This window comes from Brochothrix campestris FSL F6-1037 (genome assembly GCF_000525915.1).
Taxonomy (GTDB): Bacteria; Bacillota; Bacilli; order Lactobacillales; family Listeriaceae; genus Brochothrix; species Brochothrix campestris.
In genome coordinates this window covers 1-57,671 of record NZ_AODH01000022.1, presented here as the reverse complement: position 1 = coordinate 57,671, position 57,671 = coordinate 1, and the positions used below count along the sequence as shown (strand labels likewise).

Annotated in this window: 52 protein-coding genes, 1 tRNA gene and 8 pseudogenes (1 of these 61 running past the window's edge); 41 read left to right on the top strand and 20 right to left on the bottom strand. The window is 40.7% G+C overall.

Annotated features, from left to right (window positions below):
* The 15 genes and pseudogenes from uvrA to BCAMP_RS05570 form a co-directional block, all read left to right on the top strand.
* Positions 1 to 799, top strand: the 3' portion of a protein-coding gene (gene uvrA / locus BCAMP_RS05640; protein ID WP_035314361.1) for an excinuclease ABC subunit UvrA. The gene continues 2,066 nt to the left of window position 1, outside the view; only the last 799 of its 2,865 coding nucleotides appear in the window; its start codon lies off the left edge, out of view; its stop codon occupies positions 797 to 799.
* A gap of 166 nt (positions 800 to 965) precedes the next feature.
* Complete coding sequence (locus tag BCAMP_RS05635) at positions 966 to 2,090, top strand: DUF4097 family beta strand repeat-containing protein (protein ID WP_035314359.1); 1,125 nt, start codon at positions 966 to 968, stop codon at positions 2,088 to 2,090.
* Between the two features lie 14 nt (positions 2,091 to 2,104).
* Positions 2,105 to 2,359: a PspC domain-containing protein gene (locus tag BCAMP_RS05630; protein WP_051456911.1), complete on the top strand. Its 255-nt coding sequence runs from the start codon at positions 2,105 to 2,107 to the stop codon at positions 2,357 to 2,359.
* Between the two features lie 21 nt (positions 2,360 to 2,380).
* The gene (locus BCAMP_RS05625) at positions 2,381 to 2,731 is read left to right on the top strand and encodes a phage holin family protein (protein ID WP_035314357.1); all 351 of its coding nucleotides are present in this window, start codon (positions 2,381 to 2,383) and stop codon (positions 2,729 to 2,731) included.
* Positions 2,732 to 2,941: 210 nt separating this feature from the next.
* The gene (gene hprK, locus BCAMP_RS05620) at positions 2,942 to 3,874 is read left to right on the top strand and encodes an HPr(Ser) kinase/phosphatase (RefSeq protein WP_035314455.1); all 933 of its coding nucleotides are present in this window, start codon (positions 2,942 to 2,944) and stop codon (positions 3,872 to 3,874) included.
* Between the two features lie 11 nt (positions 3,875 to 3,885).
* Positions 3,886 to 4,698: a prolipoprotein diacylglyceryl transferase gene (gene lgt, locus BCAMP_RS05615; RefSeq protein ID WP_035314355.1), complete on the top strand. Its 813-nt coding sequence runs from the start codon at positions 3,886 to 3,888 to the stop codon at positions 4,696 to 4,698.
* 134 nt (positions 4,699 to 4,832) lie between these two features.
* Positions 4,833 to 5,120, top strand: coding sequence for a tetratricopeptide repeat protein (locus tag BCAMP_RS05610; protein ID WP_035314353.1), 288 nt, complete (start codon positions 4,833 to 4,835; stop codon positions 5,118 to 5,120).
* A gap of 95 nt (positions 5,121 to 5,215) precedes the next feature.
* Positions 5,216 to 6,349, top strand: a complete 1,134-nt coding sequence (locus BCAMP_RS05605) for a tetratricopeptide repeat protein (RefSeq protein ID WP_156921153.1) — start codon at positions 5,216 to 5,218, stop codon at positions 6,347 to 6,349.
* Positions 6,350 to 6,405: 56 nt separating this feature from the next.
* A pseudogene (trxB, locus tag BCAMP_RS05600) lies at positions 6,406 to 7,363 on the top strand (thioredoxin-disulfide reductase).
* Between the two features lie 152 nt (positions 7,364 to 7,515).
* A pseudogene (locus BCAMP_RS05595) lies at positions 7,516 to 8,468 on the top strand (gluconeogenesis factor YvcK family protein).
* 14 nt (positions 8,469 to 8,482) lie between these two features.
* Positions 8,483 to 9,442 carry a DNA-binding protein WhiA gene (gene whiA, locus BCAMP_RS05590; protein ID WP_035314349.1) on the top strand — a complete coding sequence of 320 codons (960 nt, stop codon included), beginning with the start codon at positions 8,483 to 8,485 and terminating at the stop codon, positions 9,440 to 9,442.
* Positions 9,443 to 9,456: 14 nt separating this feature from the next.
* Positions 9,457 to 10,015: pseudogene (locus BCAMP_RS05585) on the top strand (glycerol-3-phosphate responsive antiterminator).
* 266 nt (positions 10,016 to 10,281) lie between these two features.
* Entirely contained in the window at positions 10,282 to 11,103 is an 822-nt protein-coding gene (locus tag BCAMP_RS05580; protein WP_035314347.1) for an MIP/aquaporin family protein, read from the top strand.
* Positions 11,104 to 11,129: 26 nt separating this feature from the next.
* Entirely contained in the window at positions 11,130 to 12,623 is a 1,494-nt protein-coding gene (gene glpK / locus BCAMP_RS05575; RefSeq protein WP_035314345.1) for a glycerol kinase GlpK, read from the top strand.
* Positions 12,624 to 12,842: 219 nt separating this feature from the next.
* A pseudogene (locus BCAMP_RS05570) lies at positions 12,843 to 14,497 on the top strand (glycerol-3-phosphate dehydrogenase/oxidase).
* Positions 14,498 to 14,940: 443 nt separating this feature from the next.
* On the opposite strand, the gene treP reads toward BCAMP_RS05570, so the two are convergent.
* Together treP and clpP are read right to left on the bottom strand one after the other, a co-directional pair.
* Positions 14,941 to 16,353 (bottom strand): PTS system trehalose-specific EIIBC component, encoded by a 1,413-nt coding sequence (gene treP, locus BCAMP_RS05565; RefSeq protein WP_035314344.1) that lies wholly within the window; start codon positions 16,351 to 16,353, stop codon positions 14,941 to 14,943.
* 172 nt (positions 16,354 to 16,525) lie between these two features.
* Complete coding sequence (clpP, locus tag BCAMP_RS05560; protein ID WP_035314342.1) at positions 16,526 to 17,119, bottom strand: ATP-dependent Clp endopeptidase proteolytic subunit ClpP; 594 nt, start codon at positions 17,117 to 17,119, stop codon at positions 16,526 to 16,528.
* Between the two features lie 256 nt (positions 17,120 to 17,375).
* Between clpP and treC the strand changes: the two are divergent.
* The 3 genes and pseudogenes from treC to BCAMP_RS05545 all read left to right on the top strand — a co-directional run bounded on the left by treC (position 17,376) and on the right by BCAMP_RS05545 (position 19,921).
* A pseudogene (treC, locus tag BCAMP_RS05555) lies at positions 17,376 to 19,047 on the top strand (alpha,alpha-phosphotrehalase).
* A gap of 12 nt (positions 19,048 to 19,059) precedes the next feature.
* Positions 19,060 to 19,782: a trehalose operon repressor gene (treR, locus tag BCAMP_RS05550; protein ID WP_035314340.1), complete on the top strand. Its 723-nt coding sequence runs from the start codon at positions 19,060 to 19,062 to the stop codon at positions 19,780 to 19,782.
* 67 nt (positions 19,783 to 19,849) lie between these two features.
* Positions 19,850 to 19,921, top strand: a tRNA-Arg gene (locus BCAMP_RS05545).
* Between the two features lie 64 nt (positions 19,922 to 19,985).
* Here the strand turns inward: BCAMP_RS05545 and BCAMP_RS05540 are convergent.
* Positions 19,986 to 20,222: a hypothetical protein gene (locus tag BCAMP_RS05540; RefSeq protein WP_035314338.1), complete on the bottom strand. Its 237-nt coding sequence runs from the start codon at positions 20,220 to 20,222 to the stop codon at positions 19,986 to 19,988.
* A 293-nt stretch (positions 20,223 to 20,515) separates the two neighbouring features.
* On the opposite strand from BCAMP_RS05540, the gene BCAMP_RS05535 reads away from it, so the two are divergent.
* The 8 genes from BCAMP_RS05535 to BCAMP_RS05500 all read left to right on the top strand — a co-directional run bounded on the left by BCAMP_RS05535 (position 20,516) and on the right by BCAMP_RS05500 (position 29,148).
* Positions 20,516 to 21,541 (top strand): sugar-binding transcriptional regulator, encoded by a 1,026-nt coding sequence (locus BCAMP_RS05535; RefSeq protein ID WP_035314336.1) that lies wholly within the window; start codon positions 20,516 to 20,518, stop codon positions 21,539 to 21,541.
* 47 nt (positions 21,542 to 21,588) lie between these two features.
* Entirely contained in the window at positions 21,589 to 22,605 is a 1,017-nt protein-coding gene (gap, locus tag BCAMP_RS05530) for a type I glyceraldehyde-3-phosphate dehydrogenase (protein ID WP_035314334.1), read from the top strand.
* Between the two features lie 119 nt (positions 22,606 to 22,724).
* On the top strand, positions 22,725 to 23,906 hold the full coding sequence (locus BCAMP_RS05525; RefSeq protein WP_035314332.1) for a phosphoglycerate kinase: 1,182 nt from the start codon (positions 22,725 to 22,727) through the stop codon (positions 23,904 to 23,906).
* A gap of 34 nt (positions 23,907 to 23,940) precedes the next feature.
* Positions 23,941 to 24,696, top strand: coding sequence for a triose-phosphate isomerase (gene tpiA / locus BCAMP_RS05520; protein WP_035314331.1), 756 nt, complete (start codon positions 23,941 to 23,943; stop codon positions 24,694 to 24,696).
* Positions 24,696 to 26,225, top strand: a complete 1,530-nt coding sequence (gene gpmI / locus BCAMP_RS05515) for a 2,3-bisphosphoglycerate-independent phosphoglycerate mutase (protein ID WP_035314329.1) — start codon at positions 24,696 to 24,698, stop codon at positions 26,223 to 26,225. Before tpiA ends, gpmI begins: the two co-directional genes overlap by 1 nt.
* Before the next feature lie 87 nt (positions 26,226 to 26,312).
* Positions 26,313 to 27,611, top strand: a complete 1,299-nt coding sequence (gene eno, locus BCAMP_RS05510) for a phosphopyruvate hydratase (RefSeq protein WP_035314327.1) — start codon at positions 26,313 to 26,315, stop codon at positions 27,609 to 27,611.
* A 397-nt stretch (positions 27,612 to 28,008) separates the two neighbouring features.
* A complete protein-coding gene (gene spx / locus BCAMP_RS05505; RefSeq protein ID WP_035314325.1) occupies positions 28,009 to 28,419 on the top strand; it encodes a transcriptional regulator Spx in 411 nt (136 codons plus the stop codon).
* 72 nt (positions 28,420 to 28,491) lie between these two features.
* A complete protein-coding gene (locus BCAMP_RS05500) occupies positions 28,492 to 29,148 on the top strand; it encodes a hypothetical protein (RefSeq protein ID WP_035314323.1) in 657 nt (218 codons plus the stop codon).
* 13 nt (positions 29,149 to 29,161) lie between these two features.
* Here the strand turns inward: BCAMP_RS05500 and ybaK are convergent.
* The 3 genes and pseudogenes from ybaK to BCAMP_RS05485 all read right to left on the bottom strand — a co-directional run bounded on the left by ybaK (position 29,162) and on the right by BCAMP_RS05485 (position 30,267).
* A pseudogene (ybaK, locus tag BCAMP_RS05495) lies at positions 29,162 to 29,654 on the bottom strand (Cys-tRNA(Pro) deacylase).
* A 14-nt stretch (positions 29,655 to 29,668) separates the two neighbouring features.
* Entirely contained in the window at positions 29,669 to 29,917 is a 249-nt protein-coding gene (locus BCAMP_RS05490) for a DUF1450 domain-containing protein (protein WP_035314322.1), read from the bottom strand.
* A complete protein-coding gene (locus BCAMP_RS05485; RefSeq protein ID WP_232217925.1) occupies positions 29,914 to 30,267 on the bottom strand; it encodes a YuzD family protein in 354 nt (117 codons plus the stop codon). The genes BCAMP_RS05490 and BCAMP_RS05485 overlap by 4 nt, the downstream gene beginning before the upstream one ends.
* Before the next feature lie 199 nt (positions 30,268 to 30,466).
* Here BCAMP_RS05485 and BCAMP_RS05480 point away from each other — a divergent pair, with 199 nt between their 5' ends.
* Both BCAMP_RS05480 and BCAMP_RS12540 read left to right on the top strand, forming a co-directional pair.
* Complete coding sequence (locus BCAMP_RS05480; RefSeq protein ID WP_156921151.1) at positions 30,467 to 30,709, top strand: NifU family protein; 243 nt, start codon at positions 30,467 to 30,469, stop codon at positions 30,707 to 30,709.
* Positions 30,710 to 30,726: 17 nt separating this feature from the next.
* Positions 30,727 to 31,278, top strand: a complete 552-nt coding sequence (locus tag BCAMP_RS12540) for a HesB/IscA family protein (protein ID WP_084038594.1) — start codon at positions 30,727 to 30,729, stop codon at positions 31,276 to 31,278.
* A gap of 296 nt (positions 31,279 to 31,574) precedes the next feature.
* On the opposite strand, the gene BCAMP_RS05470 is transcribed toward BCAMP_RS12540, so the two are convergent.
* The gene (locus BCAMP_RS05470; protein WP_084038592.1) at positions 31,575 to 32,939 is read right to left on the bottom strand and encodes an MATE family efflux transporter; all 1,365 of its coding nucleotides are present in this window, start codon (positions 32,937 to 32,939) and stop codon (positions 31,575 to 31,577) included.
* 194 nt (positions 32,940 to 33,133) lie between these two features.
* On the opposite strand from BCAMP_RS05470, the gene BCAMP_RS05465 reads away from it, so the two are divergent.
* The 7 genes from BCAMP_RS05465 to BCAMP_RS05435 all read left to right on the top strand — a co-directional run bounded on the left by BCAMP_RS05465 (position 33,134) and on the right by BCAMP_RS05435 (position 39,691).
* Positions 33,134 to 34,228 (top strand): AI-2E family transporter, encoded by a 1,095-nt coding sequence (locus BCAMP_RS05465; protein WP_035314319.1) that lies wholly within the window; start codon positions 33,134 to 33,136, stop codon positions 34,226 to 34,228.
* A 69-nt stretch (positions 34,229 to 34,297) separates the two neighbouring features.
* Entirely contained in the window at positions 34,298 to 35,224 is a 927-nt protein-coding gene (locus BCAMP_RS05460) for a manganese-dependent inorganic pyrophosphatase (protein WP_035314318.1), read from the top strand.
* A 193-nt stretch (positions 35,225 to 35,417) separates the two neighbouring features.
* Complete coding sequence (locus tag BCAMP_RS05455; RefSeq protein ID WP_035314316.1) at positions 35,418 to 36,125, top strand: metal ABC transporter ATP-binding protein; 708 nt, start codon at positions 35,418 to 35,420, stop codon at positions 36,123 to 36,125.
* Positions 36,071 to 36,898: a metal ABC transporter permease gene (locus BCAMP_RS05450; protein ID WP_198015719.1), complete on the top strand. Its 828-nt coding sequence runs from the start codon at positions 36,071 to 36,073 to the stop codon at positions 36,896 to 36,898. Before BCAMP_RS05455 ends, BCAMP_RS05450 begins: the two co-directional genes overlap by 55 nt.
* 14 nt (positions 36,899 to 36,912) lie before the next feature.
* Positions 36,913 to 38,169 carry a GTPase HflX gene (gene hflX, locus BCAMP_RS05445; RefSeq protein ID WP_051456909.1) on the top strand — a complete coding sequence of 419 codons (1,257 nt, stop codon included), beginning with the start codon at positions 36,913 to 36,915 and terminating at the stop codon, positions 38,167 to 38,169.
* A 276-nt stretch (positions 38,170 to 38,445) separates the two neighbouring features.
* Positions 38,446 to 39,192: a type I 3-dehydroquinate dehydratase gene (gene aroD, locus BCAMP_RS05440; RefSeq protein ID WP_035314313.1), complete on the top strand. Its 747-nt coding sequence runs from the start codon at positions 38,446 to 38,448 to the stop codon at positions 39,190 to 39,192.
* 13 nt (positions 39,193 to 39,205) lie between these two features.
* Positions 39,206 to 39,691, top strand: coding sequence for a GNAT family N-acetyltransferase (locus tag BCAMP_RS05435; RefSeq protein ID WP_035314311.1), 486 nt, complete (start codon positions 39,206 to 39,208; stop codon positions 39,689 to 39,691).
* Between the two features lie 59 nt (positions 39,692 to 39,750).
* On the opposite strand, the gene BCAMP_RS05430 is transcribed toward BCAMP_RS05435, so the two are convergent.
* Positions 39,751 to 40,971, bottom strand: a complete 1,221-nt coding sequence (locus tag BCAMP_RS05430) for a GNAT family N-acetyltransferase (protein WP_035314310.1) — start codon at positions 40,969 to 40,971, stop codon at positions 39,751 to 39,753.
* A gap of 227 nt (positions 40,972 to 41,198) precedes the next feature.
* Between BCAMP_RS05430 and BCAMP_RS05425 the strand changes: the two genes are divergently transcribed.
* Both BCAMP_RS05425 and BCAMP_RS13475 read left to right on the top strand, forming a co-directional pair.
* Positions 41,199 to 42,545 (top strand): amino acid permease, encoded by a 1,347-nt coding sequence (locus BCAMP_RS05425; protein WP_035314308.1) that lies wholly within the window; start codon positions 41,199 to 41,201, stop codon positions 42,543 to 42,545.
* 35 nt (positions 42,546 to 42,580) lie between these two features.
* On the top strand, positions 42,581 to 42,721 hold the full coding sequence (locus BCAMP_RS13475; RefSeq protein WP_156921150.1) for a hypothetical protein: 141 nt from the start codon (positions 42,581 to 42,583) through the stop codon (positions 42,719 to 42,721).
* Between the two features lie 119 nt (positions 42,722 to 42,840).
* On the opposite strand, the gene BCAMP_RS05420 is transcribed toward BCAMP_RS13475, so the two are convergent.
* Positions 42,841 to 43,842 (bottom strand): NAD(P)/FAD-dependent oxidoreductase, encoded by a 1,002-nt coding sequence (locus BCAMP_RS05420; RefSeq protein ID WP_035314306.1) that lies wholly within the window; start codon positions 43,840 to 43,842, stop codon positions 42,841 to 42,843.
* 249 nt (positions 43,843 to 44,091) lie between these two features.
* Between BCAMP_RS05420 and BCAMP_RS05415 the strand changes: the two genes are divergently transcribed.
* Positions 44,092 to 45,294 carry an NAD(P)/FAD-dependent oxidoreductase gene (locus BCAMP_RS05415; protein WP_035314304.1) on the top strand — a complete coding sequence of 401 codons (1,203 nt, stop codon included), beginning with the start codon at positions 44,092 to 44,094 and terminating at the stop codon, positions 45,292 to 45,294.
* Positions 45,295 to 45,344: 50 nt separating this feature from the next.
* Here BCAMP_RS05415 and BCAMP_RS05410 read toward each other — a convergent pair whose 3' ends face one another.
* From BCAMP_RS05410 to BCAMP_RS14690, 10 genes and pseudogenes are all read right to left on the bottom strand, one after another.
* Positions 45,345 to 45,824 (bottom strand): divergent PAP2 family protein, encoded by a 480-nt coding sequence (locus BCAMP_RS05410; RefSeq protein WP_035314302.1) that lies wholly within the window; start codon positions 45,822 to 45,824, stop codon positions 45,345 to 45,347.
* 19 nt (positions 45,825 to 45,843) lie between these two features.
* Positions 45,844 to 46,404 (bottom strand): monovalent cation/H(+) antiporter subunit G, encoded by a 561-nt coding sequence (mnhG, locus tag BCAMP_RS05405; RefSeq protein WP_051456908.1) that lies wholly within the window; start codon positions 46,402 to 46,404, stop codon positions 45,844 to 45,846.
* A complete protein-coding gene (locus BCAMP_RS05400) occupies positions 46,385 to 46,675 on the bottom strand; it encodes a Na(+)/H(+) antiporter subunit F1 (protein ID WP_035314300.1) in 291 nt (96 codons plus the stop codon). Before BCAMP_RS05400 ends, mnhG begins: the two co-directional genes overlap by 20 nt.
* Positions 46,672 to 47,151, bottom strand: a complete 480-nt coding sequence (locus BCAMP_RS05395; protein ID WP_035314298.1) for a Na+/H+ antiporter subunit E — start codon at positions 47,149 to 47,151, stop codon at positions 46,672 to 46,674. Before BCAMP_RS05395 ends, BCAMP_RS05400 begins: the two co-directional genes overlap by 4 nt.
* Positions 47,152 to 48,644: pseudogene (locus tag BCAMP_RS05390) on the bottom strand (Na+/H+ antiporter subunit D). It lies immediately after the preceding gene.
* On the bottom strand, positions 48,634 to 48,978 hold the full coding sequence (locus BCAMP_RS05385; RefSeq protein WP_035314296.1) for a Na(+)/H(+) antiporter subunit C: 345 nt from the start codon (positions 48,976 to 48,978) through the stop codon (positions 48,634 to 48,636). The pseudogene BCAMP_RS05390 and the gene BCAMP_RS05385 overlap by 11 nt, the downstream one beginning before the upstream one ends.
* Entirely contained in the window at positions 48,979 to 49,410 is a 432-nt protein-coding gene (locus BCAMP_RS05380) for a Na(+)/H(+) antiporter subunit B (RefSeq protein ID WP_232217928.1), read from the bottom strand.
* Positions 49,391 to 51,795, bottom strand: a pseudogene (locus BCAMP_RS05375) (Na+/H+ antiporter subunit A). The gene BCAMP_RS05380 and the pseudogene BCAMP_RS05375 overlap by 20 nt, the downstream one beginning before the upstream one ends.
* 162 nt (positions 51,796 to 51,957) lie before the next feature.
* Complete coding sequence (locus BCAMP_RS14695) at positions 51,958 to 52,521, bottom strand: MFS transporter (protein WP_269479271.1); 564 nt, start codon at positions 52,519 to 52,521, stop codon at positions 51,958 to 51,960.
* A complete protein-coding gene (locus BCAMP_RS14690; RefSeq protein ID WP_269479270.1) occupies positions 52,448 to 53,167 on the bottom strand; it encodes an MFS transporter in 720 nt (239 codons plus the stop codon). The genes BCAMP_RS14695 and BCAMP_RS14690 overlap by 74 nt, the downstream gene beginning before the upstream one ends.
* Before the next feature lie 120 nt (positions 53,168 to 53,287).
* On the opposite strand from BCAMP_RS14690, the gene BCAMP_RS05365 reads away from it, so the two are divergent.
* Positions 53,288 to 53,878 carry a peptidylprolyl isomerase gene (locus BCAMP_RS05365; protein WP_035314293.1) on the top strand — a complete coding sequence of 197 codons (591 nt, stop codon included), beginning with the start codon at positions 53,288 to 53,290 and terminating at the stop codon, positions 53,876 to 53,878.
* A gap of 48 nt (positions 53,879 to 53,926) precedes the next feature.
* Here BCAMP_RS05365 and BCAMP_RS05360 read toward each other — a convergent pair whose 3' ends face one another.
* The gene (locus tag BCAMP_RS05360; protein WP_035314291.1) at positions 53,927 to 55,090 is read right to left on the bottom strand and encodes a MalY/PatB family protein; all 1,164 of its coding nucleotides are present in this window, start codon (positions 55,088 to 55,090) and stop codon (positions 53,927 to 53,929) included.
* A 187-nt stretch (positions 55,091 to 55,277) separates the two neighbouring features.
* Between BCAMP_RS05360 and BCAMP_RS05355 the strand changes: the two genes are divergently transcribed.
* The gene (locus tag BCAMP_RS05355; RefSeq protein WP_035314290.1) at positions 55,278 to 55,619 is read left to right on the top strand and encodes a CvfD/Ygs/GSP13 family RNA-binding post-transcriptional regulator; all 342 of its coding nucleotides are present in this window, start codon (positions 55,278 to 55,280) and stop codon (positions 55,617 to 55,619) included.
* A gap of 161 nt (positions 55,620 to 55,780) precedes the next feature.
* On the top strand, positions 55,781 to 57,133 hold the full coding sequence (locus BCAMP_RS05350) for a glucose-6-phosphate isomerase (RefSeq protein WP_035314288.1): 1,353 nt from the start codon (positions 55,781 to 55,783) through the stop codon (positions 57,131 to 57,133).
* The last annotated feature ends 538 nt before the right edge of the window (positions 57,134 to 57,671 follow it).

Sequence of the window (57,671 nt, the reverse complement as noted above, 5' to 3'; positions counted from 1 at the left end):
GTCACCAATCGGTCGAACACCGCGATCGAATCCAGCAACATACACCGGTGTATTTGATGATATCCGTGACTTGTTTTCGGTGACAAACGAGGCGAAGGTACGTGGCTATAAAAAAGGTCGCTTTAGTTTTAATGTTAAAGGTGGTCGTTGTGAAGCTTGTCGCGGCGATGGTATTTTGAAAATCGAAATGCATTTCTTGCCGGATGTGTATGTGCCGTGTGAGGTGTGCCATGGAAAACGTTATAATAGCGAAACGTTAGATGTGCATTATCGCGGTAAGAACATCAGTGATATATTATCGATGACGATAGAAGAGGGTGTTGAATTCTTCAAAAACGTCCCTAAAATCGAACGGAAGTTACAGACGCTCGTTGATGTCGGTTTAGGGTATGTACGACTAGGTCAACCAGCCACCACCTTATCAGGTGGTGAAGCGCAACGGGTTAAACTGGCATCTGAGTTACATAAACGTTCAAACGGCAAGTCATTCTATATTTTAGATGAACCGACAACCGGTTTGCATGCAGATGATATAAAACGACTGTTAACAGTGATGCAACGACTTGTTGATAATGGCGATTCAGTGCTCGTAATTGAGCATAATTTAGATGTGATTAAACAAGGCGATTATGTGATTGATTTAGGGCCAGAAGGCGGTGCCGGTGGCGGTCAAATTATCGCGACAGGTACGCCAGAAACAATCTGTGAGGTGAAGGCTTCTTATACAGGGAAATACTTGAAAGCGGTTATGAACCGTGATAAAGACCGTACGAAGGCTAAGGTGAAAACAGTTAAGTAAGTGTCTACAATCTGAGCTCAGTCATGTGACTGAGCTTTTTTTGAGTGAGTCCGAGGTTAAAATCAACCTTTAGACCTATGACAAACGCAGGGCTGTGCGACATAATAAAGGTATAGTAAATAAGGTAACAACACATAGGATTAATAAAGGAAGAGGAGTGACAAAGATGGAAAATGAACGTAAACGCATTTTAGAATTTGTAAAGCAGGGTGTCATTACAACGGAAGAAGCCTTGGTTTTATTAGAAAATATGGCGAAAAAAGAAGGGGTTACGACTGCTGAAGAGAAAATGAACAGCAGCCAGACTGCGAAGCAACAAACCGACAGCAATGAGACAAACACAAGCCAATCGTCACAATGGCAGCAACAAGATAAGACCGTTGAACAGCCAAGTTTGGGCGATCAAGTGGGGAGCTTTGTAACTGATGCGTTCAAACAAATTAAAGAAGCAGCAGTTCCCTTTTTAAAACCAGCACGGATGGAACGTGCGTTCGTGTATCAAAATCCGACTGCCTCAAATATTACCTTGGATGTCTTTAATGGCAATATTACTGTTCGTCAAAGTAAGGATGAGGACCTTCATCTATTTGTTAAAGTGCAAAACTATCAACCATTAAAACAAGAACATATTGAAACATATTTCTTTGAACAAACGAGTCTTGCTTATGATGCCGATAGTTTCACCTTTAAATCACCATCAAAAGGCTTGCGTGTCAGTGTTGAAATCGCCTTGCCGGTGACAACATATGACTTAATTTCATTGAAAACATTGAATGGGACGATTGATATCGCTACTTTACGTTGCAATGATTTATTGGCTAAAACAACCAATGGTAACGTGATCATTGAAGGGTTAGAAGCGACTGATGCTGATATCCAATCAATCAATGGTGAATTACGATTGCACGATGGTCAACTCCGTCAACTTGAAATGACCACGGTCAATGGTCCAATTAATTATACTGGCGAATGTAAGCAAGTCGGCTTGCAAACAAAAAACGGTTCAATTACTGCCCGACTTGAAGGGAACGGTACGGAAGATGCCAACATCAAAACAACTGCGGGTGCGATTAAAGTGAGCTTGCCAAATACAATTGGAATTGATGGTGATTTACGTTCTAATTTCGGTAAGATTCAATTGAATTTAGCCGACTTTGATTTATTGCTTGACGAAAAAGATAAGGTGAAGAAACATAAGTTATTTACGAAAATGCCGTTATCACCAGGGAATGTTACCTTAGTCTGTGATAGCTCGGCTGGAAATATCCAAATCGAAGAATATCGTTCATAAGGAGAGTGCTTACAATGAGAAAAAAATTAATGAAATCAAAAACAGATCGTAAGTTAGCCGGAGTTTGTGGAGGTTTAGCCACTTATTTTAATATTGATGCCACGATTGTGCGTTTGGTTTTCGCCCTTGGTGCGATTCTAGGTTTTGGCTCGCTATTTGTAATATATGTGGTATTATGGTTAGTACTACCTGAAGAAACACCGTCTGATTATTACCGTACAACCGCAAAACAAGCAGACGGGGAACAGGTGTCCAATAAAACATGGTAGATGAAAGGAGTGGGTGCAAAGATGAAATTTATTAGTGGCGTGCTTATTAATGCCGTCTTATTCATCGCCATTGCCGGATTCACTCAAAGTTTTCACGTGGCCTCTATTTGGGTCGCTCTCGGTGCGAGTTTTGTATTAGCCGTATTGAATGTGTTGCTGAAACCAATCTTATTGATTTTAACGTTGCCGATTAATTTTTTAACGTTAGGATTATTTACGTTTATTATCAATGCGTTTCTATTGCAGTTAACCTCGAAAATTATTGGTGGAGATGTCTTTGCCATTGCCTCATTTAGCGTAGCCATTCTAATTGCGATTGTGATGACGCTTGTTAATATGATTGTTGGTTCGGCCTTAAAAAAACAAGGATAATGTAAACAGGTGAAACAGCTAAACTGAACGTCTTTAAATGAAATCAAAGCCGAATGTAAGAACGCTTATATTAAATCTGGCGGACATACGACCTGTATGTCCGTTTTTATTGACGTGTCATTAGTCAGAAAGCGGTTAACATGGTAAACTAAAATAAAACTGTGAAAGAGGTGACAAGGTCACAACGATTTTGTTGGACCGTATACTATGATGGAACCAAGTGTAACTGTACAAGCCTTATTCGAGAATATGCATTTTAAATTAGTGACTGGTGAAAACGGCTTGAATCGCAAGATAGAAGTGAGTGATCTATCGCGTCCAGGTTTAGAATTGTCAGGTTTTATGAATTACTATCCCGAAGACCGGATTCAATTATTTGGTATGGCTGAAACCTCATACTTAGAAAGTCTCTCATCTGCAAAGAAACGCGCCCTGTTTGATAAACTTTGTACGCCGCGGACACCGGCATTTGTAATCGCCCGTAGTTTGCCAGCCCCGACTGAGTTGCTTGAAATTGCAACAGAACGAGGGATACCAGTACTCAGTTCGAAATTAAAAACAACACGTTTATCTGTCTATATTACTAACTTTTTAGAAACTGAATTAGCCCCAATTAAAACAATGCATGGTGTACTCGTTGATATATACGGTATCGGTGTCTTAATCCGTGGGAAGTCAGGCGTTGGTAAAAGTGAAACAGCTTTGGAGCTTGTGCAACGTGGCCATCGTCTGGTAGCAGATGACTCGGTAGAAATTCGTCAATTAGACGGGATTACTTTAATTGGTCGTTCACCTAAATTAATTGAGCATTTACTCGAAATTAGAGGACTTGGCATTGTCAATGTCATGGATCTTTTCGGTGCTGGTTCAGTTCGGCCAGATAAAAAGATTTCGTTAGTTATTGATTTAGAGTTATGGGATGCAGAAAAACAATACGATCGTGTCGGTTTAGAAGAATTGACAACGGCTATTTGTGACGTCCAGGTTCCTAAAATTACAGTGCCGGTTCGCCCAGGTCGTAACTTAGCGGTTATTATCGAAGTCGCATGTATGAACTTTCGTTTGAAACAATTAGGTAATAATGCGGCGCAAACATTTAATGAAAACTTGACCCGCGAAATAAAAAATAAAACGAACAACTAAGAGGTGGAATTATGACAGAAGCACTCAATCCGATTGCTTTTCAACTCGGTGGCTTGGCCATTCATTGGTATGGCATTATTATTGCGTCGGCTGTCGCTATTTCATTTGTCATCACGGTGCCAGAAGCAAAAAAACAAGCGTTTAACTTTGATTATTTTATTGATTTACTCATTTGGGCGATTCCATTAGCGATTGTCTCAGCTCGTATATATTACGTGGCCTTTGAATGGTCGTATTACGGTGCGCACCCAAGTGAAATCATTAAAATTTGGGAAGGTGGCATCGCCATCTATGGCGCCTTGATTGGTGCAATTGTGACGACGCTCATCTTCACACGATTGAAGCATATTTCTTTTTGGCAAGTGGTTGATATTGCCGCGCCAGCCTTGATTATTGCACAAGCAATTGGTCGCTGGGGCAATTTTATGAATCAAGAAGCATATGGCGAAGCGGTTAGTCGTTCCTTTTTAGAAGGTCTCCATTTACCCGCGTTTATCATTAATCAAATGAACATCGATGGTGTTTATCATCAGCCGACGTTTTTATATGAATCACTCTGGAACATTGTCGGTTTCATAGTCTTGCTCCTTATTCGTCGCAGACTGCCGTTGAAGCGTGGCGAAGTGTTCTTAAGCTATGTCATCTGGTATTCGTTCGGTCGCTTTTTTATCGAAGGTATGCGAACCGATAGCTTAATGTTGAGTTTAGTAGGAGTTAACATTCGTATTTCGCAACTATTGGCGCTTATTTTGGTGGTTGGCTGTATCGGTTTATGGGTGTATCGTCGCTTAACGACAAAGCATTTACCTTATTATCGCAATTAACTGGAACAGCCTGGTGGATTTTCATTGCCAGGCTGTTTCGTTTTTGAAACTGCCTATTTACGTTTGATGGACTGAAACGAAGGGTAAAATATGATATACTTACGTACGGAAAAACAATCGAAAGGAGTGCAGATATGCCTGATTCAAAATCAACGCAACTTTATTTTTTGCATCCCACACCAGAATTGTATTTTACAAAAGGGACAAAAGCATTTGAAGCAAATGATTTACCAGCAGCAATTAAATATTTGACGAGAGCAATGGGACTTGCACCTGAAAACACGTTGATCATTTGTCAGTTGGCAATCTGTTACACCGAACAAGCCGATTATGAACAATCAAACGAGTTATTAAATCGCGCCTTGAAGTTAGACTATAAACCATACTTTTATTATTTTATGGCGAATAACTATGCTACTTAGCTAATTTCAAACAAGCGATTTATTATTCGAGACGCTATTTACAAGCAAAGCCACGTGGTGAATATGCAGCTGTTGCACGTGAACTTTTACGGGTGTTGGAAGAACGGTTTGAGGCCGAAAAAGAAGTTGAAGCCGTTAAGCCGCTTGTGCGTGAGCGCACACCACTTGAACTAGCGCAACAACAGGTGATTGAAACGGTCGATGGCTATTTGCGTGATGGGTATGTCACTAAAGCTATCCGCTACTTAGAACAAGCGAGATTGACCGATGACCTTCCAATCTATGCAATCGAGTTAAGTGTCTTATACAATCGTCAAAATCGGAAAAATGATGCGAAACAGTTATTGAATCAAATTGAGTCACAGTATGAAGGTCATTATTTAGCACGTTGTCAGCGGGCGGTTTCGGCATACTACGAAGGTCAGTGGGACTTATTTAAGACGTATGCAACCGAGTTAGCGACAGTCTATCCGTTCACCAGTCATGAACAGCTTGAAGGTGCGATTGTTAAAACGTTGGCACGCGACTATGCGGGTGCTTTAGCGATGTTTACAAAATTAAATGAAGCGACCGGCTCACATCGGAAATTTTACTTTTATGCATCCAAGGCCGCCTATTATCAAGGGAACGAACCATTATCGAACTATTATTGGCAACAGTTTGGTAACTATGATTATGAAGAACCTTATGCCAATATTTGGTTAACACATTCCCAAAATGAGGCAGTTCATGCCGATGAAGAACAAATGTTGCTTGGCCTGCAAAGTGACAATCAAGTTGAACGTCTATGTGGCTTACTACAGTTAACGCAATCGACCAATAAGATCGAATATATGCATTTTTCACTGCATTTTAGTCCGAATCAATTCAATGATTTGGAAAGAGGTTTTTGTACAACACCAACGACTGCTAAAGGAGAACAACCGTCGTTAGCCGTTGCTAACGGTCAGTTTTCTTTGGCGACTGCGTCTGAACTGATACGAATCGGTTATAACGTTACACGTGAAACATTACCGTTGTATCGACGACTCTTTGCTTATGTTAATGATCAAACCGTACATAAAAGTCATTGTGATACAGTGGAACAACCGCTCTTACTAGCGGCGTTGCTTTATCAGTATAATCAAGCAACAGCTCAGAAAGTAACGAAGCGAGCATTAATGCAACAGTTCGGGGTCTCGCAAAGCCAATTGAATAAATTTATTAAGAAAACACAAGCATATTGTTAGACGGCAATAGCTGAAGTATTTAGTATAGAGATATGAATACCAAGAGGAGGATGACAATGTCAACCGAAGAGAAGATTTATGACGTTATTATAATAGGAGCGGGTCCTGCCGGAATGGCAGCTGCACTTTATGCATCGCGCTCAGAATTGAGCACATTAATGATTGAACGCGGCGTGCCTGGTGGGCAAATGGTCAATACAGCCGAAGTTGAAAACTACCCAGGCTTTGATAATATTACGGGACCTGATTTATCAGTTAAGATGATGGAAGGCGCGAAACAATTTGGCGCTGAATATGCTTATGGTGATATTAAAGGGATTGAAGATCATGATACGTATAAAATTGTCACTGCTGGTAAAAAAAAGTTACACTGCGCGAGCGGTTGTGATTGCCACAGGAGCGGAGCATCGTAAAGTTGCTGTTGAGGGCGAAGACGCGTATAGCGGTCGCGGTGTTTCATATTGCGCAGTCTGTGATGGTGCCTTCTTTAAAAACCAAGAATTGATTGTCATTGGTGGGGGCGACTCAGCTGTTGAAGAAGGGACTTACTTAACACGTTTTGCCGATAAAGTAACGATTGTTCATCGTCGTGATAAGTTACGTGCAACACCGTTAATTCAAAAGCGTGCATTTGATAATGAAAAAGTCGATTTCATTTGGAATCATACGATTAAAGCAATCAAAGGCGATGACAAAAAAGTCGGGTCAGTCGTGTTAGAAAATACGGTTGATGGTTCAACCCAAGAAATAGCGGCATCGGGTGTGTTTGTTTATGTCGGTATTATTCCGCTGACAGAACCATTTAAAGATCTCGGCATTTTAAATGAAGAAGGCTATATTAAAACAAACCGTAACATGGAAACAAGTATTCCGGGTATCTTTGCTGCTGGCGATGTGCGCGACACAAACTTACGTCAAATTGTAACAGCTGCAGCAGATGGTGGGATTGCTGGTCAATTTGTACTGAAATATTTAGAAGACTTAGAAGAACGTGAAGCGGCTGAAACTAAATAAGTGCTTACAAAAAACAGGTCATCGTCCATCAACAGACGATGACCTGTTTTTTTGACCATTTTTACTTACAGTTAGCTCTTTATGTGGTATGATATTAAACGGAGCCGGGTGTGTCATTTTACAATAAAAAGATGAGAGCATGGTGCGTATAAATGAGAAAAAGACGAATTGTTATTATTGGTGGCGGGACAGGATTGCCAGTTATTTTAAGAGGGTTACGCCAACATTATTTAGATATTACAGCCGTTATTACTGTCGGTGATGATGGTGGTAGCTCAGGTAAAATTAGAAAGCAAATTGATGTTATTCCGCCTGGCGATATTCGTAACGCCTTGTCTGCTTTATCAGAAAGTGAGAGCAGTATTGCCCGTGTCTTTCAATATCGTTTCCAAAATGATGGTGAGCTAAAAGGACATGTGGTAGGGAACTTACTATTAGCAGCGTTAACCGATATGCATGGGGATGCGCTCGAGGCGATTGCTGATTTGAGCAATATTTTAAACGTAAAAGGGGTTGTGTTACCAGCAACGACGATTCCATTACAATTGCAAGCAGAAATGGCCGATGGCTCAATTGTCTTAGGTGAGTCCAATATTCCAAAAGTGCGGTTACCGATTAAAAAATTGGAGATTGTGCCTGACGACGCCCGGGCATCACAACGGGTAGTAGCTGCGATTAAAGAAGCGGATCTAATTGCTTTTGGTCCAGGTAGTCTGTATACGAGTATTTTACCGAATTTACTGGTGCATGATATAGCAGAGGCAGTTGTTGCGTCGCGAGCAAAAAAAGTATATGTTTGTAACATTTTGACTCAGTTAGGCGAAACCGAAGGGTTTAGCGATGCGGATCACGTACGGGTTTTACACGAGCATGTCGGAGCGAAATTTATCGATCGTATGTTAGTGAATGAAAAGAAAGTGGCACCTGCCTTATTCATCCTGACGGAGTAAACCAGGTTATGACAGATTTAAAAGGGATGCAAGAGCAAGAAGTTGAACCGTTGTACGATAATTATCTTGACACATCGGATGGTTTTGTCCGACATGACGCCAGTTTAGTGGTTGAAAAATTAATTGCTCTGATTGATAAAAGCCGTCATTCATAAGGAGGGAAAGAACGATGTCTTTTGCATCAGATACAAAAAAAGAAATCACCCAGTTGAGCGTTTCTAATGAAGAAGCGCGAGCGGAGTTGTCTGCGATTATTCGAATGAATGGGACGTTGGCGATTGCAAATGGCATGAGTGTCGTGAATGTGCAGACACAAAATGCGGCGATTGCACGACGGATCTATTCGTTGCTTAAACAAGTCTACAATTTACCGATTGAATTATTAGTCCGTAAAAAAATGCAATTGAAGAAAAACAATGTGTACTTAGTCCGTTTGAAAGTTAATGCAGCGAAAGTATTGGAAGACCTTGAAATTACGAAAGGTAGTTTTATGTTCTCCGATGAGTTGCCACACTTTTTAAACGGTAATTCGTTATATGAGCGGTCTTATTTACGTGGTGCTTTTTTGGCAAGTGGGTCGGTTAATAATCCCGATAAGACCTCGTATCATATGGAAATCATGACCTTGTATAAAGAGCATGGTGAAGCTTTACGAGACTTATTGAATCATTTTGATGTCAACGCCCGTATTTTAAGCCGTAAAAAGGGCTACATCGTTTATTTGAAAGAGGCCGAAAAAATTACGGACTTCCTCAATTTAATTGGAGCCCATGTGGCGCTAATGCGGTTTGAAGATGTCCGCATTTTACGAGATATGCGCAACTCAGTCAATCGTTTAGTCAACTGTGAAACAGCCAATCTAAATAAAACGATTAGTGCGGCTGTTCGACAAATAGATAATATTAAATACATTGCCAACACGGTAACGGTGGAAGCTCTGCCAGATAAATTACGAGAAATTGCCTTACTCCGTGTCAAATATCCGGATGTATCATTGGCGGAATTAGGTGACATGTTATCAACGGGTCCAATTAGTAAGTCGGGCATTAATCACCGCCTACGAAAACTTGATCAAATTGCAAATCGTCTGAAAGCGGGCGAAGAATTAAAAGATATTGTATTCAAGTAAAACGGAGGTGCCAGATGTTTAACAATCAGAAGATATTACCAGCGGTGAGAACGATGAAAGAATTTGATCGGATGCTCAAAACATCATTTGAGTACGGCGTTATTTTAAATGTTCATATTAACATGCTCGCAAGTCTGGTTGACTATGCGAATCGTTCAGGCAAAAAGATGTTTTTACATGCTGACTTAGTGAGCGGTCTTAAAACCGATGAGGCAGGAACAGAATTTCTCTGTCAAACGATTAAACCGTATGGTATTATTTCAACAAAAGGCAGTGTTGTTACTACCGCAAAACAAAAAAGGGGTGGTCGCAACCCAACGCGCGTTCATTCTCGACTCAAGTGCCTTGGAACGAAGCATTAATATTATAAGCAAGACGAACCCTGATTATGTTGAAGTGCTCCCTGGTGTGATTCCGAAGGTAATTCGAACTGTAGTCGAACAAACGGGTAAACCTGTTTTTGCAGGAGGGCTGATTGATACAGCCGAAGAAGTTGAGGCAGCATTAGCCGCGGGAGCATCGGCTATTACAACTTCTAATTATAAATTATGGGATTTATATGATAAAAAGTAACTATTTATAAAAAAATCCGCTTTTGTGACAGAAATTTGTCAGAAACGATTGACAACGCTTACATGCTGTTTTATACTAAGGTTAAGTTAATGGAAACGTGATGAGACGATGAGATCTGCGGGAAAAACCTAATCTATTAGGTTGTTTTACTGCGGATTTTTTTGCGGGTGTTTTGGCGGAATTGCTATTATAACTACATAGAACCCAGTCGCGTAGCTTATCAAAACGATAAGTTCTAAATCCCATTACATACACGAGGAGGTATCATTATGGATACGAGTATAGGATTACAGTTTTTAGGCGAAATTTTAGGAACGTTTATCTTGATTTTATTTGGTGGCGGCGTTGTAGCAGGTGTCGTACTAGATAAAACAAAAGCAACTGGTGCAGGCTGGGTCGTCATTACAATTGCTTGGGGTCTTGCAGTTGCGATGGGGGCATATGTATCGGGTTACTTAAGCTTAGCACATTTAAATCCAGCGTTAACAATTGGGTTGGCAGCAGCTGGAAACTTCCCTTGGGCTGATGTGCCTGCTTACGTTGGTGGTCAATTTATCGGTGCCTTTTTAGGCGCAACAGTCGTGTGGTTACATTACTACCCACACTGGAAAGCAACAAAAGATCAAGGTGCTAAATTAGGTGTCTTTGCAACTGGTCCTGCTATTCGTCACTATACATCAAACGTTTTTGGTGAAGTTGTTGGTACATTCGCACTTGTATTCGGTATTTTATCTTTCGGTGCTAATGTCAATATTGGTGCAGGTTATAACCCATTAATCGTTGGGGCGTTAATCGTTGTTATCGGTATGTCACTTGGTGGTACTACTGGTTATGCACTTAACCCTGCTCGTGACTTAGGACCTCGTATTATGCATGCGCTTTTACCGATTTCAGGTAAAGGTGGATCTGATTGGGCGTACGCTTGGGTACCTGTGATTGGACCTTTATTAGGAGCAACAATCGCAGCGACAGCGTACAAAGCGATTATTAACCATGAAGTAAGTGCTTGGTTATTCGTTAGTATCATTGTTTTAGTTATCGTTGAATTCATCGCAATGTCAGCTGATAAAAAAGCAGGAAACAACTAAATCGTTATTAAAGGAGAGAGAAAATGATGGAAAAAAAATATATCTTAGCAATTGACCAAGGAACAACAAGTACACGGGCAATGCTTTTAAACAAACAAGGTAAAATTTTAGGAACAGAGCAACGCGAATTCACACAACATTTCCCTGAATCAGGTTGGGTAGAACACGATGCCAATGAAATTTGGAGTAGTGTGTTAGCAACAATGTCAGGTGTATTAGTTAAAACAGGCGTTAACGCACAAGAAATTGCTGGTATTGGGATTACAAACCAACGTGAAACAGCGGTTGTTTGGGATAAAGCGACAAGCAAGCCAATCTATCATGCGATTGTATGGCAATCACGTCAAACTGTCGATATTTGTACAGACTTAAAAGCCAAAGGTTACGAAAAAATGGTAACTGACAAAACAGGTTTGTTACTTGACCCTTATTTTGCAGGAACAAAAGTACGTTGGATTTTAGATCATGTCGATGGTGCGCAAGAACGTGCTGAAAAAGGTGAGTTAGCCTTCGGTACAATTGACACATGGTTGATTTGGAAATTAAGTGGCGGTAAAGTACACGTTACCGATTACTCAAATGCAAGCCGTACGTTAATGTACAATATTTACGACCTTAAATGGGATGAAGAATTGTTAGAAATGTTAAATGTACCAGCTGCAATGTTACCTGAAGTACATGATTCTTCACATGTATACGGACACACTGTGGGTTACCACTTCTTCGGTCTCGAAACACCAATCGCTGGTGTGGCAGGGGATCAACAAGCGGCGTTATTCGGCCAAGGTTGTTTCGAAAAAGGTATGGGTAAAAACACTTATGGTACCGGTGGTTTCTTATTAATGAACACTGGCGACAAAGCAATTAAATCACAAAATGGTTTGTTAACAACACTTGCATGGGGCATCAACGGTAAAGTAAGTTATGCACTTGAAGGTAGTATCTTTGTGGCTGGTTCAGCCTTACAATGGCTACGTGATGGTTTACGTATGGTTAAGACAGCGCCTGAAACAGAAGAATATGCGACGCGTGTCGATTCAACTGAAGGTGTGTACGTTGTACCGGCCTTTGTAGGTCTTGGTGCACCTTACTGGGATGCTGAAGCGCGTGGAGCAGTCTTTGGTTTAACACGTGGAACAACAAAAGAACACTTTATCCGTGCGACGTTAGAATCATTAGCATACCAAACACGCGATGTTATCGACAGCATGGAAAAAGATTCAGGTATTAAACTTGAAACACTACGTGTCGATGGTGGTGCAAGTGCGAATAACTTCTTAATGCAATTCCAAAGTGATTTATTACAAGTTCCAGTTGAACGCCCAGAAAACAAAGAGACAACTGTTTTAGGAGCAGCCTTCTTAGCTGGTTTAGCTGTTGGTTTCTGGAAAGATAAAGAAGAAATCAACCAATACTGGAGCTTAGAACATAAATTTGAACCAGTTGCTGGAACTGAAAAAGAAGAGTTGTTATATGAAGGCTGGCAAAAAGCGGTTAAAGCAACACAAGTCTTTAAATAATCACAAGTTGTACAATGATTTAACACTTTACGAACATTTTCGCTTAATTGATGAGAATACTTGTTAAAAATGCTGAATTATGATACACTTGTGTCAAGTTAATAAATTGGTCGGAGATTCCGAGAGACTGCACAAGTTTAGTTCAATACTAAGCATTCGTGCAGTCTCTTTCTTTTTATGAAATCTGTGGCTAAATTAAGATAGAGGGAGTCGATAAGCATGTCTGTTAAATTTTCAGGATTAGATCGTCAAAGTAAATTAGATAAACTTACGTCAGAAGAATTTGATATTTTAGTAATCGGTGGAGGAATTACTGGTGCTGGTATCGCTTTAGATGCTGCCACTCGTGGGATGAAGGTAGCGGTAGTCGAAATGCAAGATTTCGCTGGTGGAACATCAAGTCGTTCAACTAAATTAGTGCACGGTGGTTTACGTTACTTAAAACAATTACAAATTGGTGTCGTAGCTGAAGTTGGTCGCGAACGTGCGATTGTATATGAAAATGGTCCTCATGTAACAACACCTGAATGGATGTTATTACCGTTTCATAAAGGCGGTACTTTCGGTTCATTTACAACATCAATCGGCTTGCGTGTGTATGATTTCTTAGCACAGGTGAAAAAAAGGCGAACGTCGTATTATGTTATCACCTTCTGAAACATTAAAAAAAGAACCACTTGTTAAAAAACAAAAGATCTTAAAGGTGGCGGTTACTATGTTGAGTACCGTACGGATGATGCGCGTTTAACAATTGAAGTTATGAAAGCTGCCATCGCTAAAGGCGCTTGGCAATCAACTATGTAAAATCAAATAACTTTATTTATGACGATAATCGTCAAATTATCGGTGCTGATATTACGGATGTTGAAACAGGTACTGCTTACAAAGTAAGTGCAAAACAAGTAATCAATGCTGCAGGTCCATGGGTTGATGAAGTTCGTGGTAAAGACTACGCTAAAAACAATAAACAACTTCGTTTAACGAAAGGTGTTCATATTGTCTTTGATCAATCAGCTTTCCCGTTACATCAAGCAGTTTACTTCGATACACCGGATAAACGGATGGTGTTTGCGATTCCGCGTGATGGTAAAACATATGTCGGTACAACAGACACAGTATATGAAGCAGATAAATTACATCCAAAAGTAAACAAAGCAGATCGTGATTACATAATTGAAGCGATTCATTACATGTTCCCTAAAGTTAACATCACAAAAGATGATGTTGAATCAAGTTGGTCAGGTGTACGTCCACTGATTTTTGAAAAAGGGAAAGATCCTTCAGAAATTTCACGTAAAGATGAAATTTGGGAAGCTGAAAGTGGCCTCTTAACAATTGCTGGTGGTAAATTAACGGGTTACCGTAAAATGGCAGAAAACATTGTCAATGTCGCTGTTAAACGTATGCCAAACCGTGGATTTAGTGAAAAAACACAAACAGAACATTTACCGATTTCTGGTGGTGATGTTGGTGGTTCGAAAGCGTTTGCTGGTTTCGTGGCTAAAAAAGCGAAAGAAGCTGTTAACTTCAACTTAACTGAAGAAGAAGGCCGTTACTTAGCAGATAAATATGGTACAAACGTTGATACACTCTTTGCTTATGCAAAAGCATCTAACGAAGCAGATATTGCACCAGTTGTTGATGCGCAATTAATGTATGCGATTGAACATGAAAGTGTTGTACGTCCAGTCGATTTCTTCGTTCGTCGTACAGGTTCAGTATTCTTTAACGTTAAATGGGCACAAAAATGGGAAGCTGCCGTTGTTGCTAAAATGACGCGTATCTTCGGTTGGACACCTGCGCAAGTTGAAGAATATACACATGATTTAGACGTTGAAATTAAAGACTCGATCAAACCGGTTGATGAAGATTAATCGTTTGTAATAAATTATATTTGTTGTTCACTTTTCCGAGATGACAACCTAAAGCCCGCTAAACAATTGTTTAGCGGGCTTTTATGATGCTTGGAGCGGTGAAGAAGCTGCGTTCATCTGTCAGACAAATGCTTGCAACGGGAAATAGTTGCAGACCTTTTATCTTCCAATATCTTCGAAGTTGAACGAGCTGCTGTCACTTTTGTTCTTCCAGTTCCATCAGCTAACTTCTGGGATATTTCAGCTAAAAGGCAGCGACCGGAAATAGTCGCAGACCTTTTATCTTCCAATATCTTCGAAGTTGAACGAGCTGCTGTCACTTTTGTTCTTCCAGTTCCATCAGCTATAGGCTGTCTAAATTTCGCCTTTTCGTTTCGACACAGATAGCCGAATACTCAAAGCCTCCAATTTAGTTGCCTATGACGAGCTGCTGTCACTTTTGTTTATTTCCCTCTTTGGAATTTTGAAAAGACTAATGTTAAGACAAAGGGAATTACAATTGCGAGTAACATTCCTAAGGCGAAGATTGCCCAACCGGGTTTCATAATCGAAACAATGCCTGGTAAACCACCGACACCGATGCTAAAGGCTTTTACCTTTGCGATGGTGATGATACAACCCGCGAGACCCGCTCCGATAATGGCAGCGTAGAACGGATAGCGATAGCGTAAGTTAACACCGAAGAGGGCAGGTTCAGTCACTCCGAGAGAGGCAGTTAAGGCTGCTGTTCCGGCTAATGATTTGTCTTTTTGGCGTTTGAACACAAAGACCATCGCAAGGGTTGCGGCGCCTTGTGCTAAGTTTGACATGACAAGGATTGGCCATAAGAAAGTACTGCCTGTTGAGCCAATCAATTGTAAGTCGACGGCGAGGAAGAGATGGTGCATGCCGGTAATAACGAGGGGAGCGTATAAGAGGCCATAGATGAAGCCGCCTAGTCCAGGGGCAACGTTGAAAATGTTGACGATGCCATCTGTAATGAGGCCCGCGATAAACATTGTCACCGGTCCGATAATGATGAATGAGAGGATGCCTGTGACCAATAACGCGATAGGTGCCACCAATAATAAGTGGAAGGCTTCTTTGATGTGTTTCTTTAAGAAAAGTTCAATCTTAACGAGAACGTAAGTAGCCGCTAAAATCGGGAGCACCTGTGCTTGGTAACCGACTTTCTCAATTTCCCAACCAAAGAGATTCCAATGAGGAACTTCCCCCGCTAAACGCGCATCAGCAAGGCCATAGGCATTGAGGAGCGACGGGTTGACGAGCACTAATCCAAGTACGATTCCGAGCAGAGGATTTCCACCGAATTTTTTACTGGCAGACCAACCGACTAAGACGGGGAGAAAAGCAAAGGCAGTACTGGCGATGATGTTAATCATGTCAGCAACTCCGGCCCATTGTGGATAAGCCTCGATTATAGGCTGCTTCATAAAGATATCAGGGCCAGTAAGAAGGTTATTAATGCCGAGTAGTAAGCCGGCAGTGATGATGGCAGGGAGGATAGGGACAAAAATATCAGCCAAGCCTAAGAGGGCTCGTTGTAGCCAATTTTGTTTTTTTGCAGAGGCATGCTTAACGTCAGCTTTAGTTGTTTCTTTATCGACGCCTGTTAACTCAGCAAAGGTTGCGAATACTTTTTCGACAGTACCGGTACCGATAATGACTTGAAACTGGCCGTTAGCAGAGAACGAACCTTTCACGACATCAATCTCATCGAGCGCAGCTTCGTCGACGAGGGTGTCGTCCTTTAAAACTAAACGTAAACGTGTGACGCAGTGACTAGCGGTTTGAACGTTTTCTTTACCGCCGACCGCTGCAATGATTTTTTGTACTTCTTCTGGAGTATATGACATGTTCTTTCACCTCAATCTTTAGATTTTTGTAAGCGAATACATCTTTCTGAAAGGTTGTTGCGTTAATTAACAAAATCATCGTAACATGTATATACAAGTTAGTCAAATGGCAAAAAAAAAACCGAACGTCTAGTTCGGTTTTTTGGAAAATAGCTAAAAGATGTCTATGTGTTTATTTAAGAGCTTTACTGCTTACGATAATATCGTCAATTAAACCATAGGCTTTAGCTTCTTCAGCAGTCATGAAATTGTCGCGATCAGTATCTTGTTCGATCTTTTCAAGCGGTTGACCGGTGCGTTCTGCGATGATTTTATTTAATTTAGCACGTGTTGCTAAAATATGACGAGCAGCAATTTCAATTTCAGTCGCTTGCCCTTGTGCACCACCTAATGGTTGGTGAATCATGATTTCTGCATTCGGCAAAGCAAAGCGTTTGCCAGGTGCGCCTGCAGTTAATAAGAACGAACCCATCGATGCAGCCATTCCCATTGCCATCGTTTGAACATCGGCTTTGATAAACTGCATCGTATCATAAATAGCCATCCCTGCAGTGACGCTTCCGCCAGGTGAGTTAATGTAAAGGTAAATATCTTTATCAGGATCTTGTGCATCTAAAAAGAGTAATTGTGCAATAATGGAATTGGCAACGTCATCGTTGACCTGGCTTCCGAGCATAATGATGCGGTCTTTAAGTAGGCGTGAGTAAATATCGTAAGAACGTTCGCCACGCGATGTTTGTTCGATCACTGTTGGAATTAAGTTCATAAAAAAGCCCTCCTCTAATTTAACAATCTAATAATTATACTACACGTTAGGTCAATCAAGGTCAATTGAAGTGATTCAATTAAATAATGACGAGAAACACCTAGGAAGCAGCTGTCAGAAAAACAGAGTTCAATCCCTTAATTGCCACGTATGATAGCCTTATTTTACCATATTTTTCAAAAGAGATGTGATAACTCTGTTTGACAAACTTGTATATACAAGTTATTATTGGAGAGAAAGAAAGGTGGGGCTAAAGATGACAATTGAAGAATGGCAATCATATAGCGTGTATCAAATTTATCCAAAGAGTTTTAATGATGCTAACGGTGATGGATTTGGTGATATTGAAGGGATTCGCGAAAAAATCCCTTATTTAAAAAAACTTGGAATTGATATGATTTGGATTACACCGATCCAACCCTCACCACAAAAAGACAACGGCTACGATATATCGGAGTACTGTGCCATTAATCCACAGTACGGCACGCTGTTAGAATTCAAGCAGTTGTTAAACGATCTCCATGAAGTCGGGATTAAACTGATGATGGATATGGTGCTCAACCATACGTCAACCGAACATCAATGGTTTCAAGCGGCTAAGCAATCACGAAGTCATCCGTACCATGATTATTACATATGGCAAGAAGGCACACCTGCGCAACCGCCAACGAATTGGCAGTCTAAATTCGGCGGCAGTAGTTGGGGTTATAATGAAGCGACAGCGGAATATTATTTGCATTTATTTGATACGACCCAGGCCGATTTGAATTGGCGAAATCCAAGTGTTCGCGCAGAAATAAAAAAAAATACTGCGTTTTTGGGCCGAACTTGGCGTTGATGGATTTCGATTAGATGTTATTAATTTGATTTCTAAGCCGACGCTCTTTCTTAATGATGATGAAGGTGATGGTCGTCGTTTTTATACAGATGGTAAACAAGTAGAGTCCTATTTAAAAGAATTAAATGAAGAAATTTTCAGTCCTTATGGTATCCTTACGGTTGGTGAAATGTCATCGACCTCAATGGCCGCTTGTATTGAATACACTAAACCAGCTAATAACGAGTTAAGTATGACCTTTAATTTCCACCATTTAAAGGTCGATTATCGAGATGGTGATAAATGGCAGCTGATGCCAATGAATATAAGTGCGTTGAAAGCGTTGTTGAGTGATTGGCAAAGAGGGATGCAAGCAAAGGGTGGCTGGAACGCATTGTTTTGGTGCAACCATGATCAACCACGGATAGTGTCACGTTATGGTAATGACTCAGATGAATACAGGGAACTATCTGCTAAAATGTTAGCGCTTGTTTTGCATGGACTACAAGGGACACCTTATATATATCAAGGTGAAGAAATCGGAATGACGAATCCAGATTGGCACGCAATTGATGAGTTTGAAGACGTAGAAACGTTGAATCAATTTGAGCTAATTCAACAAAAAGGACAGACAGCAGACGAAGCCTTTGCAGCCGTCAGCGCTCGCTCGCGTGATAATGGTCGCACGCCAGTACAATGGGACGCCAGTCAACAGGCTGGATTCACAACAGGTAAACCATGGTTGAAAATTGCGAGTAATTATACTAAGATAAACGTAGCAGAATGCTTAAGTCGAGCGGATTCAATCTTTTACTTTTATCAAAAATTAATTGCGTTACGAAAGGTAGAAGCAACGCTCATTACAGGGCAATTCAGGCGGTATGATCGTCCCGAAGAAGGTGTGTTTGCGTACGATCGTATTGCTGGGGATGAGGTTATTCGTGTCGTAGCGAATTTCACTGATCAACCCGTTGTGTTTGAATGGGCGACACCTATCCATTTGGCTGAAACATTACTGACAAACTATGAAGGAGACGCTACAAACGATCAAACGAAACTAACCTTAAGACCATATGAAAGCATCATGTGGAAAGGAACTGTAGTTGTCTAAGTGGGGAAACGAATGGCGAGTCAAAATAAGTTTATGAAAATTTACGAAGAACTAGCACAAGCGATTGATGAAAAAAAATATCGTGTTGGTGAACCACTCCGTAGTGAAAATGATTTAGCTGAGCAATATAACGTTTCGCGTGAAACAGTACGTAAGGCGCTTCGACGTTTGCGAGAAACCGGTTATATTCAAAAACAACAGGGTAAAGGGTCGATTGTATTAGATCAAACGCGGTTTGATTTTCCTGTATCGGGCTTGACGAGTTTTAAAGAATTGATGACAGTGAAAGCAAAAGCGACCACAACGAAGGTCATCCGCAATGAAGAACAAGTATTGCCACTCGAAATTTCGAAGCGACTAGGTATGCGCTCTGATACACCGGTCATTCACTTGACACGTGTGCGGTTTATCGATGATGAAGCTGTTATTATCGATGATGATTATTTAGCAAAAGAATTTGTAGCTGAGATGCCAACAAAACGGGCCGAAGATTCGATCTATGATTATATGGAAAAGGACCTCGGTTTGACGATTGATTTTGCCCATAAACAATACACAGTCGAACCAGTGACGCTCGAAGATCAACAGTTATTAGATCTTCATGGTGATACACATGTTGTTGTTGTAAGAAGTGATGTTCATCTTGAAAACACCGCTTTTATTCAATATACGATTTCACGACATCGTTTGGATAAGTTCCGCTTTGTCGATTTTGCCCGCCGTCAAAATAAATAAGGTTGACAATAACGTCTGTGATAGCTACAATTACAAGTGTGTTCGTTTTAGAACAGACTTGTTTTTTGCCCTTGTAGTATAATGGATAGAACATAAGATTCCGGTTCTTAAGATGGGGGTTCGATTCCCCCCGAGGGCATCTAATACAAAAAAAGGTGACCTATGCGATTGTTAGTTGCGTAGGTCACCTTTTTTGTATGCTATTAGCGTTTCTTTTTGTTAGTGCTCTCCTGTGCGATGGTGCTCGTTTGTTGCTCGGCTTCTTTTTTACGTTTTTCTTGCAAAATACGATACTTGCTAATATCCATTAAAATCATCAACAACAACACACCAGCGACAATCATCACTAAACTTTTGTCTATTTTTTGATCGCTCATTAAGCTTAAGATGAGCGCGAGTATTGGTAGAATGTAATACCACCCTTTTTTTAACCAATTCATGAAACAACCTCCTTGTACGAATTCATTACTTCTATAGTAACACGCGTTAAAAAGGATGTCATATTTTAGCGTGCTATCTATCGAACTAGGCTATCAAATAAATAGGAGAAGAGTAAGGTTTTTAAATATGAGTTTATTTAAACAATATAGTTGAAAAAGAAACGGAAATCTGTTACTATAAGAGTGTAAGTTAGTATTGCTTAGACAGTACGAAATATTTTTTTTTTGAGTTAGCGGGACAAAAAAATGACCGCTGGGTCAAAAAACGTCCAGACAGTGAGGGATGTCAGATTATGCAAGAATTGTTGAAAGTTCAAAAACGATTAGTACCCGACATTTTCATTGTTATGCAAAAACGGTATCGGATTTTACGTTCGATTTATTTTGCACAACCGATCGGTCGGCGTGCCTTAGCGGAAATGCTAGGAATGTCAGAACGAGTATTGCGTACTGAGGTAGCTTTTTTGAAAGACCGACAATTAATCACAATGACTTCCGCTGGAATGTCGATAACAGAAATTGGTAAAACTGTGTATCATGAGTTGATTACAGTTATCGATGAAACATCTGAAATTAGACAGTTGGAAGATGCATTAGCGCAAAAGCTAAGCATCGCTCACGTGGTTATTGTACAAGGAGATAGTGATGTTGCCGCTTGGGTGAAACAAGATCTCTGTCGTGCGATGATTACAGCCCTGGACAAAGTGCTGATTGATGGCGACGTAATTGCCGTTAACGGTGGTACAACAATGGCTGAAATTGCCGGCATTGCGCCAGCTAATTTCGCCAACGGGCGTGATTTATTATTTGTGCCTGCCCGTGGAGGCTTAGGTGAAGAGTTAAGTAACCAAGCCAATACAATCTGCTCACGCTTGGCAGAAAAAACCGGTACACGTCACCGTGCACTCTATGTGCCCGAACAAGTGACGGAATCAACTTATCGCTCTTTACTTGCAGAACCAACTGTACGTGACACACTTAATTTGCTACAATCGGCAAACGCAGTGTTGCATGGAATTGGCGATGCAGTGACAATGACGCAAAGACGGCATACCGATACAAACACCCTCGAAATTATCAAAGAAAAGCAAGCCGTAGGTGAAGCTTTTGGTTATTATTTTGATGAAAACGGGAATGTAGTGTATCAGGTGCCAACAATCGGTTTACAGCTTGGAGAGCTCGCAAATATCCCTCACGTCTTTATTGGTGCAGGTGGTAAGTCCAAAGCTAAGGCGATTGCATCATTCGTCAAACATGCCCCTCATCATGCGATATTATTCACAGATGAGGGTGCAGCACATAAGCTTTTAGAAGGCTAACCCTTTTAAAATATAGAACTTTCAATTATTGAAGGAGGAATTTACTCATGACAGTAAAAGTAGGTATTAATGGATTCGGACGTATTGGTCGTTTAGCGTTCCGTCGTATGCAAAACGTAGAAGGTTTGGAAGTTGTAGCAATCAACGACTTAACTGATGCTTCACAATTAGCACATTTATTAAAATATGATACAACACAAGGTCGTTTCGACGGCGAAGTTGAAGTACACGAAGGTTTCTTCAACGTTAACGGTAAAAAATTAGTTGTTTCTGCTCAACCAGACCCAGCTAAAATCCCTTGGGGCGAATTAGGCGTAGACATCGTTCTTGAATGTACTGGTTTCTTCACTACTCAAGAAAAAGCTGAATTACACTTACAAGGTGGCGCTAAAAAAGTTGTTATCTCTGCACCTGCATCAGGTAACATGAAAACAATCGTTTACAACGTTAACCATAACGAATTAGACGGTTCTGAAACAGTTATCTCTGGTGCTTCATGTACTACTAACTGTTTAGCTCCTATGGCTAAAGCGTTACAAGATAACTTTGGTATCACTTCTGGTTTAATGACAACTATCCACGCTTACACAGGTGACCAAAACACATTAGATGCTCCAAACCGTAACGGTGACTTACGTCGTGCACGTGCTGCTGCAGCTAACATTGTTCCAAACACTACTGGTGCTGCTAAAGCTATCGGCCTTGTATTACCAGAATTAGTTGGTAAATTAGACGGTGCTGCTCAACGTGTTCCAGTTCCAACTGGTTCATTAACTGAATTAGTAACTGTTTTAGACAAAAAAGTTTCTGTTGAAGAAGTTAACGCTGCAATGAAAGCTTACTCTGATTCAATTCCTGAAACTTTCGGTTACACAAATGACCCAATCGTTTCTTCTGATATCGTAGGTATTAACTATGGTTCATTATTTGATGAAACTCAAACTAAAGTTATGACTGTTGGCGATACTCAATTAGTTAAAACTGTAGCTTGGTACGATAACGAAATGTCTTACACTTCTCAATTAGTTCGTACATTAGCTTACTTTGCTAAATTAGCTAAATAATAAACTGTTGTAAAACAGCGACATTTTCATAAGAAATGAATAATAGCGGAAACGAGAGTTTCCGCTATTGTTCAATAATCGTTTAAACGATTAACTAATTATTCTGGAGGCTATGACATATGAACAAAAAATCAATTCGTGATATCGATGTTAAAGGCAAAGTTGTCTTTACTCGTGTCGACTTTAACGTGCCACTTAAAGATGGCGTCATTACTGACGATACTCGTATTCGTGCAGCATTACCAACAATCAAATTTTTAGCAGAAAATGGTGCTAAAGTTTTATTAGCAAGTCACTTAGGTCGTCCTAACGGCGAAGTTGTTGAAGAATTACGCTTAAACGCACCCGCAAAACGTTTAGCTGATTTATTAGGCAAAGAAGTGAAAAAAGTAGATGAAGCTTATGGTGCTAATGTTAAAGCTGAAATCGATGCGATGACTGATGGCGATATTTTAGTTCTTGAAAACGTTCGTTTCTATCCAGGTGAAACTAAAAACGATCCAGAATTAGCAAAAGAATTTGCTGCTTTAGCAGATATCTTTGTTAATGATGCATTTGGTGCTGCTCACCGTGCGCATGCTTCAACAACAGGTATTGCACATGAAATCCCAGCTGTTGCCGGCTTCTTAATGGAAAAAGAATTAGAAGTATTAGGTAAAGCAATGGAAAACCCAGAACGCCCATTCACAGCTATTATCGGTGGTGCAAAAGTTAAAGATAAAATCGGCGTAATTGAAAACTTACTCGACAAAGTCGATAACTTAATCATCGGTGGTGGTTTAGCATACACATTTGCTAAAGCACGTGGCCTTGAAATTGGTAAATCATTACTTGAAGCAGACAAACAAGAACTTGCACTGTCTTTCCTTAAGAAAGCAGAAGAAAAAGGTGTTAACTTCTTACAACCAGTTGATGCTGTTGTCGCAGATGGTTTTGGCGAAGACGTACCGCGTAAAGTGGTACCAATTACTGAAATTCCGTCTGACTGGGAAGCACTTGATATTGGACCAAAAACAGTTGAATTATACAGCAAAGTAATTGCTGAATCTAAACTTGTTATTTGGAACGGACCAATGGGTGTGTTTGAATTAAACGCATTCGCTAACGGTACTAAAGGTGTGGCCCAAGCATTAGCTGATTCTGATGCTTACTCAATTATCGGTGGTGGGGATTCTGCAGCAGCAGCTGAAAAATTCAACCTTGCTGATCAAATGAGCCACATTTCAACTGGTGGTGGTGCTTCACTTGAGTTTATCGAAGGCAAAGTATTACCAGGCGTTGAAGCGTTAGATAACAAATAATAAAAATTAGTTTCGTTGAAAGGGAGTTTTATTAATGCGTAAACCAATTATTGCAGGAAACTGGAAAATGAACAAAACAGCTGCTACAGCTGCTGAGTTTATCGAAAGTGTAAAAAACAAAGTACCATCACATACTGAAATTGATTCAGTTGTTGCTGCACCAGCACTATTCTTACAAGAAGTTAGTCGTTTAGTTGAAGGTACAGAATTACGTATCTCTGCTCAAAACTGCTACTCTGAAGATACTGGCGCATTCACAGGTGAAAACAGCCCATTTGCTATCGCTGATTTAGGTGTTAACTATGTTGTTATCGGTCACTCTGAACGTCGTGAGTACTTCAACGAAACAGACGAAGATATCAATAAAAAAGCACACGCGATTTTCAAACATGGCATGACACCAATCATCTGCTGTGGTGAAACATTAGAACAACGCGAAGCTGGTATTACTAACGAATTCGTTGGTGGCCAAATTAAAGCAGCTTTAACTGGTCTTTCTGAAGAACAAGTTAAACAAGCTGTTCTTGCTTACGAACCAATCTGGGCAATCGGAACTGGTAAATCATCAACTGCTGAATTAGCAAACGAAACATGTGCTGCTATTCGTGAAGTTGTTGCATCTGCTGTTTCTGCAGAAGCTGCAGAAGCTGTTCGTATTCAATACGGTGGTTCTGTTAAACCAGAAAACATTGCATCATACATGGCTCAAAGCGACATTGATGGCGCTTTAGTTGGTGGAGCGAGCTTAGAAGCTGAATCATTCTTAGCCTTATTAGAAGGTGCAAAATAATGACTAAAGCCCCTGTTGCAATTATCATTTTAGATGGCCTCGGTTTACGCGATGAAACTGTCGGAAACGCAGTTGCCTTAGCGAAAAAACCAAACCTCGATCGTTATATGGCTGAGTTTCCACATGGTCAACTGAAAGCTGCTGGCTTAGATGTTGGTCTGCCTGAAGGTCAAATGGGGAATTCTGAAGTTGGTCATACAAACATCGGTGCAGGTCGTATTGTGTATCAATCGTTAACACGTATCGACAAAGCAATCACTGATGGCGAGTTCCAAACGAACCCGGTCTTAAATGGTGCTTATACACATACGAAAGACAACGATTCAAATTTACATTTGTTTGGTCTCTTGTCTGATGGTGGTGTGCATAGTCACATTAACCACCTGCTTTCACTGTTAGAAACAGCGAAAGAACAAGGCGTTAAACACACGTATCTCCACCTGTTTACAGATGGACGTGACGTCGCACCTCGTTCAGCCTTAGGTTACATTGACACAGTTAATGCTAAGATTGCTGAACTTGGATACGGCGAAATTGCTACAATTTCTGGTCGCTTCTACGCTATGGACCGTGATAAACGTTGGGAACGTGTTGAAAAAGCATACAACGCTATCACAAATGGGACTGGCGCAACAGCAGCATCCGCAAAAGAAGCAGTTGAAGCTTCTTATGCTGCTGGGAAGAATGATGAATTTGTCGTGCCAACTGTCATCACTAAAGATGGTCAACCAGTTGCAACCGTTAACGATAACGACGCTGTTATTTTCTTTAACTTCCGTCCTGATCGTGCCATCCAATTATCAAATGCGTTCACTGATAAAGAATGGGAATTCTTTGACCGTGACAACCATGTTGAGAACTTGAAATACGTAACAATGACACTTTATAACCCAAGTATTGATGCAGAAGTTGCTTTTGCACCAATGCCAATGACAAATGTGATTGGTGAAGTGTTATCCAATGAGGGGTTAGCTCAGTTACGTATTGCAGAAACAGAGAAATACCCACACGTTACCTTCTTTATGAACGGTGGACGTAATGAAGAGTTTCCGGGCGAAAGTCGTATTTTAATCAACTCGCCAAAAGTTGAAACATACGATTTACAACCAGAAATGAGTGCTTATGAAGTGGCTGATGCGCTCGTAGCAGACATCGAAGCAGATAAGCATGATGCAATCATCTTGAACTTTGCCAATCCAGATATGGTTGGACATTCAGGTATGGTAGAACCAACAATTAAAGCAATTGAAGCTGTTGATGAAAACTTAGGTCGTGTCGTTGATGCAATTCTTGCTAAAGGTGGAGCTGCAATTATCTTCGCTGATCACGGGAATTCAGAAACAATGACGACACCAGAGGGCGAACCGCATACCGCTCATACAACAGTGCCAGTGCCAGTAATTGTAACTAAAAAAGGTGTAACATTACGTGAAGGCGGTCGCTTAGCGGATGTCGCTCCAACAATGTTAGATTTACTAAACATTAAAAAACCAGTTGAAATGACTGGTGAATCATTAATTATTAAATAAAAACTCGTCACTTTACTTTGTTTTTTCCGAAAAACAGGGTAAAATAAGTGATGGAAATAACTTAACTTAAAAGGAGAGAATTATAATATGTCAGCAATTATCGATGTATACGCACGCGAAGTCTTAGACTCACGTGGTAACCCAACAGTAGAAGTAGAAGTATTTACAGAAGATGGTGGCTTTGGTCGCGGAATCGTTCCTTCAGGAGCATCAACTGGTGAATACGAAGCAGTAGAATTACGCGATGGCGATAAAGCACGTTACTTAGGTAAAGGTGTTCTTAAAGCAGTAGCAAACGTTAACACAATCATCTCTGAAAAAGTTATCGGTATGGAAGTAACTGATCAACCAGCAATCGATAAATTAATGATCGATTTAGATGGTACTAAAAACAAAGGTAACCTTGGAGCAAACGCTATTTTAGGTGTTTCTATCGCAGCAGCTCGTGCAGCAGCAGACGAATTAGGCGTACCACTTTACAAATACTTCGGCGGAACAAACGGTAAAGTATTACCAGTTCCAATGATGAACATCATCAATGGTGGTTCACATGCTGATAACAGCATCGACTTCCAAGAATTCATGATTATGCCAGTTGGCGCTCCTTCTTTCAAAGAAGGTCTACGTATGGGTGCAGAAGTATTCCACGCGTTAGCTAAAATCTTGAAAGCTAAAGGCTTAGCTACTTCTGTAGGTGACGAAGGTGGTTTCGCTCCTAACCTTGGTTCAAACGAAGAAGGATTTGAAGTTATCATTGAAGCAATCGAAGCTGCTGGTTACAAACCAGGCGAAGATGTTTTACTTGCAATGGATGCTGCTTCTTCTGAATTCTACGATAAAGAAAAAGGTGTTTACGTATTAGCTGATTCTGGTGAAGGCGAAAAAACAACTGCAGAAATGATCGAGCTTTACAAAAACTTATGTGCTAAATACCCAATCGTATCTATCGAAGATGGTCTTGACGAAAATGACTGGGCTGGATTTAAAGAATTAACTGTTGCTTTAGGTGATACAGTTCAATTAGTTGGTGATGATTTATTCGTTACTAACACTGAAAAATTAGCTGAAGGTATTGAAAAAGGCATCGCTAACTCAATCCTTATCAAAGTTAACCAAATCGGTACTTTAACAGAAACATTTGACGCGATTGAAATGGCTAAACGCGCTGGTTACACTGCTGTTATCTCTCACCGTTCTGGTGAAACAGAAGATGCAACAATCGCTGATATCGCTGTTGCATTAAACGCTGGTCAAATCAAAACTGGTTCATTATCACGTACTGACCGTATTGCAAAATACAACCAATTATTACGTATCGAAGATGAATTAGATGAATTAGCTGAATACCACGGTAAAGCTACATTCTACAACATCAAAGCTAAATAATTTTTGAAAATGAGAACTGCTACTCCCGCAAGGGTAGCAGTTTTTTTTGTTTTTAAAGAGAAGGATGTCTCAATTTTTTGATAGCAATCATCATAAAATGAAACGTGGGCAACAATAGTCAATTATGATTGTTTTTATGTTAGGAAAAGGCTATTCTAGCCTGCCTAGCGCCATCGCGAAGTTGATTAACTTAATTCCGAGTGTTTGAGTAAGAAATATTGTTGGACATCTAGACAAGTAGTCGATAAGGAGGTATAATTAGGTCTAAGAGATACTTGAATTCATATAAAATCAAAGCCAGAACTATAAAATGTTTAATTTTTCCATATATCGGGAAATAAATATAAAGTCTTGGTTGTATCTCAAAGCCTTTTAAAATCGAAAGGGGTCCTGGAATATGGTAACAATCTATACTACTCCGAGTTGTACATCTTGTCGTAAAGCAGTTGCTTGGTTGAAAGAGCATAATATTCCATTTAAAGAACAAAACTTATTTAAACAAAAATTAACACGTGATCAATTAAAAGAAATTTTGAGCCTGTCTGAAAATGGAACAGATGATGTGATTTCGCAAAAATCTAAAGCCTTTCAACATGTAAAAAAAGATATTGATAACTATACATTGGATGAGCTATTCACTTTGATGATTGAAAATCCAACCATTATGAAACGTCCTATTTTAATCGATGAAAAACGATTAGAAGTAGGCTTTAACCAAGAAGATATCCGTAGTTTCTTACCACGTAAAGTGAGAAATTATGAATTATCTGCATTACAAGCTAAACTTAATCTTGAAGAAGCAATTTAATAGGTGGAAACTTGTAATCAAACAGACGTTGCCTATGTGCGACGTCTGTTTATTTATAAGGGGGAGAACAACGTGAGCTACATTGCAGAAGGTGTGAATCTGTTTGTAAGGGATCATACTTTGTATTTCAATAAAGATGAAAAACTATATCGTAAAACTCGACTAACCGCAGTCGAGGAAATAGCTGAGGAGGCCTACATTACGGCTAAATTTGGTGAAGCTTGGATGAGTGTGTTAGAACTGATTGAAAAGCATCAAGAAAATTGGCTCGATGTGCCGGCATTGCTTTTTAATGAAACTTTGTTAATCACGCTCCCTTTTCCGACAAGTGTGATTTATCATTTTAGTAGGGCTGGTGTGTTAATAAAGACACACCATTTATCAGCAGCTATCTCTGCCTTTGATTTAGATAAAGTCTCACATGAATTGATTACATTAAGTGACGATGGCAGTCTCCTCCGCAAGTATTTATATCGTGACGACCAACTTATGCTAAACGACGAGCAACAATTGAATAAGCAGTATACTCAGATGTGTTGCTCTGACAAAGGGATTTTATTAGTTGATACATCAGAACAAAAAACGATTTGTTTTGAAGATGGGTGTGAACGGGAGTGGCTGCATTTTTCAACGAAGGTATTTGATGTTGTGAATGTTAGTTCGAACGAATATGTTGGGTTGATGATGGATGGACTTTATTTATTAGACATAGAAAAAACGAACCGTTAGGCGGTTCGTTTTTTCATTTTGATTCCTGTTCAATTAGGTTAGCAAAGGTCGCGTTAGTGGCATCTTTAAGATCAGTACCCGCTAAAATGATTTGCATGCCACGTTTACCCGCGGATATCGCTAATTCACTCAATTCAAGACCTTGTTCATGGAGATAAGTTGGATAGTGTTTTTTCATCGCCAATGGTGAGCAGCCACCGCGGATGTATCCGGTAGCAGGTAGTAATTCTTTGATGTCTAACATATCCACACGTTTGTTTTGACTAATACGAGCGAGTTTTTTTTAAATCGATTTTTTCTTTAGCGGGAATACAGGCAACTAATAGACCAGTTTTATCACCTTTTAAGACGAGTGTTTTATAAACAGTGGAAGCATTCATTCCGATTGACTCGCTTGCATGAGAGGCATCAAGGTGTTCAGGATCCCAAGCATAGGTTGTTATATCATAAGCGATGTTTAATTTATCGAGTTCTCGCATCGCATTTGTTTTTTTTATTTTTGCCATCTTTCAGCCGTCCTTTACTCTGCTTTTTCAAGATAATCTTCATCATATAAATAGGTGTAAATATTATGAATCAATTCATCCGGCGTATTGCCACGAATCACTTCACCTTCAACTAAGGCATAAGGTGAGGTCGCACAAGTGTCACAATAGGTTAGGCAGTCATAGCTAACGACGTCAAGACGGTCGTCATTTTCCAGCTCTTTAAGTGCTTGTTCTGAGCCAGATAGTAAGTTGTTGACACAGAATTCAATCAATGGGTTCATTTTAAATCACTTTCTCTTTCTTTTGAGAGACAGGTATATAGCCTAGCGTTTCTAAATAGGAGTAGACTTTTTTTTAATCGTGGTTGTCCTTCTGCTAAGATGATTTGATTTGCGACGACAACCGGATAAAATAGTTCATCTTCAATAATTTGATGCACCATAGCGAGATGTTGTTCATCTTCTGGAGGGGAAAAAATATCGATGTAGGTCACTGTGCAAGCTTGATTTGGAAAATGACGTGATAAGGCAGCACGCAACCATTCTTCGGTATCCTTCGAGGAAGGCATATTCACACAGCTAGGACACAAAATCTCAGCACCATAAATAAAAAGTTCGACTGTTTTTTTCATACAACTGTCTCCTTTATTAGGATTTACCCTTATTTTAAGTCATAAAAATGAAATTTACCATTATTAGGCTTGAATCATCTAGTTTCAAATCTCGCTTTTTGATGTTAAAAACTTTATAATGAAAAGAGTAAAGTATGTTGCGTAGTGACATCATGAAACTTAATGATAGTGATTTGTGATAATAAAAGGCGAAAGGTAGGTGGGCAAAGTGAATCAAGATGAGCAACGCGAAATTGAACGAACGCTCGATAAATTGCGCCCTTATTTGCTCAAAGACGGTGGAAACTGCGAACTTGTAGGATATACAGACGGTATTGTAGAAATACGATTGTTAGGCGCTTGCGCAACCTGTCCGAGTTCAGATTTCACATTGACTGCGAGTATTGAACAACGGTTATTGGACACATTACCTTACATTAAAGGTGTAAAACAAGTTTTTTAAGATTATGAGGAGGTTGGATGATGACAGAACGAATGGTTAACTTTACGGAAAAAGCACAGGCTGAAATTAAAGAGGCGATGCAAAAAAACGAGTTAGAAGGATATGCTTTTAATTTATATTTAGAGCGTAATGAATACGGTGGTATGAATTATGGGATGCAATTAACGGAAGAAAAACAGGCAGATGATATTGAAGAATTTTTTGATGGATTTACCTCGTTGATTCGTAAAGAAGATGTACCATTACTGACTGGAACAACTGTCGATTATGGCATCCAACATGGCAATGAAGGGTTTATCATCGATAATCCTAATGTGCAACAACAATCAGGTTGTGGATGTGGTGGACATGGACATAAACATGAGCACACAGACGAAGCAGGTTGTGGATGTGGCGGACATGGACATAAACATGAGCACACAGACGAAGCAGGTTGTGGTTGTGGCGGACAAAAACATAAACATGAGCACCAACATGATTCATCAGAACAGGGAACAGTGAAAACCTGTAAATGTGGTCGTAAAGATGGTTCTCATCCGGATGCAGAGTGTCAATGTCAAAAAGCATAAATAAAAAAGGGTTTCTCCTAGTTTGAGGAGAAACCCTTTCAGATTGTAGACAAAGTCTAAAGAGACTTCATTTTCTTTCGAATGCTATTACAGTGACTTTGTTTACGAGATGATAAGACTGAATAGAAATGTTGTTATAGTAGGAAACACGAGCCTTTGAGGTGAGTGTACAGATGGTACTCGACTCCGCTAAGGAGAGGCATTGACGACCTAGAACAGCGTTTATCTTCTGTCTGAAAGGGTTTCTCCTAGTTTGAGGAGAAACCCTTTTTCGATACAACGAGTAATCGAACCTGCTATAAAATACGTTTAAGTGCCCATACTTTTGAGCGCCAGCGATAGGCCATTAAGCCACCACGAATACCTTCGTCAATAATATAAGCAATCCAAATGCCAGCTAAGCCGATTTGCAACGGTACACTTAAGACATAAGCAAAAGGGAGGCTGACGAGCCACATAATAATTAAGCCGACGATGAAAGGAAAGCGTACATCGCCTGTCGCATTTAAAGAGTTAATTAAAATAATATTGGTTGCGCGAATCGTTTCTAAGACTAACCCAAGTAAAAAGAGGTTCTTCGAGAGGGCAATCACCTCAGGGTCTGAGGTGAAGAAACTCATTAATGGTGCTGAGAAGACGTATAAAAGAAAACTACCAAACAATGAGAGACCTGTACCGATGAGCCAGCCGTGCCAACCTTGACGATACGCTTGGTCAGGGTTGCGTGCTCCGACTTGATGACCGATTAAAATTTGAGTGGCTTGGCCGATTGAAATCGGCAATAAGATGACGAATTGGGTGATGCTTGAAACATATACTTTCGTAGTTAGAGCTGTTGAACCAAGCACCGCGATAATTGAGGTGATGATAATTTGTGATCCGCTGTATGAAATCGATTCACCAGACGAAGGCAAGCCTAAACGTAAAATGGCGTAACTAAGCTTGTAGGTGAGCGCACGCGCCTTTTTTAGTGTGAAACGGTAACCAACATGACGATTGAGTAAATAGAGCGCTAAGAGCAAACCAATGAAGTTTGCGAGTGCGGTCGCAATGCCGACCCCAGCCATTCCTAAAACAGGAATACCAAAGGGACCAAAGAGAAAGAGGTAATTCCCGATGACATTGAGAATACTTGTGACAACGGGAACGTACATCGCTTGCTTGACAAAACCATGACTTCGTAAAATTGGCAAAATAGCCGATTGGACTGCGATGACAATTGAAGCACCACCCGTCCATTGTAGGAATGGTGTGCCGAGGGCGATTAAATGATCGCTTAAGCCTAGCCAACTTAAAAAATGAGCCGAGAAGAATAAAAACACCAACGTTAAAATAATACCAAGTAGTGCAGCTAAGATTAACCCCGTTGTAATGACATCCGTGATTTCTTTATGACGACGGGCGCCGAGCAGCTGTGAAATTAAAATTTGTAAGCCGACAGAAACAAAGCCGTATATGTAAATCGTTAAGACAATGATTTGATTCGCGACCCCAGCGGCTGTGGCAGCATCATCAGAATAAAAACTCAGTTGAAAAATGTCAATGTTGGTAATGAGCACACGTAAAAATTGTTCAGTGAAGATTGGCCAAGCAAACATAAGCAAGGCGATGGTCATTAATTTATATGAGAGATGACCAGTGAAATCGATTTTTTTTGGCATAAGACCCTCCTTAGGGGTATCGAAAATGATATTTAAAAGCTATTTTTTTATTAGCGGATATCAGTTTGTAATTTTGAGGACGTCTTGTCTTATTATAAACGTCTGGAGGAGAGTTGCAAGTGCTGCTATAGTTAGGATAGAATCTTGTTTTTTTGTTATAATGGTGCTATTACATTGATTAAGGAGGAGAAGGTGTGTTTAAAAATTCAAAATTATTTTTTTGGACAGTTGAAATTTTAGCGCTTGCGCTACTTGTCTTTTTATTTACGCAAATGTCCTTTTTATTCGGTCCGATACGAACGTTTATCTCAACAATTTTCATGCCGATGTTATTAGCCGGTTTTATCTTTTACATGTTGAATCCCGTGATTGGACTGTTAGAAAAAATCAAGGTGAAGCGTCTATGGGCAACCTTAATAGTGTTTCTACTATTAATTGCCATCATCATTGTTTTTTCATACATTATCTTTCCGCCACTTGTAAACCAACTGGTGGAACTAGGAAAGGCAATGCCAGGATATTGGACAAAGGCAAACAGTTATTTTGAGCAGGTGCTTGCGAATCCGCGGATTCAACAGTTGGATATTGAAGGCATGTTAAAAGAAGCCAATGTAAACGTGTCTAATGTTGTCAATTCAGTCATTGCAAACATTACGAGTAGTATTTCAGGTATTATTGGAGTGGTAGCAAGTATTACGATTACGATTATTACCGTTCCCTTTATTGTTTTCTTCATGTTTAAAGACGGTCATAAATTCAATGGCAAGGCGGTTAAATTTTTCCCTCGTCGCATACAAGATGAGGTCGGTACGATTTTATCACAGATGAGCCAAACGATTTCGGCCTATATTAGTGGTCAAACGTTGGATTGTTTATGTGTCGGAATCCTCACCTTTGTAGGCTACTTAATTATTGGTCAGCCTTATGCGTTACTATTAGGAATGATTGCCGGTTGTACGAATATTATTCCGTACTTAGGCCCATGGATTGGTTTATTACCCGCCGTTATTGTTGGGATTTTCATTTCACCATGGCAGGCATTAGCCGTTATCATTGTCGTTCTGATTGTGCAACAATTAGACTCAAACGTGATGAATCCACTGATTGTTGGCCGTTCATTAAATGTTCATCCGCTGACGATTATTATTGTCTTGCTTGTTGCGGGCAATCTAGCCGGTTTGATGGGGATGCTTCTAGCAGTCCCGACTTATGCCGTTGCTAAGACAATAGTTGTTAATATTAATAAAATGTGGCGACTCAATCAGGAGGCAAAAATAAAGGCTGAATGATAGAGATGTGTTTGCGATTTATTTATGATAAAATAAAAACGAAAACAGAACAGAAGGAGCCGATTAAAGATGAGTAAAACATTAGTTTTTGGGCATAAGAACCCTGATACAGATACAATTACAGCAGCGATTAGTTACGCTGCCTTGAAAAATGCTGTAGGTGTTGAAGCAGAAGCAGTACGCCTAGGCGCGATTAATCCCGAAACACAATTCGCGTTAGATTATTTTAAAGTACCAGCACCACGCTTAGTGGAAACAGTCGCTAACGAAACGGATCGTGTAATTTTAGTGGATCACAACGAAGCACAACAAAGTGTATCTGACCGTGATCAAGTAACTGTAACAGAAGTGATTGATCATCATCGTATTGCTAACTTTGAAACAGCGGATCCATTCGTTTGTCGGATTGAACCGGTTGGTTGTACAGCGACAATCCTAGTAAAACTGTATAAAGAAAACGGTGTGACACCTTCAAAAGAAAACGCTGGTTTAATGTTATCGGCGATTATTTCAGATACGTTATTATTCAAGTCGCCAACCTGTACACCAGCTGATATCGAAGCGGCGACTGAACTGGCAGCACTTGCCGGTGTTGACGCACAAGTATACGGCTTAGACTTATTAAAAGCAGGCGCTGACGTCAGCCAAAAAACGATTGCTGAGTTAATTACGTTAGATGCCAAAGAATTTGTGATGGGTACGAAAAAAGTTGAAATCGCACAAGTGAATGTGGTTGATCCAGCGGATGTGCTTGTTCGTCAAACTGATATCGAAGCGGCAATCAACGCTAAAATGGCTGACAAAGGTTTAGACATGTTCTTGTTTGCCATCACAAACATCTTAACGAACGATTCTGATGTTCTTGTATTAGGTACAGAGGCAGCCGTCGTTGAACGTGCCTACGATGTTACCTTAGTGAACAACCGTGCAACATTACCAGGTGTCGTGTCACGTAAGAAACAAATCGTGCCAATCTTAACACCATTATTTAACTAAATGTGAAATCATCTCGTAGAAAAAGTGACTGTAATAGCATTTAAAAGAAAATGAAGTTTATTTGGACTTTAGCTACAATCTGAATCCTTGATAGGACAACCTATCAAGGATTTTTACTTGTTATTTGTCGACAATCAGCATATACTTAAACGTAATGCTTACGTTTTAGGACGTTTGACGAGGAGTGAGTACAGTGGATTATATACAAGTGAAAGATATTATGTTTAAATACGACGATGAGCCGGTGTTATCCGATGTATCGTTTCATGTGAGTGAAGGTGAGTTTGTATCGTTAACCGGTGAAAACGGAGCGGCTAAATCAACCTTATTAAAAATCGTGCTCGGATTACTACAGCCAGCCAACGGTGAAGTGACACGAACATTGCTCAATGCGAAAGGTGAAAAATTTCAAATTGGCTATTTACCGCAGCAGGTTGCATCCTTCAATGCTGGTTTTCCGAGCACGGTCATTGAGCTCGTGCGTTCGGGACGTTTTCAACGCGGAAAATGGTTTAAACGCTTGTCAGCACTTGATCATGAGAAAGTCGAAGAAGCACTGCGTTCAGTTGACATGTGGAAGTATCGTGATACGCAAATTGGTGCCCTTTCTGGCGGACAAAAACAACGCATCTGTATGGCGCGCGTATTAGCGGCCGAGCCAGACTTATTTGTACTGGATGAGCCAACAACCGGGATGGATAAAGCGAACCGTAAAAACTTTTATAAACTGATGCGTCATTATGCTGATTCGCACAACCGTGCGATTTTGATGGTGACCCATGATGATGACGATCTCACGAGATATGTTGATCGTGAATTACGCTTAACACGAAAGGAAGATACCGAGTGGAGATGTTTTTGCATGAATTCATGCAGCGCGCATTCATCGCAGGCACATTAATTGCGATTCTTGCCCCGTTGTTTGGTTTGTTTGTTATTTTAAGACGGCAGTCACTAATTGCCGATACACTAGCCCATATTTCATTAGCAGGTGTGGCAGTAGGTTTCACTATCGGAGTTAATCCAACCTATACAACCATTATTGTCGTGGTCATTGGTGGTTTAATTATCGAAGTGATGCGAAGCTTTTTTAAGACGTATTCCGAGTTATCGATTGCGATTTTAATGTCAGGTGGATTAGCGCTAGCGCTCGTTTTAACGAGTGTGAATGGTGGGAATTCAACCGCGAGTATTTCACAGTTTTTATTCGGTTCGATTGTAACAATTAATAACGAGAGTGTTTATTTACTATTAGGTTTAGCAATTATCGCAGTGACACTTTACTTGTTATTCCGTCGCCATATGTATGTGTTGACCTTTGATGAAGATACGGCCTATACGAGTGGCTTAAATACGCGTTTAATCTCAATGGTATTCAGTGTCTTAACGGGTTTAGCCGTTGCGATTATGATGCCAATTGTTGGTGCCTTACTTGTGTCATCTTTGATGATTTTACCATCAGCGATAGCGATTAAATGGGTTAAGAGTTTTGACGTTGCAATTATTTTAAGTGTTGTGATGGGGTTGATTGGAGTCTACAGCGGATTAACGATGTCGTATGAAGTCGGGACACCACCGGGTGCCTCAATTACCCTCGTTTTAATTGGCATGTTTATTGTATCAGTCGTTGCCCGTACCGTTTGGTTACGTTTAAAGGGTAGAAAATATAAGTAAGAAGAGGAGACACTATGACAAATGTTATCTTAGTAGGGGTTGAATTACCGCGTGTGAATGATTTTGCTGAATCAATGGTTGAGTTAGAAGGCTTAGCAGAAGCGGCTGGTTTAACTGTCGGTCATGTCTTAACACAAAAACGCGAACGCGTGCATGCCGGTACGTATATTGGTAAAGGGAAGTTAGCTGAACTGGAAGGTTACTTAGCAGCAGCCCAGAGCGAAACGCTCGTGTTTAACGATGAGTTAACGCCGAGCCAAATTAAAAACTTAGAAGCGGCACTTGAGGTTGAAATCATTGACCGTACGATGCTGATTTTAGCAATTTTTGCTGATCGTGCTCAAACACGTGAGGCGAAGCTACAGGTTGAAGTCGCACGGTTACAATACTTAATGCCACGCCTAGCGGGTATGGGTATTTCAATGAGCCGTCAAGGTGGTGGCTCATCGGGTTTAGCGAACAGAGGTGCGGGTGAAACCAAACTTGAGCTCGATCGTCGAACAATCAGTGATAAAATCAATCAGTATCAGCGTGAATTAAAAATCGTTGCGAATGAACGGGACAATCAACGACGATCACGTCAGAAAAAAGGCTTGCGTGTGGCAGCACTTGTTGGGTATACGAATGCAGGGAAATCAAGTATTTTAAATACACTTGTCAGTGCTTACCATCCGCAAACAGACGAAAAACACGTGCTTGAAAAAGACATGTTGTTTGCAACGCTCGAAACATCAGTGCGTCGGATTCATCCGAAATATCATCAACCATTCTTATTAACAGATACGGTTGGTTTTGTTGATAAGTTACCGACACAACTAGTGAAGGCATTCCGTTCGACCTTAGAGGAAGTAATTCAAGCGGATGTACTCATTCATGTGATTGATGCGGCTAGTCCTGATGCTGATAAGCGCCAACGCGTTACCGAAGAAACGCTTAAAGCCATTGGTGTAGAAGATAAACCAATGATTCACGTGTGGAATAAGGCCGATTTAGTACCGGAAGTATCACAAATTATGCCGCCGAACCATGTATGGGTTTCAACACGTACCGGCTTAGGGTTACCAGCCTTAATGGCAGCCATCGAAGCCGAGCTCTTTGCGGATGAAGAAGAGCATAGCTGGCTTATTCCGTATGACCGTGGTGATGTTGTTGCACAAATGAACGAAGAAGCACGGATAATTAAGCTGGAGTATGTTGAAGATGGCACGCAAATTACCGCGATTACGCCACAGCATTTTATACGTACACACGGCGAATTTATTACGGAATAAAAATGAAGGCAACTATTTCCCGTTACTGCCATTTATCTTCCAAGCTGTTTGCTTCTAAGCGGTTGATGTCACTTTCGTTGTAGGAAACACAAGCCTTTGAGGAGAGTGTACAGATGGTACCGACTCCGAGAAGGTGAGGCATTGACGACCTAGAACAGCGTTGATCTTCAGTTTGGAGCGGAGGCAGTTGCCTCCGCTTTTTTGTGGCGTTAATCTATTCAAATAGAACGTAAACGTGTAAAATGAGAAGAAATAACAGATAGGGGCGTGTGAACGATGGGCGAGCAGTTAATGTTAGGTCAGGTCAGTATAAAGGAAGGAACACCGCGGCGTTGTGTTTCTTTAAGTGGGGCAACGACGGCAGCTATTGCCGCTGAATTAAAGCTGTTTAAGCAGAAAAAAGCCTTTGTTGATGTTCTAGAATGGCGGGTTGATTGTTTTGTTGAATGGTCAAATGAGCCGTTACGCCAAGAGGTTCTTACTATCATTAAAGCAGCAATCGGGACAACACCGCTTATTTTCACGTGTCGAACGCGTGCTGAAGGTGGTCAAGCAACGCTTTCGACGGTTACTTATGAGGAACTCTTGCAGTGGGCGAGTGCCACTGGTAGTTTTGCAGCAATCGATATTGAGTTAGCTCTTCTGCCACAACTAGCACCGGGGCTATGCTCCCGAATTCGCCAACAAGGGACGAAAGTGATTGTCTCTCATCATAATTTTGAACGGACACCACCGGTTCAAACAATGGTTAACCTGTTAGAAGCAGGAGCTGATGCAGAGGCTGATATTACTAAATTAGCAGTGATGCCCCATTCAAAATTAGACGTGCTACGTTTGATTGAAGCGAGTCAACGTTATGCGTGCCAACGCGTGCCTGTGATTACAATCTCAATGGGCGCGTTAGGACAAGTCAGTCGTTTAATTGGTTCGTTTAGTGGCTCAGTGATGACCTTTGGTGCCTTGGAAGCAACAAGCGCACCAGGACAGTTAGAAATCGAACAACTGGCACGCCAAATGTACTGAGGGGGAGAGACAGATGATTCGAATCGCTCAAGCGAAAGATGCAGCAGCAATAACGGCCATTTATAACGAGGCAATCTTAAAGACGACAGCGATTTACAAAAATGATCCTGTGACAGTGGCTGACCGGAGAGCCTGGATAGCGCGACAAGCACAGGAAGGCTGGCCCCTGTTTGTGTATGAAATCGATGAAACAGTTGTCGGTTATGCAACCTATGGCTCCTTTCGGGCGTATCCGGGCTATCGACAAACGATTGAACATTCCATCTATGTGAATCCGACCTCTGCGGGGAGAGGGATTGCGACTGCTTTAATGCAACACTTAATAGCAATCGCTAAACAAGAAGGCTATCATGTGATGCTTGCAGGGATTGATAGTGAGAATAGTGCAAGTATTCACCTCCATAAGAAGCTTGGTTTTACGTTTAGTGGCCGTATGAAAGAAGTCGGTTTTAAGTTTGACCGTTGGCTCGATGTTGATTTCTATCAAATGGTTCTTTAAAAAAAGCTCATGTGCTATCGCTAATCAACGATAGAGCATGAGCTTTTTTTGGATAGTATTTAAAAATAATCAGAAAAATAGGGAACATCTGCGGGAATAATACTTTCAAGCAATTGTACTTCAGCAGACGTTGCATTCAAGCGACCGATTTTCTTTAAATACGTCGGTCGTTTGTAGCCTAAAAACATCGTTGTCAACGTTTGGATTGTGACGGTCGTTGTCGGTTGTTTGGTGCTAACATATACAGTGACTGTACCGTTAAGCAAACTTAATTCATACGTTTGGCGATTCCACTCGGCCAGTGGGTCTTCTACTGCAAAGCACCAAGAGCCATTCACTTTTGACAACGTTTTAAATGGAAACTGCTGCAAGAACGGTAATAAATCGACAATTCGTCCCATGTAATAAGGTGTGATTGTCTCTTTAATCTCACTATCATCGAGCAAGAAGGCGAGTGCTTCATCGGTATAGGTTGAACCTTGTACCTCATTGACCATCGAAAAATGGGCTGAAATAAAGTTCCAAAGACCACTGCGGGCTTCTTCGTTTAAAAAGACCATTTCTTTCAAATAAAAGACCTCATCTGCCAAGCGATAAAACAAGAAACCAGTAGGTGTTCCCGTCGTATCGCGATAAACTGCGGCCATCATTTCATCTGACTCCCAGCGCCAGTATTCATCCCATGCAAGTTGGGTGCGAATCATGCTGCCGTGTTGTTGAGCGGCGAAATTATCGTAAATTGTAAAAATAAGGGGGTCATCACAGTCAGTGCGTTCAACCATGCCTAACACATCTTTTGTTTTTGGTAACTGTGTATCTTTGACCTTAAAGGTCATTTTATCACTAATGATTTCCCAGCCTTTACGACGGTAGAAGGGAATCGAATACGGATAGAGATACGAGATGAATTGTTTATTTTCACGCATTTTTTGTAGTGCACTAATCATTAAATCATGCATTAAGCCCATTCGAGCATACTCAGGATAAGTTCCCACACCGGTAATGCCACCCATGGCATACTGCTGCCCAAAAATGTTGACGGTGAACGGATAAATCGCAATTTGTGAGATGAGCTTCGTTTGATCATACCAGCCAATAACATCAGCTTGTTCAAGCACAGGGAGCTTCGCCTGCCGAATTTCTTCTTCTTCCCACCCAAAAGTGTGTAAATCGTCCGTTGTAACTTGGAATACATAACGTAATAATTCATTGAATTGTGTCACGTCCGTTTTTTCGACGAGCTTTAATTCAAAGTTGTGCTGTAGAGCTTTCGGCTCCATAATTTCGACCTCCAAATGTTTTATGAAAAGTAATTATGAATATAATATACCATAGTTGCTTGCTTTTAAAAAAGTGAAGGACTATAAAAGTCATGAATAAAGGGAGGGCTAAAGTGATAAAAGAAAAAAGCACTAGGTAATTACATTAAAAATGTAGTAATTTTCTGAAAAATGTATTAGACTTAATAAAAACTCAATGATGTAATCAATTAGGAGGAAATTAAGACATGGCAAGTGAAACAAAGCAAACAGAATTAAAACAAGGCCTAACGGGTAGACATGTCCAATTTATCGCCTTAGCGGGTATGATTGGTACGGGTATTTTTAAAGGTAGTGCTGAAACATTGCAACAAGCTGGCCCATCCGTTGTTTTTGCCTATTTAGCAGGGGGCTTATTACTTCTAATTGTAATGACGGCTTTAGCCGAAATGGCTTTAACACATCCCAAACATAACGTGCAAATGTTAATACATAAGGCAATGGGATCACGCTCGGCATTTGTAACCGGTTGGTTGTATTGGATTAATTGGGTTGTTGTAACAACCGTTGAAATTGTAGCAGCGGGCTCATTTTTACAATATTGGTTCGACCTGCCATTATGGATTTTATCGCTCATTTGTGGCGTGTTAATTATTGCGATTAACTTATCACAGGTAAAAAATTATGGTGAACTTGAATTTTGGTTTGCGGGCATTAAAATTACGACTCTGACATTATTTATTATTTTAGGCGCCTGTCTAATTTTCGGAATTATCCCGAGTTCAGCAGCCAACCCGGTCGAAAACTTAACGAGTAATGGTGGTTTTATGCCGTTTGGTTTAGGTGGGATTGCCTCAGCTTTCTTAGTGGTTGTATTCTCATACGGTGGAGCAGAATTAGTTGGTGTAGCTGTCACGGAGACGAAGGATGTTGAAAAAATCTTGCCACGCGTTATCCGAGGAACAGTTTTTCGTGTCATCACCTTTTACATTTTTCCAATTATTGTAATTTGTGCATTAATTCCTTGGAGCTCAGTAACAGGTGAGGTAAGCCCATTTGTACAAGTATTCGACATGTTAAATATTCCCGCAGCAGCAGACATTATGAACTTTGTTTTGTTAACAGCTGTTTTATCGGCAGCAAACTCAGGAATCTATGCCACAAGCCGTACCTTGCATGCAATGTCGTTAAGTGGTGAAGCACCACGTAAGTTTGGGGAATTATCGAAGAATGGTGTGCCCCGTCGTGCCATCCTCATCACAGCCGTCTTTATTTTCTTAGGCGTTTTAATCGCCTTTTTAACAGAGAGTCGTGCCTTGAACTTATTGATGCAAATTCCGGGATTCACGATTATGATTGTTTGGTTAGCTATCTGTGTCTCGCAAATCATTTTACGCAAACGTAGCAATTTAACGCCAAGTTTCAAAGTATGGTTATTCCCATATACAACCATCTTTGCGATTGTGTGTTTCAGTGTTATCTTCATTTCATCAGTCTTTAATAAGGCAAATATCGTCGGTTCAACAGTCTGTGTCACGATTATGGTTGTACTAATAATTGCCGCTCAAATTCATGATAAATACAAACAAAAATAAACGATTAGCAAGCGTGAAATAAAGGAGGAAGAACAATGACCTTACTCGTACAAGTGGCGATGATCTTTATGCTCGCCTTAGCTGTTATTCAGCTGTTTAAACGCAATGTCGATTGGGCAGTAATGTGGTTCCTTATCGGTGCAGGCTTTTTCGTACTCTGGAAATTTTATGCGTAACCATATAAAAAGAGGGTTGCTCGGGCCAAATTGGCTGTGAGCAATCCTCTTTTTTACTAGCACCTTTCGCCAGTCGCCTGCCTCCAAGCTGTACGACTTTAACGGCCTGTCGTGTGCTTTTATTGACCGAACATACTGGTTGAGTGCATCGGTTGTACGCGGGTTTTGGGGTTGATGTAGTTCATTGCATTGTTGACCGCGGTAGGTGCTTCGCCAAGTCCTGTTGCAATCAAGGCGACTTTACCAGGATAGGTACACACATCACCGGCGGCATAGATACCCGGGCGGTTTGTTTCCATTTTAGAGTTGACCACTAATGCGTTTTTTTGTAACTCGAGTTCCCACGTTTTAATGGGACCTAACGTTGAAATAAAACCATAGTTGACGATAAAGTGATCAATCGCTACGCTGCTTTCTTCAGCTGTTTTCATTTTCTTTAAACCAACGTGTGTTAAATTGCCGTCATCATCGGTCGTTAAAGTTACCGGGACATAAGGTGTCATCAAAGTTACCGATGAATCCTGTAATTGTTGCACGCTGCTCTCATGTGCACGGAAGGCGTCGCGACGATGAATCAGGCTAACTGATTTAGCAATCGGTTCGAGCATTAGAGCCCAATCGACGGCTGAATCGCCACCACCACAAATGGCGACGTTTTTATCGGCAAAATGATTCATGTCCTTAATGTAATAATGTACCTGTGAGCCTTCAAGTGCACTGGCATTAGTGATGTCGAGTCGACGAGGTTCAAAAGCACCGTTACCGGCTGTAATAATGACCGTTTTTGAGCGGTGTCGACCTTTGTTCGTTACAAGTTCGATGGTCTCATCAGCTTGTTGATTGAGCTCAAGTACTTCTTCTTCCAAACAAATCGTAGGGTTAAACGTAGCTGCTTGCTCAACGAGGCGGTCAACTAAATCTTGCGCTTTAATGTTTGGAAAACCGGCCACATCATAAATGCGTTTTTCAGGGTATAACATTGAAAGCTGTCCGCCTAAAGTCGGTAACGTTTCAATGATTTTCACCTTGGCACTGCGTAGGCCAGCATAAAAAGTAGCAAATAGACCTGTTGGTCCGCCACCGATGATTGTTATATCGTATAATTCTTCTGTATTAGTCACGTGATAAAGACCTCCATTAATTAAACTGTGATGCTAATCGGCATCACTTCCTTCATATAATACCATAAAAAAAAAGCTAGGATAACTTAATTGGTTTAGAAAGAAATTACGGGAATGAAAGAGAAAAGATAAAAATAACCAAAAGGCTTGAAAACAAATGTAAAAACCTTTAGAATTGTAAATGGAAAAGTGTTTTTTGTGTGAACGAATAGGACACAAATATAATAAAAATGAAATGAGTGATTTATGATGGCTAAGAAACAAATTGTCATTCTCGGTGCTGGTTACGGCGGTCTCCGTACATTACGTAACTTACAAAAAGCAAAACCAGATGCAGAAATTACAATCATTAACAAAAATGATTACCACTACGAAGCAACATGGTTACACGAAGTAGCTGCTGGAACAATTGAAGCAAACGATGCGTGTTTCCCAATTAAAGACCAAGTTAAGGGTGCAACTAAATTCATCCAAGACGCTGTTATTAAAGTAAACAAAGAGGATAAAACAGTTGAGTTAGAACAACATGGTTTAATCTCTTACGATTACTTAGTCTTTGCTTTAGGGTTTGAATCAGAATCATTCGGTACGCCGGGTGTTGATGAACACACATTACCAATTGCTGATATTCCTTCAACAAAACGTATTCGTGAGCACATCGAAACTAAATTTTCACAATGGAAAACAACACAAAATGACGAATTATTAACAATCGTTGTTGGTGGTGCAGGCTTTACTGGTTTTGAATTCTTAGGTGAATTAACTAACCGTATTCCTTACTTAGTGAAACAATACGATGTACCGCGTGAAAAAATCCGCATCATCTGTATTGAAGCAGCACCAAGTGTGTTACCAATGTTTACAAAAGACTTAGCAAACTATGCGATTTCTCGTCTTGAAGACCGTGGTGTTGAATTCAAAATTGGTCACCCAATTAAAGAAGCAACAGCTGACTCAGTTATTTATGCTGATGGTGAAGAACGTAAAGAAATCAAATGTGGCACATTTATTTGGGGTGCTGGTGTTCGTGGCTCAGGCGTTGTCGGCGCTTCTGGTTTCGAAGAACGTCGTGGCCGTGTAATGGTTAACGCAAACCTAACTGTTCCTGGTAACGAAGACATCATCATGATTGGTGACTGTTCAGCTGTAATGGATACTGCTAACAACCGTCCATACCCAACAACAGCACAAATTGCTATTCAACAAGCAGATTATGCAGCAGCTAACATTATTGCGTTATTAAACGACCAACCATTAAAAGACTTCGTTTACAAACCTAAAGGAACTGTCTGTTCATTGGGTGATAACGATGCAATGGGTCTTGTTGGCGATAAAGCACTTAAAGGTTACCGTGCATCAGTTCTTAAAAAAGTAATTGATGACCGTTCAATCGCAATGCTTGGTGGCGTTTCAACAATGCTTAAAAAAGGTAAATTCCAATTTTATAAATAAGTAACACAAAAAAAAGCGGTCGGGAGTAATCCTGACCGCTTTTTTAATACTTATAAATGATAGAGATATTCAACCAAAAAGCCAATTGCAATCCCGGTTAAAATACCGAAAAAGACTTCAGTCGGTTTATGACCTAAGACTTCTTTCAAACGCTTAAGACCCTCATCAGGGTCTTTTTCGGTTGAATTTTTTCCGATGTTGGTAATCGCTTGAAAATCGGCAATGAGCTTATTAATCGTAATGGCTTGTTCGCCACTTTGACGACGAACGCCCATTGCATCATACATCACGATGACGCCGAAAATGGCAGCAACTGCAAAATACGGTGAATTCATACCATGTTCAATCGCTAGCGTTGTCATTAAGGCGCAGACGGCAGCCGAATGAGAACTTGGCATACCGCCAGTTGCTGTTAGCAAAGACCAATTCGTTGTACGACTCATTAAAGCTTGGATGGGAACTTTAATCACTTGGGCGAACCCAATTGCAATTAAAGCCGCCATCAGCGGAATGTTGTTCCAAAAATCCATTGAAAAGGCCTCCTTTTAATTAAGTAGTTGTTTCATCATCGTTTAGTTCTTCAGTTGGTCGAAGTGGCGCCTTAAGTTCTGTTTGGAAGGCAGCTTCTTCTTCTTGCTCATGTTGTTCTAAGCGACGATCGCGCATGTAGTCGGCAAAATGGACCTGTTTCATCGCCTTCAAATAATCTTCTTGTTCGCGAACCTCCCGTTGTAACCGTTCAGCACGGAGCGCTTGCATCTCTTCTTTTTTAACCGGATATAACTCATCAATTAGATGGTTCTTAGTTAAAGGAACACCGATATGATAGGCCGACCGAGTAATTAAATGGTTCGCAATCGGTGCCGTTAAGAAGATGAAGAGGAGTGCTAAAATAATGCGCGGTAACATGTTTACTTCTGAAAAATAGGAGAAGTAAATAATCAGCGCGACCATCATCACGGTGATACCAAGCGTGTTACCAATACCGGCTGCATGCGCACGCGTATACGTATCAGGCAGGCGAATCAGTCCTAGGGCTGCGATTAAACTTAAAATCGAAGACGTGATGATGAGGAGTGAAATTAAAATTTCAAGACTTAGTGCGATCACGGACAATCACCTGACCTTTCTCTTCGAAGCGGGCGTATGAGACGGTACCGATGAAGGCGAGTAAGCCGATGATGAGTAACACATCAACAAAAACTGGCGTGTTTTGCATCATTGAAATTAGCGCAGCAATCGATACGAGTGCAATGCCGATACAATCAAGTGCGAGTACGCGATCAGCTAAGAAAAAGCCTTTGATGACACGGTATAAGAAAAGGATAATTGAAATGCCGAATAAGACTAATGAGATATAAATCGATACGTGTAAAATCATTTACGGAACACCTCCACGATGTGACGTTCAAAGCCATTGCGAATTTTACTGCGTTCTTCTTCAGGGTCGGTTAAGTCGATACAATGAATGTAAAAGGTGTGTGAATCTTCATCAACTTCGATACAGGTTGTTCCGGGTGTGAGTGAGATGAGCGACGTGAGTAGCATGACCTCCCAATCCGATTCAAGCACCGTGCGGTACTTGAAAATACCAGGCGTGATATCGATTTCATTTGATAAAATGACCTTCGACATGGTGATGGAACTCGTCACGACATCTCCTAAGAACATCATAATCAGTCGAATGACCGACCAGACCCGTTCTAAGTAAAAGCGACCATTGAAAAAGCGACGCATGGTGAAAAGCATAATAATACCGATTAAATAACCGATTAAAAAAGTGCTGAAATTGAATTCAGCTTGGAGAAACTGCCAAAGTAAGGCAATTAATGTATTGAGAAAGATTTGAAAAACCATTTAATTGCCTCCTAACACAGCAGTAATATAAACGAGTGGATCGATTAACGAATCAGATGCCTCGAGGACATAAGGGGTGACGAATTGAATCCCGACGCCAAATATGGCGGTAATTGCCACAAGTATCACCGTTGGTAGCATCATTTGTCGGTAGCCAAAGACGTAATGACGGGGCCCCGTTCTTTGCCCCAAAAACCTAAGATGAAGATACGGAGTAGTGACAATAAAACGAAGAGACTCGAGACGAGGATGAGGATCCCGCCGACGCTATCGCCGCTTTCGAAGACACCTTTGACGATGTACAGTTTGCCGACAAAACCACTAAACGGTGGAATGCCTGCCAGTCCTAACATCGCGATGAAGAAGGTGATGGTCAGACCAGGGTAGCGGGCAATCAGTCCCGAAAAATCGCGAATATCAGGTGTGCCGGTAATAAAGAGGATCACACCAATAACCATGAACAACGCGACCTTGATTAACATATCGTGAATGAGGTAAAAGACGCTGCCAGTCATCCCTGATGTTGTTAAACTGGTAAAACCGACTAAGATGACCCCAATCGCGATTAAAATGTTGTAAATAATAATGTTTTTCATGTTCCGATAACTCATGGCACCAACGACACCGATAATAATTGTCAAGTAGGCCGACCAACGTAAGAAGTCCCATTCTATGCCGGGCGAACTGGAGAAAAACAAACTGAAGGTTCGTAAAATCGCGTAGACACCAACCTTAGTGAGAAGACCACCGAACAAAGCAAGAATCGGCATCGGTGCACTGACGTAGGAACTAGGTAACCAAACAAACAGTGGAAAAATACCGGCTTTGGAACCGAACACAAACAAAAAGAAAATCGCAATCACACTAATGAGGCCGGCGTCTGCGTTGCCTTGAACTTGTGCCAGTTTGTTGGCGATATCGGCCATATTAAGTGTGCCAACAATGCCGTAGAGCATCGCGACAGAGACGATGAAAAAGGCAGAGGCAATGACATTGAACACAAGGTACTTTAAAATCCCTTGCAACTGTACTCGCGTGCCACCTAAAACTAAAATACCATAGGATGACATCAGCATAACCTCGAAGAAAACGAATAGATTGAAAATATCACCGGTTAAAAAACTCCCGTTAACACCTGTAATCATAAAAAAGACAAGTGGGTAATAGAGTCCTTCTTCCCGTTGAACGCTGATGGTGCGGATTGAATATAAAATAATTAGCGGTAAAATGAGCGTTGTCGTTACAACGAGTAGCATGGCCAACATATCGGCCACTATGCTAATACCAAATGGAACAGGCCAGTTCCCCATTGTGACAACAAGTGTTCCTTCAGTGATTACTTTATAAGCACTGAAAAGGGAAGCAGCTAACAAAATAAAACTAAAACTTAGGGCTGCGGGACGCTGATATTTGATTTTATGAGGCAAAATCAATAATAGAATCGCTGCAACGAAAGGGATTAGAATTGGCAGTAAAGCAAAATTAGTCATCATCATCATCATTTCCTCTCGTGCGGTTAACCATGTCGGTTCCATTTTCTTGATACGCGCGGTAGGCCACTACTAAAAAGAGGGCGGTAACCGCAAAGCCAATAACAATCGCTGTTAAAATTAAGGCTTGTGGGATCGGATCATTAAACAAAGTTAAGCCATCCAATAAGATGGGGGCGTTACCTCGTTTGATACCACCAATCGTCAGTAAGGTGAGGTTTGCACCATGACTGACAATGGCTGTTCCAATAATAATCCGCAGTACATTTTTTGATAAGATTAAGTAAACACCGGCAGTAAACATCAGCCCGATGAGTAGACTCATTAACAATTCCATTTAATCACTCTCCCCAATCGCAATAATGATAGTGAGGATGGCGCCGAGCACAACCATCAAGACACCGACATCGAATAAAGTGGACGTGTACAGCCCAGTGTGCCCAAAGAGCGGCAATTCGACGTAGACAGTCGTATGTGTCAAAAAGGCTTCACCTTTAAAGAGGCTGATGCTCGAACTAATTAAGATGACGAGTAAACCAGCCCCTGCTAAACGGAGGGGGTTGAACGGCAAAATCCGTTTGACTAAGTTCAGGTCATAGGCAATCGCGAGTAACACAAAGGCCGAGACGATGATAAGACCACCGATGAAGCCACCACCAGGCATGTTATGCCCAGAGAAAAACGAGTCAGCACCAAAAATCAAAATAATAAAGACAATGATTTGTGACGCCATTCGGAGTAAGACATCATTATTCTTCATGTTGTTTATCTCCTTTGTTCAGACGTAAGCGCACCAATGAATAAATACAGATGGCTGCAATCGTTAAAACCGCTGATTCGAAGAACGTATCAAACCCACGGAAATCAACCAAGGTGACATTGACGACGTTTTTACCGCCACCAAGAGTGTAGGCATTTTCAATGAAATACGGCGAAAGCACCGAATCAAAGAAGGTCGTATTGAAAGAGGAGAACACCACCATGAACATGACGAAACCAACACCTAAGCTAATCCATAACCGCCAAGAAAACGGGGTGATTTTTTCCTCATCCTTACCAATTTGTGGTAAGAAACGAAACGCCAGTAAATATAAAATGACTGAAATTGTTTCAACCACAAGTTGCGTCAACGCGATGTCGGGAGCACGAGCGACCATAAACATAATCGCGATTAAATAACCGAGTGCCCCGAGTAGGATGACCGAGGTTAAGCGAGCTTTAGATAACATAATGGCTAATAAGACAATCGCGGTTGCAATGAAAATTAATACATCCAGCACGTCGATTTTAGTCAGTTTTATCATTGAAAAATCAAGCGAGTCGGTTGTTAGAACACCGACAAGTGTCATTAAAATAAAGGTCATAAATAAAATGATTAAGTAGAACCGTAAATTACCGTTCATAACGGTCGTCATTGAGCGGTACGATAATTTTTCAAAGTAATAGTTCCCGCGGTTATACACATCGTTCCAAGCAAAGGTATGACGGTAGCGCTTTTGAATCGCAGGCTTCCATTTTAAATAAGTAACTGCTAGCACTGTCCCAACCGCAATGATGGCGATTGTGAGCCACAGCGCGGGTGTAAACCCATGCCAGAGTGCTAAATGTAACTCGTAGCTAGGGTTGAGTGTCGTCTTGACACTATGTATTGCCGGTGTAATTAAACGATTGGCAAATAAGTTCGGAAACAAGCCACTCACAATTACTAAGACGATGAGTACAAGCGGTGAAAAGGCCATGCCAAGTGGTGTGTGTGTTGCACGTTTTGGCTGCAGCCATGGTTTTTGTTTGCCTGTAAATGGTCTAAAGAACAAAATCATACTATAGACGAACGTAATAACACTGGCAATCCACGCGACAAATAAGAAGATGTAAGACAACGTACTCAGTGTTGGTGCGTCAATCGACGAGAGGTGCACGAACGATTCTAAAAACATCTCTTTACTGATAAAGCCGTTAAAAGGTGGAATGCCGGCCATCGCAAATGTTCCAACAAAGGCAAGCGTTGCCGCTAAGGGCATGACGTTCATTAAGCCACCGAGGCGGCGGATGTCACGCGTACCTGTTTCATGATCGATAATACCAACGACCATAAATAAGGCACCTTTAAACGTTGCATGATTAAAGAGATGCAATAAGGCGGCTGCGAGTGCGGCAACATAAAAACCGTTCGCCTCCCGTAAGGCGTTAGAGCCAAGCCCGAGTAATGACATAATTAGCCCGAGCTGACTGATGGTTGAATAGGCGAGAATCGCTTTTAAATCGACCTGCTTTAAGGCGTTAAATGCGCCCCAAAATAAGGTGACTAGCCCGACAATCATAATCGTAACCGACCACGATTGATGTGTGGGAGCAAAGACCGGTGTCATGCGAGCAATTAAATAGAGTCCGGCTTTAACCATGGTGGCTGAATGAAGGTAGGCACTAATTGGTGTTGGTGCTTCCATCGCGTCGGGTAGCCAAATATGGAAGGGGAACTGAGCCGATTTCGTAAAGGCCCCAAGCATGATAAAAATCATCGCCAAGATGAAATACGGCGAATCGCTGAAGGCAGCTGCGCGAGCAATGACGGTTTGAATGCTAAAACTACCTGCGAGATTTGATAAAATAGCCATCCCACCAAGCATCATCAATCCACCGAAGACAGTAATATAGAGCGCTTTTTTAGCGCCGTAGCGCGAACGCTCCCGCTTATGCCAATACCCAATCAGCAAGAATGAGCTAATCGAAGTCATTTCCCAAAAAAGATAGAGCACCATCATATTATCTGATAAGACCAAGCCTAACATCGCGGTCATGAAGATTGCGAGGTAGGCATAAAAATAATGCAATTGTTCTTTTTTCTTACTCAAATAAAAGATTGAGTAGAGGGTGACGAGGGTACCGATACCTGTAATAAGTAAAACAAACAGGAGGCTCAGTCCATCAAGACGTAAGACATAGTTAATTCCTAAGTCGGGAATCCACTTCATTGTGTATACAAGCGGATGAGTTGTGAGATTCTGTGAGACGAAGCTTAAAAAGTAACAGAACAACCTAATGGGAAGATGAGGACTAACCATCCAAGATGCCATTGTTGTAAGCGGCGATGAATAAACGGAATAAGGGCAGCTAAGCATAAGGGTAATAATACGGCAATGTGTAAAAAGTTCACTAAAATGAATCGCTCCTTTCGTATAAATGGTAGTAAACAATAAGATACTTACTTTAAGTATAACTAAAAAAATATAGCATAACAAATGATAGAAGGTATCTGCTCGATTTAATGAAAAAAAAACTCAACCTCGCACAGACGCTAATGTGGAGGTTGAGGCGCTTAATGCAGTTCGATTTTACGCTTGCGATCAGATCGCATACTCATCTGTAATAAGCAATAGGTGAGCAGGAACATGAACGCTGTAAAGATAAACACGAATGAAATACTAAAGAGACTTGCGAGTTCACCGCCAATGACAGGACCGATGACGTTGCCTAAAAAACGGGCACTTTGATTGTAACCAAGCACCTCGCCTTGGATTGAAATGGGTGAGGCGAGCCGAATGTATGCCGTTGTTAATGGGATTAAGCCACCGATGACAATCCCGAATAAAAAGCGTAAGAAAATAAATAAGGTCATCGAATTGATAAAGGCCATTGGAATAATGGCGATGGCGGAGCCAATTAACAGATAGCCGATAATTTTTTCGTATCCGTGATGGTCACCTAAAATACCCCAACGACGTGTCATAATCAAATTCCCAAAGCCGGTTGCTGAGAATGCTAGCCCTGATAACAGTGCGATGTTGTTCGTGTGCGGTACGAGCTCTTTAACATAGAGCGAGAGCAGTGGCTGTAAACTGAAGTTGGCAATTTGGACGAGACTGGTTGCAATCATCATCATCGTTAAAACACGAATATGTAAGATGTAAGCAATCGTATTTGGTACTTTTTCGTTTTTTTGTTGTATTGGTGGTGTGTGTAACAGTATCTTTTAAGACAAAGGTAACAAGGAGCGCTACGATGAATAAGGCGATACTTGAAAGGTAGAAGGTTTGTTTGAAACCAAAGACATCAGCTAAATAGCCGCCAATCAATGGACCAAACAGCATCCCCGTCACACTGCCGAGCTGTAAGGTTCCTAACACGCGACCGGACTCCTTTTTAGGTGTTTGCCGCGCGATAAAGGCATTGGAAACACCGACAAAACCAGTTACGATACCCATGAAAATTCGCAAGAAGAACAGATGAGATACGCTGCTGACCTCTCCCATTAAATAGAGCGAGAGCGCCATTCCGACTGAGGTGAAGATGAGAATTGGTTTAAAGCCATGGCGGTCACCGATTTTCCCCCATAAGGGTGAAACGAGAAAGGCTGCTAAAAAGGTAACGCCGAAAATATAACCTGACCATCGCTGGATATGATCTTGGGAATAGTTGCCAAAAGTGGCGATGTACAATGAAAGGAACGGCATAATCATTGTCATGCTGATGGAAACTAAAAAGTTGGCGGCCATTAAAAGATAGAGGTTTTTCTTTAGTTGAGACATAGAGACACGTCCTTTCGATTCAGTCTGTAGCGAAACAAAGTTGCATTTGAATTTTTAGTTTGGTTATCAGTAGATTCAATGTTAAAATAAGGTGAAATAAATTATAAAGGAGATTGAATTATGTCATTCCCACAATTAACCAAAGAAGTACAAGCAAATGAACGTCTTGTTGCGTTTGAAACAACAATGGGTACAATCGAAATCAAGTTATTCCCAGAGGAAGCACCTAAAACAGTTGAAAACTTTATTACACATGTTGAAAATGGCTACTACAATGGTCTATTCTTCCACCGTGTTATTAAAGATTTCATGTTACAAGGTGGCGATCCAACCGGTACTGGTATGGGTGGCGAAAGTATTTGGGGCAAATCATTTGCTGATGAATTTTCGCGCAACTTATTCAACTTCCGTGGTGCGTTATCGATGGCGAATGCTGGACCGAACACAAACGGCAGCCAATTCTTCATCGTGCAAGCAAGTGAAGTGCCAAAAAACATGACACGCCAAATGAAAGATGCTGACTTCCCAGAAGAAGTTGTCAATGCGTATAAAGAAAACGGTGGAACACCATGGTTGGATTACCGTCATACTGTATTCGGTCAAGTTGTTGAAGGCATGGATATCGTTGATGCGATTGCAGATGTGAAAAAAGGCGTGCAAGATCGTCCGGTTGAAGATGTTGTGATTAACAAAATTACGATTCTTAAATAAGCTATTAATAAAGTGTTACCCTCTAATAGATAGAGGGTAACACTTTTTTTATGTCATTAAGTTTGTAAAGGCGGCAACGATACGATTGATGCCTTCATTGACTAAGGTTTCAGTTGTTGCAACGTTGATACGAATGAAGCCGCGTCCTTCTTCGCCGTAGACTGATCCGAGTGTGATGCCGACACCTTGCTCGATTAGTTCGCTCATTAAGGTGTTTTCACTAATACCGGTTTGACGGTAATCAATCCAGAGCAAATAGGAGGCATCGATAGGTGTTACTTCTATTAAAGGTAATTGACTGAGTTGCTTATGAGCAGTATCAATGTTTTTTTTGAGTTGGACGAGTAATTCTGTCAACCAGTCTCCGCCTGTTTCATAGGCCGCTTGTAAGGCTGTAGCGCCGAAGATATTAAGGTCAGGATAGGCTCGTTCGGCCCGGATTGCTACGATACGCTCGCGTAACTGAGCATTATCACTAATTAAATAGGCCGCTTGTAAACCTGCGAGGTTAAATGTTTTAGAGGGTGCCATTAAGGTGACAATCGTCGCCTGTGTTGTGTTGAGGGCGGCGATTGGTACGTGTGATTCAAAGGCTAAATCGGAATGAATTTCATCAGAAATAATTGCGACATTGTATTGTGCGCATAACATAATAATCTGTGACAGTTCTGCTTGAGACCAGACACGACCAGATGGATTATGAGGTGAACAAAATAAGAAAGCAGTTGTCAAAGGATCAGCTAAACGCTGTTCAAATGTATCAAAGTCAAAATAATAGCGGTGATCTTGATAATGCAACGGCGCAAAGACGACGTTACGTCCTATCCGTGGAGGGACTTCGAAAAATGGGTTATAGACAGGAGGGCACATTAAGACATTTTCACCCGGCTGCGTTAAGGCTTCAAGCGCTACTGAAATACTCGCCACGACATTATGATTATAAATAATCATCTCAGGCTCAATCTGCCAATTATACTTGCGGTGCAACCAATTGCAAATGGCAGTATTAGCTACGTCTGGTACGAAATTATAGCCGTAAATATTATGGTTAACAACTTTTTGTAAAGCGAGTGTTACACCCGCTGGTGGATGGAAATCCATATCAGCAATCCACATCGGTAAAACCGCCTTGCCAAAGACGGTGGGTGCGTTATCCCATTTAAGACAGTTCGTTTGTTGGCGTCTGTTTACTTCGTTAAAGTTAGTTGTCATCGTGTCACCTCTCCGTATGTTAGTTTAACTACCGTTATTGTACCTCAATTTGAAGGGATATAAAAATGTTAACGAGCTTTCGCAAGTGAAATAAAGTCGCTAAAATGGACAGTTATGAGCTGATAAAGCGACAATAAAAATGCTATAATTAATAATTGAAGAGACAACGTTAGAAAGAAGGGTACGTATGGTCAAATATAAGATAGGTGATATTGTCGAAGGGACCGTCGATGGCATTCAAAAATATGGTGCTTTTATCAAACTTTCAGAAGAGACACAAGGCTTGATACATATATCTGAGGTGACCCATGGTTTCGTGAAAGATATTAATGATTACTTGCATGTCGGACAAACGCTTAAAGTTAAAATTGTAAGCGTTGACGAAGGAAAGAAGCGGATGAGCTTATCATTGCGTGCAATGGAAGATAGTGAAAATAGCGAAGTCGGTGAAGCGGGATTTGACCCGTTACGCAAACAAATGCCGATTTGGATTGAGACATTCAAAGGCACAGGTGAAATTAGTGATTAGAAAGCTCCTTTCTCTGGTTGTTGACTTCGAATGATTCAGTTGTGAACATTGTGGTGCGTTAGTTGTCCATTAAATGAAGTATTGCGTTATGTTTATATTGAAAAAACAGGTTGATTAGTATAAAGTTAGGGTGTTAATAAAAAATTACTGGGGGTTTCGAAATGACTCATATTAAATTTGATTATTCGAACGCGTTGGCATTTTTCGGTCAACATGAAATGGATTACTTACAAAGTGCTGTAACTGCAGCTCATAATGATTTGCACAACGGCACTGGTGTCGGAAACGACGCGTTAGGTTGGATCGATTTGCCAACAAATTATGATAAAGAAGAATACGCTCGTATTCAAGCCGCTAGTAAAAAAATTCAAGGCGATTCAGAAGTATTAATCGTTGTCGGTATCGGTGGTTCATACTTAGGCGCTCGTGCAGCAATCGAATTCATCAAGAGTTCATTTAATAACGTGGATAGCAAAGCTGTTCGTAAAGCACCACAAGTTTTCTTTGCTGGTAACAGTATTAGCTCAACTTACTTACATGATTTAGTGGAGTTTGTTAAAGACAAAGATTTCTCTGTTAACATTATTTCTAAATCAGGAACAACGACAGAACCTGCCTTAGCTTTCCGTATCTTAAAAGGTCTTTTGATCGAGAAATATGGTAAAGAAGAAGCTAAATCACGTATTTATGCAACAACCGATAAAGCTAAAGGTGCTTTGAAAACAGAAGCGGATAACGAAGGATACGAAACGTTTGTCGTACCAGATGACATCGGTGGACGTTTTTCAGTCTTAACTGCTGTCGGTCTATTACCAATTGCAGCGGCAGGTATCGATACAGACGCTATTATGGCGGGTGCTCGTCAAGCAAGCGAAGATTTACGTAGCCCGAACATCTCGGAAAACATCGCTTATCAATATGCTGTTGCGCGCAATGTGTTATACAGTAAAGGTAAAACAGTTGAGATGTTAATTAACTATGAACCAAGCTTGCAGTACTTTAACGAATGGTGGAAACAACTATTCGGTGAAAGTGAAGGTAAGGATCAAAAAGGAATTTATCCATCATCAGCGAACTACTCTACAGATTTACATTCATTAGGTCAATACGTTCAAGAAGGTCGTCGTATTCTAATGGAAACAGTTGTCAAAGTAGCGGAACCACGTTTTGATATTGATATTCCATCAGATGAAAAAAATCTTGATGGTTTGAACTTCCTTGCCGGTAAAACAGTTGATTATGTTAATGAAAAAGCATTCCAAGGAACGTTATTAGCGCATACTGATGGTGAAGTGCCCAACTTTGTTGTCGAAATCCCTAAATTAGATGAGTTTTCATTAGGTTACCTCATTTACTTCTTCGAAAAAGCGGTAGGCCTTTCAGGTTACTTGTTAGGTGTTAACCCATTCGATCAACCAGGGGTTGAAGCATACAAGAAAAACATGTTTGCTTTATTGGGTAAACCAGGTTTTGAAACAGAAAAAGCGGAATTAGAAGCACGTTTAGATAAATAAAAGCAGTACTAATAAAGGTGTGTAGCGCTTCAAAGCCTACCACCTTTATTTTTTTTTGAAAAAAAACTATTGCCAAATGATGGTGCTGTCATATATACTAAGTAAACAGTTTACAAACGAAAACAATAAGGTTTCGAGAGTGGAAAAAGTTTCTCGTAAGAAACAGTTTTTTTAAAAGGAAAATTGTTGACATATCATTTTGTAACTGTTATGATAATACATGTTGAGTGAGAGGCGCTGATATAAAGCGTTTTGATTAAAAAAACATTTTCAAAAAGATGTTGACAACAAACACAACACATGATAATATTAAGAAGTTGTCAGCGAGAGCCGATAACGATTGACCTTTGAAAACTGAACGAACAAAAAAGATGTTATATGCTTAAACTCTTAGGAGTTTAACCAATTAATTTCGTAACGACAACAAGTAATAAATTTTTAGCTAGCGAACTAGTTAAGGATCATTTGACGGTTTAAACACCGTTACTTTTTAACGAGAGTTTGATCCTGGCTCAGGACGAACGCTGGCGGCGTGCCT

Coding starts and splice junctions, on each gene's coding strand:
- spx (WP_035314325.1), top strand. CDS start 28,009: ATGGTAACAATCTATACTACTCCGAGTTGTACATCTTGTCGTAAAGCA.
- hflX (WP_051456909.1), top strand. CDS start 36,913: ATGACAAATGTTATCTTAGTAGGGGTTGAATTACCGCGTGTGAATGAT.
- BCAMP_RS05415 (WP_035314304.1), top strand. CDS start 44,092: ATGGCTAAGAAACAAATTGTCATTCTCGGTGCTGGTTACGGCGGTCTC.
- BCAMP_RS14695 (WP_269479271.1), bottom strand. CDS start 52,521: ATGATGATGATTGCAACCAGTCTCGTCCAAATTGCCAACTTCAGTTTA.
- treR (WP_035314340.1), top strand. CDS start 19,060: ATGGCGAGTCAAAATAAGTTTATGAAAATTTACGAAGAACTAGCACAA.
- treP (WP_035314344.1), bottom strand. CDS start 16,353: ATGTCATATACTCCAGAAGAAGTACAAAAAATCATTGCAGCGGTCGGC.
- BCAMP_RS05435 (WP_035314311.1), top strand. CDS start 39,206: ATGATTCGAATCGCTCAAGCGAAAGATGCAGCAGCAATAACGGCCATT.
- BCAMP_RS05525 (WP_035314332.1), top strand. CDS start 22,725: ATGAACAAAAAATCAATTCGTGATATCGATGTTAAAGGCAAAGTTGTC.
- BCAMP_RS12540 (WP_084038594.1), top strand. CDS start 30,727: ATGATGACAGAACGAATGGTTAACTTTACGGAAAAAGCACAGGCTGAA.
- glpK (WP_035314345.1), top strand. CDS start 11,130: ATGGAAAAAAAATATATCTTAGCAATTGACCAAGGAACAACAAGTACA.
- BCAMP_RS05410 (WP_035314302.1), bottom strand. CDS start 45,824: ATGGATTTTTGGAACAACATTCCGCTGATGGCGGCTTTAATTGCAATT.
- BCAMP_RS05625 (WP_035314357.1), top strand. CDS start 2,381: ATGAAATTTATTAGTGGCGTGCTTATTAATGCCGTCTTATTCATCGCC.
- BCAMP_RS05400 (WP_035314300.1), bottom strand. CDS start 46,675: ATGATTTTACACGTATCGATTTATATCTCATTAGTCTTATTCGGCATT.
- gpmI (WP_035314329.1), top strand. CDS start 24,696: ATGACTAAAGCCCCTGTTGCAATTATCATTTTAGATGGCCTCGGTTTA.
- aroD (WP_035314313.1), top strand. CDS start 38,446: ATGGGCGAGCAGTTAATGTTAGGTCAGGTCAGTATAAAGGAAGGAACA.
- BCAMP_RS14690 (WP_269479270.1), bottom strand. CDS start 53,167: ATGTCTCAACTAAAGAAAAACCTCTATCTTTTAATGGCCGCCAACTTT.
- BCAMP_RS05610 (WP_035314353.1), top strand. CDS start 4,833: ATGCCTGATTCAAAATCAACGCAACTTTATTTTTTGCATCCCACACCA.
- tpiA (WP_035314331.1), top strand. CDS start 23,941: ATGCGTAAACCAATTATTGCAGGAAACTGGAAAATGAACAAAACAGCT.
- BCAMP_RS05470 (WP_084038592.1), bottom strand. CDS start 32,939: ATGCCAAAAAAAATCGATTTCACTGGTCATCTCTCATATAAATTAATG.
- BCAMP_RS05350 (WP_035314288.1), top strand. CDS start 55,781: ATGACTCATATTAAATTTGATTATTCGAACGCGTTGGCATTTTTCGGT.
- hprK (WP_035314455.1), top strand. CDS start 2,942: ATGGAACCAAGTGTAACTGTACAAGCCTTATTCGAGAATATGCATTTT.
- BCAMP_RS05430 (WP_035314310.1), bottom strand. CDS start 40,971: ATGGAGCCGAAAGCTCTACAGCACAACTTTGAATTAAAGCTCGTCGAA.
- BCAMP_RS05385 (WP_035314296.1), bottom strand. CDS start 48,978: ATGGAATTGTTAATGAGTCTACTCATCGGGCTGATGTTTACTGCCGGT.
- BCAMP_RS05635 (WP_035314359.1), top strand. CDS start 966: ATGGAAAATGAACGTAAACGCATTTTAGAATTTGTAAAGCAGGGTGTC.
- lgt (WP_035314355.1), top strand. CDS start 3,886: ATGACAGAAGCACTCAATCCGATTGCTTTTCAACTCGGTGGCTTGGCC.
- BCAMP_RS05535 (WP_035314336.1), top strand. CDS start 20,516: ATGCAAGAATTGTTGAAAGTTCAAAAACGATTAGTACCCGACATTTTC.
- BCAMP_RS05540 (WP_035314338.1), bottom strand. CDS start 20,222: ATGAATTGGTTAAAAAAAGGGTGGTATTACATTCTACCAATACTCGCG.
- BCAMP_RS05490 (WP_035314322.1), bottom strand. CDS start 29,917: ATGAACCCATTGATTGAATTCTGTGTCAACAACTTACTATCTGGCTCA.
- whiA (WP_035314349.1), top strand. CDS start 8,483: ATGTCTTTTGCATCAGATACAAAAAAAGAAATCACCCAGTTGAGCGTT.
- BCAMP_RS05395 (WP_035314298.1), bottom strand. CDS start 47,151: ATGGTTTTTCAAATCTTTCTCAATACATTAATTGCCTTACTTTGGCAG.
- BCAMP_RS13475 (WP_156921150.1), top strand. CDS start 42,581: ATGACCTTACTCGTACAAGTGGCGATGATCTTTATGCTCGCCTTAGCT.
- gap (WP_035314334.1), top strand. CDS start 21,589: ATGACAGTAAAAGTAGGTATTAATGGATTCGGACGTATTGGTCGTTTA.
- BCAMP_RS05460 (WP_035314318.1), top strand. CDS start 34,298: ATGAGTAAAACATTAGTTTTTGGGCATAAGAACCCTGATACAGATACA.
- clpP (WP_035314342.1), bottom strand. CDS start 17,119: ATGAACTTAATTCCAACAGTGATCGAACAAACATCGCGTGGCGAACGT.
- BCAMP_RS05360 (WP_035314291.1), bottom strand. CDS start 55,090: ATGACAACTAACTTTAACGAAGTAAACAGACGCCAACAAACGAACTGT.
- BCAMP_RS05425 (WP_035314308.1), top strand. CDS start 41,199: ATGGCAAGTGAAACAAAGCAAACAGAATTAAAACAAGGCCTAACGGGT.
- eno (WP_035314327.1), top strand. CDS start 26,313: ATGTCAGCAATTATCGATGTATACGCACGCGAAGTCTTAGACTCACGT.
- BCAMP_RS05355 (WP_035314290.1), top strand. CDS start 55,278: ATGGTCAAATATAAGATAGGTGATATTGTCGAAGGGACCGTCGATGGC.
- BCAMP_RS05630 (WP_051456911.1), top strand. CDS start 2,105: ATGAGAAAAAAATTAATGAAATCAAAAACAGATCGTAAGTTAGCCGGA.
- BCAMP_RS05365 (WP_035314293.1), top strand. CDS start 53,288: ATGTCATTCCCACAATTAACCAAAGAAGTACAAGCAAATGAACGTCTT.
- BCAMP_RS05485 (WP_232217925.1), bottom strand. CDS start 30,267: ATGAAAAAAACAGTCGAACTTTTTATTTATGGTGCTGAGATTTTGTGT.